Here is a 56,472-nt window from a genome sequence, read left to right on the forward strand (position 1 = left end):
GCCAGGTCGGAGAAGGTCACCGCGAGGGCCTCGACGGCACCGGCGGCGGGCGCGGCCTCGACGGCGGCCGAGTTCGGCTTGACCGTGATGACCGGGGTGCCCTTGGCGATCCGGGACTTGGTGGTGAAGGCGGCGGCGAACACCGACTGGGTGGCGACCGGGCCCTCGTCACCGGCCTCCAGGTCGATGGCGTCGGTGATGATGCCGGAGTGGACGCGCAGCGCGAGCCGCGCGGCGACCTCCTTGCCCTCGGCGGAGGACGGCACCAGGACGGCGGCCGGGGAGACGGCGTCGTACGCGGCCTGGAGGGCGTCGACCTTCGGGACGACCAGGTAGTCGGCGTACTCGGCGGCGTCGTGGGTGAGGACCTTGACCGCGCCGTGCTCGGCGAGGACGGCGGCGGTGTCGGCGGCGCCGTTGCCCAGGGCGACGGCGACCGGGTCGCCGATCCGGCGGGCGAGGGTCAGCAGCTCCAGGGTGGGCTTGCGGACGGCGCCGTCCACGTGGTCGACGTAGACGAGAACTTCAGCCATGGGACTTCTTCTCTCCTGCTGTGCGAAAGGTGCGGGCGGTCGGCGAATCGGAGTCGAACGGCGTGCCATGGGGCGGGCGCCGGGCCGGGGTGCCGCGCGGGACGGGCTCGGGCGAGCCGTCCTGCGGGCGGGTACCGGCCGGGCCGCCGTGCGGCAGGCTCAGACGAACTTCTGGCTCGCGAGGAATTCGGCGAGCTGCTTGCCGCCCTCGCCCTCGTCCTTGACGATCGTGCCGGCCGTGCGGGCCGGGCGCTCGGCCGCCGAGTCGACGACCGTGTAGGCGTTCTCCAGACCGACCTCGTCCTCGTCGACGTCCAGGTCGGACAGGTCCCAGGACTGCACCGGCTTCTTCTTGGCCGCCATGATGCCCTTGAAGGACGGGTAACGGGCCTCGCCCGACTGGTCGGTGACCGAGACGACGGCCGGCAGGGACGCCTCCAGCTGCTCGGAGGCGGCGTCGCCGTCCCGGCGGCCGGTGACCTTGCCGTCCGCGACGGAGACCTCGGACAGCAGCGTGACCTGCGGGACGCGCAGCCGCTCGGCGAGCAGCGCCGGGACGATGCCCATGGTGCCGTCGGTGGAGGCCATGCCGGAGATGACCAGGTCGTAGCCGGCCTTCTCGATCGCCGCGGCGAGCACCAGGGAGGTGCCGATGGCGTCGGTGCCGTGCAGGTCGTCGTCCTCGACGTGGATCGCCTTGTCGGCGCCCATGGACAGGGCCTTGCGCAGCGCGTCCTTGGCGTCCTCGGGGCCGACCGTGAGCACGGTGACCTCGACGTCGTCGTCGGAGTTCTCGGAGATCTGGAGGGCTTGTTCGACCGCGTACTCGTCCAGTTCGGAGAGCAGCCCGTCGACGTCGTCGCGGTCCACGGTCAGGTCATCGGCGAAGTGCCGGTCGCCGGTGGCGTCGGGCACGTACTTCACAGTGACAACGATCCTCAAGCTCACGCCGGCTCTCCTACTGCAATCGTCATTTCTCGGCTGCCTTCCAGCAGGCAGCATAGGCGCCCCTGGCGGCCGGTCCCGGTCGGGGCGACCCGCGCTCCCACCGGGATATTACTCGTCAGTACACTCGGTCCATGCCCGCTAAGCAAGCGCTTTGAACTGTGACCTTCGCAACGCAGCGTAACCGGAACTCGACGGTCCCGCAGGCGCGCGGCCACGTGATCAATCCCGCAGGCCGGTGAAGCCCCCTCGGTGGTACAGCAGAGGGCGCCCGGGGCCCGTGGGGTCCCCCTCGACCACCTCGGCGATCACGATCCGATGATCGCCAGCGGGGACCCGCGCGTGGACCCGGCACACCGCCCAGGCCAGCACCCCGTCCAGCACCGGCACCCCCTCCGGCCCGTCCCGCCACCGCGTGGGCGGCGCGAACCGGTCGGCCCCGCTGCGCGCGAACGTGACGGCCAGCTCCCGCTGCGGCTCCGCCAGGACGTGCACCCCGACGTACCGCGCCGCCTCGACCGCCGGCCAGCTGGACGCCCCCGTACCGATCCCGAAGGACAGCAGCGGCGGTTCGGCCGCCACCGACACCAGGGAGGTGGCCGTGAACCCGGCCGGGCCCCGCGCGTCGCGCGCGGTGATCACGGCGACGCCCGCCGCGTGCCGCCGGAAGACGGACCGCAGCAGCTCCGGCGACCCGGGCCGGGCACCCCCTGGGACGCTCCCCAGCTCCGGTACGGCCGTCATGGTGCTGTCCCGCGCATACGACCAGGCTGGCGACCGGGGGCCGACCCGGTCAAGTGCACGAGGACCCATGGGACCTGACGCACCGCCGGTGAGTGAACCGTCCACCGCGCGGTCCCCGCCAGGCTCACACCGCCTCGCCGAGCGCCGCGATCACATCCGCCCGCCGCGGCTGCCCGGTGGCCCGCCGCACGATCCGCCCCTGCGCGTCCAGCACCAGAACAGTCGGCGTCCGCAGGATCTCCAGCTCGCGTACAAGGTCCAGATGCGCCTCCGCGTCGATCTCCACATGGGCGACGCCCGGCACCATCCCGGCCACCTCGCCCAGGGTCCGGCGGGTCGCCCGGCACGGGGCGCAGAAGGCGCTGGAGAACTGCACGAGCGTCGCCCGCTCCCCCAGCGGGCCGCCCAGTTCCGCCGCGCCGAGCCGTCTGCCGTCGTCCCGCCCGCGCACCCGCACCCTCCCGCTCCGCCGCGTGTGCAGCACTCCGAAGGCACCCGCCGTCGCGAGCACCGCCAGGCACACCATCAGTCCCGTCATCGACGGGTGCAGCGTTCATCAGACTGCAAAGATTCCCGGCGTCCGGAGCCGTCCGGGCTACGGGATGCTCGCTCCATGGACATCGATGCGAGAGGGCCCCGCTTCGGGGCGGCCGTGACCTCCGTGGTCCTGGCGGCCGTGCTGGTCACCGGGAGCGGCTGGCTGCTGGCCTGGCAGACCCTGGCGTTCGCGCTCGGCACGGCCGGTGGAGTGGCCCGCTCGCCGTACGGCTGGGTGTTCCGGCGGTTCGTACGGCCCCGGATCGGGCCGCCCACCGCGTTCGAGCCGCCGCAGCCGCCGCGCTTCGCCCAGGCCGTGGGGCTCGGCTTCGCCCTCCTCGGCCTGACCGGCTACGCGGTGGGCCCGCAGTGGCTGGGGCTCTCGGCGACCGGGGCGGCGCTCGCTGCGGCCTTCCTGAACGCCGTGTTCGGGTACTGCCTGGGGTGCGAGGCGTATGTGCTGGCGCGGCGGATGACGGCGCGCACACGGTGACGTCGAGCGAGGGAGGCACCTCCCCGGGACGGAGGCGCCCCCTGGGGACGGCGCTCCTGGAGCGGCTCCCGCGCGGCATGTGCCGCCGACCGCGCGGGACGTGACGAGGATTACGCCGGTCGCTGGCACCAGGGGTGGCCCCCTGTTCGTTCTTCGGGCACCATCTGCGAGATGCCGTAAAACCTACGGCCGCGTAACTTTCCGCCGGGAGTCCCTTCCCAGGCAGAGCAGGAAGGGCCCGTCCCGCCCATGGCAGAGCTCGTCTACCCGCCCGTCATCGGTTTCGCCCGCACTCTGTTCAAGGTGTGGGACCTGAAGATCGACTGCCAGGGATCGGAGAACATCCCGCGGTCGGGCGGTGCCGTGCTGGTCAGCAATCACATCGGTTACATGGACTTCGTCTTCAACGGGCTCGCCGCGCTGCCGCAGAAGCGTCTGGTGCGCTTCATGGCCAAGGAGTCGGTCTTCCGGCACAAGGTGTCCGGTCCGCTGATGCGCGGCATGAAGCACATCCCGGTGGACCGCAAGCAGGGCGAGGCGGCCTACCAGCACGCGCTGGAGTCGCTGCGCTCCGGCGAGGTGGTGGGGGTCTTCCCGGAGGCCACCATCTCGCAGTCGTTCACGCTGAAGAGCTTCAAGTCGGGCGCCGCGCGGCTCGCCCAGGACGCGGGCGTGCCGCTGATCCCGATGGCCGTCTGGGGCACCCAGCGCATCTGGACCAAGGGCCACCCGCGCAACTTCAAGCGCAGCCACATCCCTGTCACCGTCCGCGTGGGCGAGGCGATCGAGGCCACCCGCGAGGAGTACGCGGGCGCCATCACCCGGCGGCTGCGCGCACGGGTGCAGGAGTTGCTCGAGGCCGCCCAGCGCGCCTACCCGGTCCGCCCCAGGAGCACCGACGACACCTGGTGGATACCGGCCCACCTCGGCGGCACCGCACCGACACCGGAGGCCGTCAAGGCGGCGGAGTCCCACTGAGGCGCCTCCGCGCGGGAGGGGCGGTGACGACGCCCTGGGCGCGGTCGGCGCCGTCCGCGGGCGGGCAGCCCCGATCAGTGTGGACCCCGATGAGGCGAGGCACGGGCTGAAGACCCGCCCTGGGAGCGGCTTCCCGAACGGGCCTCCTAGGGGCCCGATTCAGCCGACGCGGTCGCTTCAGGAAGTGACGACGACCAAGTCGCGCGGACCGGTCTCTCGACGCTCGCACGGTGAACAGCAGCCCCACCCCGACCCGGCGTACCGTGGGCGCGCTTTCGGGGCGCGGGCTCAGCCGCCGTCCGCCCCGGCGATCGTGATCTCCGCCCCCGGGCTGAACTTCGCCAGCAGCTCGGCGAGTTCCGCCGCGGCCGTCTCCACCTCGGCGACCGGCATCGGCTCGAGGCTCTCCAGCAGGAAGATGCCGGAGACGGTGTCCTCGTCGAGCCGGGTACGCGGGCCCTGGCGCCAGTTCCAGCGGCGGCAGGTGACGCCGAGGCCGTCGCGCCACACCACCTCACCGGGCTCCGGGTGCTCGACCGTCTCCTCGCCCCCGGCGGCGGTCACGAACTCCTCGTCGCCGCGCGCCCGGACCAGCCGCATCCCGCCCTCGATCCGGTCGATGTCCTCGCCGCCGACCGGGATCAGATGAGCCACGCTGACGGCGTTGTAGAGGTCCACCAGAAGGTTGATCCGGGGCAGTCCGGCATCCGTCAGCGCACGCCTGGCCAGCGCCTCCGCGGAGTTGCGGGTACGGGACGGCTTGGCGCCGAACGCGGTGTACGCCGTACGCCAGGCGGCCATGTGCGGGTCCTCGTGCGGCGCCCGCCCGGCCAGCCGTACGGCGAGCCGCCGCGCGGCGTCGTCCAGCAGGGCCGCGCTGGCGTCGGTGCTGGGTCCGCCCACGAGGCCATGGGCCTCGACGGTGACATGGGTGAAGCCGGGTACGAGGGCCCGGACCTCGTCGGAGACGGTCAGGGAGAGCGTCATGGCTGCCTTCACAGTGCGGTGGGGAGCGTCCGCCACAGATGGGCCCGGTCCGTGGCGGTCTTGAGGGCGTTCAGGACGACCGGGTGCGGTTCAGCGTACAGGACTGGATAGTCCACCTCACTGGACTCCGCGTCCACGGCGAAGGCCAGCCGCTCGCCGTCCAGCGAGAACCGGGCGTCCACGCCCGGCTTGTTGCCGCGCGGGTCCTGCCGGTGCCAGCCGCCGCGGAAGCGGACGGCGGCCAGACCGTGCACCACATGGCCGCCGCCGTCGTCATGCCGCAGCCGCTGGTAGCAGAGCGCGGCCGGGATGTCCTCGGCGCGCAACAGGGCCGCGAGCGCGTGGGCCTTGGCGTAGCAGATGCCGGTACGCCGCTCCAGGACGTCGGAGGCCCGCCAGGTGACCCGCGGATCACCGCTGTCGGCGGAGTGCGGGATCTGGTCGCGGACGAATGCGAAGGCGGCCCGCGCATAGTCATACGAGTCGGTCACGTCCCGCGCCAGCCGCGCGGCGGTCCGCCGCACCAGCGGGTGCTCATGGTCGACGACCTCGTCGGCCGCCAGATACGCGGACAGATCGGGGGTGTGCTGGATCAGCTGCATGCCCGCAGAGCATAGGAATACGATCACCCGAGAGTCAATGCATTTCCAGGTGACCGTATATCTATACGGAGCGCCACGCAGAGGCGGACCCTAGCGCGCCATCTCCTCCTTGAGCGCCGTCAAGAACTCGTCGACGTCGTCCTCCGTCGTGTCGAAGGCGCACATCCAGCGCACGTCCCCGGCCGCCTCGTTCCAGAAGTAGAACCGGAACCGCTGCTGGAGCCGCACCGTCACCTCGTGCGGCAGCCGGGCGAAGACGGCGTTCGACTGGACCGGGTGCAGCAGTTCCACCCCGTGCACCGCGCGGACGCCCTCGGCGAGTCGCTGGGCCATCTCGTTGGCGTGCCGGGCGTTGCGCAGCCACAGGTCCCTGGCGAGCAGGGCCTCCATCTGCACCGACACGAACCGCATCTTGGACGCCAGCTGCATGGACAGCTTCCGTAGATGCTTCATGTGGCTGACCGCGTCCTGGTTGAGCACCACGACCGCCTCGCCGAACAGGGCGCCGTTCTTCGTGGCGCCCAGCGAGAGCAGATCGACACCGGCGGCATTGGTGAACGCCCGCATGGGGACGTCCAGGGAGGCCGCCGCGTTGGCGAGCCGGGAGCCGTCCAGATGGACCCTCATCCCGAGCCCGTGGGCGTGCTCGCAGATCGCGCGGATCTCGTCGGGTGTGTAGACCGTGCCCAGCTCGGTGCTCTGGGCGATCGACACGACCTGCGGCATCGCCCGGTGCTCGTCGTCCCAGCCGTACGCCTCCCGGTCGATCAGCTCGGGCGTGAGCTTGCCGTCCGGGGTGGGCACGGTGAGCAGCTTCAGCCCGGCGACCCGCTCGGGCGCGCCGCACTCGTCGACGTTGATGTGCGCGCTCTCGGCGCAGATCACCGCGCCCCAGCGGTCGGTGACGGCCTGGAGGGCGACCACATTGGCGCCGGTTCCGTTGAAGACCGGGAACGCCTCCGCGGTGGCGCCGAAGTGGCCGCGGATCACGCTCTGGAGATGCTCGGTGTAGTGGTCCTCCCCATAGGCGACCTGGTGGCCGCCATTGGCGAGCGCCAGCGCGGCGAGGATCTCGGGGTGGACGCCCGCGTAGTTGTCGCTGGCGAAACCGCGGACCTCCGGGTCGTGGTGACGGCGGGCGTCGGTCTTCGGGGGGTTCACGGCTTCTCTGTCAGCCACAGACGTCGTCCGTTCACTTCGGCGGCGGGCTTGTCCCAGACACCGGCGACCGCGTCGGCCAGATCCTTGACGTCCGTGAAGCCCGCGAACTTCGCGTTGGGCCGCTCCGCGCGCATCGCGTCGTGCACCAGCGCCTTGACCACCAGGATCGCAGCCGCCGCGTTGGGCCCGTCCTCGCCCCCCGCCTTGCGGAAGTAGTCGCCGAGAGCCAGCGTCCACGCCTCGGCGGCGGCCTTGGCGGCGGCATAGGCCGCGTTGCCCGCCGTGGGCTTCCCGGCACCGGCCGCGCTGATCAGCACGTACCGGCCGCGCGCGCTGCGCTGGAGCGCCTCGTGGAAGGCGAGCGAGGTGTGCTGGACGGTACGGATCAGCAGCAGCTCCAGGAAGTCCCAGTCGTCGAGCCGGGTCTTGGTGAAGGTCTCGCTGCCGCGCCAGCCGCCGACGAGATGGACCAGGCCGTCGACCCGCCCGAAGTCCTTCTCGATGCGGTGAGACCATTCCTGGGCCGACTCGCGGTCCAGCAGGTCCACCGTGTCGCCGACGACGGTCGCACCGCCGTGCGCGTACCCGGCCGCGTCCACCGCCTCGGCCAGCCGCTCCGGATCGTTGTCCGCGCCGATGACGGTGGCCCCGGCCTCCGCCAGCCGCAGCAGTGTGGCCCGGCCCGCGGGCCCGCCCGCACCGGCCACCGCGATCACCGCGCCGCTGAGCGCCCCGTTCCCCATGTTCTTCGCCTCCTGAGCAGCGTTCTGAATGCGGTCGCTCACGCGGCGACGCGCTCGGCGGCGTCCGCCGTGATGCCCCTGGTCGAGGCGATCACCTTCTTGAGCTTCTTGGACAGCGCCTCATAGAACATGCTCAGGGGAAACTCGTCCGGAAGCACGTCATCGACGAGTTTGCGCGGCGGCAGGGACAGGTCCAGGGCGTCGGGTCCCTTGGCCCAGGTGGACCCCGGGTGCGGCGCGAGATACGTGGCGACCAGCTCGTACCCCTTGAACCAGTGGACCAGCTTGGGGCGGTCGATGCCGTCGCGGTAGAGGGTCTCGATCTCGGCGCACAGCTGGTTGGTGACCTGCGGGGCGCGCTCCCAGTCGATCGACAGCTTGTTGTCGGTCCAGCGCACGACGTCGTGCTTGTGCAGGTAGGCGAAGAGGAGCTGGCCGCCGACCCCGTCGTAGTTGCGCACTCGCTCACCGGTGACCGGGAAACGGAACATCCGATCAAAGAGCACGGCGTACTGAACATCCCTGGCCTGCGGGACGCCCTCCCTTGCGAGGCCCACGGCCTCCTTGAAGGCGGTCAGGTCGCAGCGCAGCTCCTCCAGGCCGTACATCCAGAACGGCTGGCGCTGCTTGATCATGAACGGGTCGAACGGCAGATCACCGTGGCTGTGCGTACGGTCGTGCACCATGTCCCAGAGGACGAACGCCTCCTCGCTGCGCTTCTGGTCGTGCACCATCGCGGCGATGTCCTCGGGCAGCTCCAGCCCGAGCAGCTCCACGGCGGCGGCGGTGACCCGGCGGAAGCGGGCGGCCTCGCGGTCGCAGAAGATCCCGCCCCAGGAGAAACGTTCCGGCGCCTCGCGTACGGCGATGGTCTCGGGGAAGAGGACCGCGGAGTTGGTGTCGTAGCCGGAGGTGAAGTCCTCGAAGGTGATCCCGCAGAACAGCGGGTTGTCGTAGCGGGTGCGCTCCAGCTCGGCCAGCCAGTCCGGCCAGACCATCCGCAGCACGACCGCTTCGAGGTTGCGGTCCGGGTTGCCGTTCTGCGTGTACATCGCGAAGACGACCAGGTGCTGGAGGCCGTCACGGCGGTCGGCGGCGGGCTGGAAGGCCAGCAGCGAGTCGAGGAAGTCCGGCACCGCGAAGCCGCCGGCCGACCAGCGGCGCAGGTCCTCCACCAGGGCGGTGTGATAGGCGGCGTCGTGGGGCAGCAGCGGCGAGAGGGCCTGTACGGCGTCGATGACCTCGGTGATGGCGTGGTCGGCGGCGGCGAGGGTGGGGGCGGTGCCGTTGTCGGGGGTTCCGGGGGTGGTGGGCCCTGTGGACCCGGCGATCTCGCTGGGCGCGGTGGCCCCAGACGGCCCGGTGGCCCCAGACGTCTCGGCGGTCCCAGCGGCGAGGTTGATCGAGCCGTCCGGGGACTGCCAGCCGCGAATCCGCTCCACGGCGTCCTTCAGGCGGGGCCACGCCGGGTGCTCGACCACCCTGGGCGCAGCAGAAACCGGCCCCTCAGTCGTCGGCTGCACAAGAATTTCCGTCATGTCCCATCCTCCACGGGAGAACCTCGCGTATGGACACCGTATGCGTACGACCTTTCTCCCAGCAAGGGGAGCCTCCGAAAATTCTCCTGCACCCCCCCACTGGTCACCGGATTATTTTCGGTGGAGCGGGGAAGGGGTGGAGGTCTGGGGGCGACGGGGGTGGAGGTACGGCCGACGCCCCTCCCGGTGCGGCCCCGCTCCCCCACGTCCGCCACACGACGGCATCCGAGCGCACCTCATCGCGGTCCCCGCGCGGACCCGGCTCCCGCCCTCCGCCTATCACCCGAATCCGCAGCGTACGTGGGGGTTCATCTCAGGCCACGGCCACTAAAGTGCGGAACCCACACCGCGCGGACGGTTGCTGGTCCGCTCGGCCGCCTGCCCGTCGACGGAAGCGAGCTGAACCTTGAACTTCCTCACCATCGGACACCGCGGAATCATGGGCGTCGAGCCCGAGAACACTCTCCGTTCCTTTGTCGCCGCCGAACAAGCCGGCCTCGATGTGATCGAACTCGATGTTCATCTGAGCAAGGACGGCGCACTTGTCGTCCTGCACGACGAGCACGTCGACCGGACCACCGACGGCACCGGTCCGGTCGCCGAGAAGACCCTCGCCGAACTGCGCGTCCTGGACGCCGGGCGCGGCGAGCGCATCCCGGTCCTGGAGGAGGTGCTGGACACCGTCCGCTCCCCCCTCCAGGTCGAGATCAAGGACATGGCGGCGGCGCGGGCGCTTGCCGAGGTCCTACGGGCACGGGACCTCGTAGAACGGGTGGAGGTGTCGTCCTTCCACGACGAGGCGATCACCGAGATCGCCCGCCTGGTGCCGGGCGTCCACACCGCCCTGATCGGCAGCCGGTACGGCACCGACATCGTGGACCGCGCCGTCGAGGCGGGTGCGGAGACGGTCTGTCTGAACATCCGCCGCCTGACCCTGGAGATCACGGAGGCCGCGCGCCAGGCACGGTTGCGGATCATCGGCTGGGTCGTGAACACCCAGGATCATCTGCGCCTCGTCCGCGCACTCGAACTGGACGGTGCGACAACCGATCATCCCGAGATCAAACGAACAGGCCGGTTCACCGCGTGAGGGCGCCGCACCGGGACGGGTTCGCGGTGGTGCGCGCTACAGCGCCTTGACCAGCAGTTCGAACTTCAGGTCCGGCCGCTGCGGAATGCCGAACCGCTCCTGGCCGTAGGGGAACGGGGTCGTCCGCCCGGTACGCCGGTAGCCGCGCCGCTCGTACCAGGCGATCAGATCCTCCCGTGCGGTGATCACGGTCATGTGCATCTCCGTGGCGCCCCAGAGGTCCCGGGCACGCCGCTCGGCCTCGGCGATGATCGCTTTGCCGAGGCCGGCGCCCTGGAGCACGGGGCTGACCGCGAACATGCCGAAGTAGGCGTGCCCATCTCGGTGTTCCAGCTGACAGCAGGCGATGATCCGGCCGTCCCGCTCCACGGTCAGCAGCGTTCCCTCGGGCGCCTTGATGACCGCAAGCACCCCCTCCGCGTCGGTGCGCCGCCCCTCCAGGATGTCCGCCTCCGTCGTCCATCCGGCCCGGCTGGAGTCCCCGCGATAGGCCGATTCGATCAGCGCGACGAGATCGTCCGCGTCGGCGTCGGTGGCGTCACGGTAGGTCAGTCCGGCGGTGGCGGGGCGGGCGTCCATGGGGCGGTTCTCCGTTCGGCGGCGCGGCTCTGCACGCATGACACTCACGCCTGAGACTAATGCCCTCGAATGACCGTCCGGGTCTGGTGTTCGGGGGCTTGGGCTGCTGTTCGTTCGTGAGCGGGCGGGGCCGTGTACGGGGCCGGGCGGGCGGGGTGGAGTGGGCGGGGCCTACGGGGGCGAGGCCAGTCGGGGCCGGTCCGGCGCCGGGTATGGGTCGACCGGCGGTCCCGACTGGGGCGCGCCCAGAAGAGCTCCTTCGTCTCAGGGCTCTGCGGTGTGGCGGCGCCTCAGAGCCCTGAGGTGTTCGCCGTGTCAGGGCTGAGGGCGTTGTTCGTATCCGGGCCTATTTGCTCATTCGCTCACTGGCTCATGAACGTTCATAGGGCCATGCCTCCAGCCCCGGTCCGTGCGGGTCAGTTCCTGGAAGCCGAGTCCGTTCAATCGATCGATCGCTTCCTGATCGTTCGCATCCTCGTACGCCAGAATCCGTTCCGTTCCGCACCACCGCAGCCAGTCCGCGGCCTGTCCGAGGAGCCACTCCTCCCAGCCCTCGTTCTCCCTGACGACGACCAGGTCGCCGATATCGGCGAGGCCTGCGGCGCGGGTGTGCCGCTCGGGACGGGCGATGGACGTGTCGACCTCGACATGTCCGAGGGGGTCACCGTCGGCGCCGTAGGCCGTGAGCCTGGTGCCGCACCCGCCCAACGTGCGCTCGACCCGGACGCCCGCCCGGTGCCGCGGCTGCGGCAGGTCGGCGACCCGGCCGATCAGCAGGACCTCGGTGTCGCCGGTGTGCCGGAAGCCCGCGTTCTCGTACACGGCCCGGATGTGCGGCCAGGCGTGCGGGACACCGTAGACGCCCGGTGCGGGCAGGGCGCCGTCGGCGTGCCGGACCCGGACGTCCCAGCGGGCGAGCTGGGCGAGACAGGCGTTCATGAGCAGTTCGGCGGCCTTGTCGGCATCCGGCAGGAAGGAGGCCCCGGGGCGGCTGACGAACCAGGTGACCTCGCCCGTCCCGCGATAGTCCGCGCCGACCTCGGCGTCCGCGCGGTAGCGCAGGAGATGGGCCGCCGCGACGACGTGGCGCCGCGCTTCGGCGACCAGGGTGACCCGCTCGGCGACCCAGGGGTCGGTGATGAACTCGTCCGGCTGCCGCTCCAGGGCGCTGAGCACGGTGTTCACGGAGACGGAGACGCCGGGCACCACGGCGGCGATGTGCAGATTGATCAGATCGGTGAGCTGATCGCGGTCCGCACGGTGGAAGGGGCGGACAGTGGGCATGGGTGACCTCCGGTCGGAAAGTGAGGTGCTGGAGGCCGCCATGCGATGCGGTACGGGGGCAGCGTATGTCGGGCACTGGGCAGGGCGCGAGTGCGTTTCGTCCGCGCACGGCGGTGACGGCGGAGTGGGCTCGGGCGTGTTGCGAGTGACCGGGGTGGCCCAGGTGGCCCGGTCGGGCATGTCCCGAGTGACCGGGTTGGCCCGAGTAGACCAGTCCGGCATGTCCCGAGTGACCGGAGTGGCCCGAGTGGATCGGTCGGGCGTGTCCCTCACCCCTGTGCTCCCTCCCATGCTCCCCGTATACGCCTGTGCGCTCGCGTGCGCGCCGCGCGGGTCGGGCATCGCTTCCCTGGACCGTGTGTCGAGCGGGGAGGTGCGTGTGCACGGACCGGCTTCGCCCGGGTGGCTGCTGGTGGCGCTGTGCGGCCTGACCGGCGCCTATTGCGTACTGCGGATGCGCAGCACCGTCGCGGAACAGCGCCGTTCGGCGGGTGCCGAGGCACTGATGGGGTTCGGCATGGCCGCGATGGCCGTACCGGCTGCCGTCTTCACTCCACCTGCGTGGACCTGGCCCGTGTACGCGGGCGTGTTCGGCGTGGTGGGTCTGCGCGCGCTGTGGGCCGCCCTCAGGGACGCGCATCATGCGCACCACGCGGTCGGGGCGCTGGCGATGGTCTACATGGCGGTGTCGATGACCGTCGCCGCGGCACAGGGAGCCGCAGGACAGGGACATGCGCACGGGGGTGGTTCTGCCGGACTCCCCCTGGTCACAGGGTCGTTCCTGCTCTACTTCACCGGCTACGTCCTGGTGTCGGGCTCGCGGCTGCTGCCGGTGGCGGGCGTCGCCGGCGGACCGGTGGGGGCGGTCGGGTGGGGCGACCGGCCGGAGTTGGCCCGGGTGTGTCGGGTGTCCATGGGGATCGCCATGGTGGCGATGCTGATGCCGATGTGAACACGTCCCGCTCATCAGGTTCGGGAGCGGCGGGGGTTGCCGAACCCGGGACATGAGCCCGCCGTGCGGAGGGCCGCCCGTATGCGGCCGGTCCGTGAAGCCGTGGTCTGTGTCACTTTGCGGTCGGGGGCCGTACCCGCCAACCGCCGCGCACTCATAGGCTCTCGCTCATGATGGTCCCCGCGGCACTGTTGCTGATCGGCGCGCTGATCGCCGTTCTCGGCCCCAGGACGCTCGCTCGGGCCGACTGGCCTGATCGTGAGCCGGTGGTCGCCCTGTGGGCGTGGCAGTGCGTCGTGGCGGCCGTGTTGCTGTGCTGCGCGCTGACGATGACGCTCAGTGCGGCAGCCGCGTGGCAGGTGGTGCGCGGGCAGGTCTTCGCCTCCGCGCCGAGCGGGGTCATGGAGGCGTACGCGCTCGGCGCGGCCGGGCCTTGGGCGGCGGCGACCGCGGTGACGCTGGCGCTGGCCGGGCTGTGGAGCGGCGCGATGCTCGTGCGCGAGATCGCCGCCGCGCGGACCCGGCGCCGGCTGCGGCGGGCGAAACTCCGGCGCCAGGCGCCGTCGCTGCCCGGCGAGGACACCGCCACCGGTCGGCTGGTGGTGCTGGAGGGCGATCAGCCGGACGCCTGGTGGCTGGCGGGGACGCCGCCCCGGATGGTCGTCACGACGGCCGCGCTGCGCCGTTTGAAGGGCCGCCAGCTGGACGCCGTGGTGGCCCACGAGCAGGGCCACGCGCGGGCCCGGCACGACTGGTTGCGGCACTCGTCGGCGGCGCTGGCCGCCGGGTTCCCGCAGGTGCCGGTGTTCGCGGCGTTCCGGGACGAGATGCACCGGCTGGTGGAGCTGGCCGCCGACGACATGGCGTCGCGCCGCCACGGCCGGCTCACGACCGCCCTCGCCCTGGTCGAACTGAACGAACACCGCGGCGTGTTCGGCCCCTCCCCGGCGCCCCGCGCCCATGTCCCCCAGCGCGTGCAACGGCTCCTCACCGGCCCGGCCCGCCTCCCGGCGATCCATCGCCTGCGGCTGACCGCGACGGCCGCCCTGGTGCCGGTCCTCCCGGTGCTGGTCGCTCTCGTTCCCGGCTTCAGGGCACTGGGCTAGCCGACGATCACCGGTCGCCCCGGCGGTGGCCCCGCGCCCCACGGGTCGGCGACAATCGCAGTATGACCCTCACGCCCGTCGACCGTCCCGCCCCCCAGACGGAGCGCCGGACTCCGGTACGCGCGGCTGTCGCGTTCGCGGTCGGCTCACTCGTGCTGCTGCTCCTCGTGGCGGTGTCCTGGGGGCCGCTGATCAGTTTCGATCAGGAGATCGCGCGAACCACGCATCGCTGGGCGGTCGCCGAGGGCGGGCTGACGCACGCGTTCCGGATTCTCACGGACTGGGTGTGGGACCCGCTCACCATGCGCCTGCTGTGCGCCGCGGTGATCATCTGGCTGGTGTGGCGCCGCAGGGCCTGGTTCACCGCCACCTGTCTCCTGATGGCCGTGGCCGTCAGCACCCTGGTGCAGCAGGGCCTCAAGGCCGCCGTGGGCCGTGAACGCCCCGTCTGGCCCGACCCGGTGGACTCCGCCCACTACGCGGCCTTCCCGTCCGGCCACGCCATGACCGCCACGGTCGTCCTCGGCCTGCTGGTCTGGCTCCTGCACTACTACGGCGCCTCGCGGAGAGTCCTGCGCTGGGCCACGGCGATCGCGGCCGTCTCGATCATCGGCGTCGGCCTCACCCGCGTCTGGCTCGGCGTGCACTGGCCCAGCGACGTACTGGGCGGCTGGTTGCTGGGCGGCATGGTGATCGCGGCGGCGATCACGGTCCATGAACGATGGGGACCGGCCAGACCCTGACACCACTGCCGAAACGGTCCTTCCGCCCCCGTTGCCCACCCTTGCCGGACGACACTCCCGGAACGGCACGGAGCAGCACGGAAAGGACCGACATACGGGCCGCTCCCCCGGGACCGTCCCTGGGACCACCGTATGACCGCCGTCCGAAGACCCAGGACGGCGCACATGTCGGCCTGGTCCGGATCCGTCGACGCCCCCAACGCCCGGGGCAACCAGTACAACTGGCTGCATGACGTGGCCCGTCACTTCGCCGCTACCCCACCAGCAGTTCAACGCCCTGATCCACGCGCAGGAGTAGCGCAAGCGAGTATGGGCGGGTGACCACCGACACGCGGGACCAGGCGAACCCTGACCCCCACCCCCGGACGAGGCCCGAGGCAGCCCTCCTACCCGGCTCCGACCTGGGAGTTCTCACCAAGGCGACAGCCTCGACCCACCGTCCCGAGCGACAGAGCCGCCCACCTCGGACGATCCCCCGTGTCGCCCGAGGCAGACGGCAGTAGGCCGGACCTGCGCAGGAGCCGGTCCGGACGCCCTGAGTATAGTTGGCTGGCAGCCAGTCAACGCAGGAGTTACAGGATGTCCCCGCGTAGCGCCGAGGTCAATGAAGAGCTGCGGCGCCGTTCACGGGAGCGACTGCTCCAGGCGGCGATCGAGCTGGTCAGCGAGCGTGGCTACGAGGCGACAACGTTGGCAGACATCGCCGACCGGGCGGGTTCGGCCCGTGGACTGGTGTCGTACTACTTTCCCGGGAAGCGGCAGCTGGTCCAGTCCGCCGTGCACCGGCTGATGCATCGCACGCTGGAGGAGGGACTGGAGCGGGCCCCACGCACCGACGACGGGCGGGAGCGGATGGCTCGGGCGATCGACGCGATCCTGGGGCTGGCCCGCGATCAGCCCGTGCTGATGCGCCAGCACATGGCGGGGCTTCTCCAGGCGGAGGGCTTCGTCCAGTGTCCGGAGCAGCGGCGGCTCGCGGAGCTGCTGCGGGACACGGTCGCCCGACGTGGCTCGGGGGATGTGGAGTCCGCGTACCCGATGCTGCGGTCCCTGTTGATGGGCGCGGTGTACGCGATGGTGCTGCCGAACGTCCCGATGCCCATCGCCCCCGTCCGCGCCGAACTGTTCCGGCGCTATGGGCTGGACTGGGAGCAAGGCGTCCCGCCGGACGCCGAGGCGCCCGGCGGGACATGTGAGCGGGATCTGTCCCGGTTCTTCGCCCCGGACGAACCGCCCGATGTGAAGCCCGGGTAACCGCACCGGCCGGCCCCGGCAGACCAGGCCGGGGCTCCCGTCCGTTCTGCGTCCCCACCGGAACAGGGTGGACCGGTGGGGACAATGGGAACTGCCAGGGACGAGACTGCTCAGGAACGCCGGAGCAGTTGGGACCACTGACGGTGATCGGAACCGACGACGCTGATCAGTCGATCAATCAGCATCTGATCGATCGCTCAATCGATCAGTCGAAGTAGTCCGGCTGGGTCTGGACGTTCAGCTCCCGCAGATGGACCCAACGCGCCGGGTCCGTACGGCGGTCACTGAGCTTCAGCACGTCGAAGCCCTTCGCCATGTCGTTCGAGTAGATGTAGCCGTTGTAGTAGTACGCCGACCACGAACCGCCGCCGATGAGCCTTTCCGTGCTGATCGGACCGCGCTCGAAGTAGGCGATCTCCTTGGGGTTGCTGGAGTCGGTGAAGTCCCACACCGAGATACCGCCCTGGTACCAGGCCTGGACCATCAGGTCCTTGCCCTTGACCGGGATCAGTGAGCCGTTGTGCGCGACGCAGTTCTCGGTGTCGGCCTGGTGCCGGGGGATCTTGAAGTAGCTGCGGAAGACCAGCTCACGCTTGTCGCCCTTGCCGACGATGTCGTAGATGCCGTCGGCCCCACGGTTCGGCCCGATCGCCGCGTTGCAGGTGGGGGCACCGCCGCCGCCCAGCTCATCGGTGAAGATGACCTTGTTGGCCTTCTGGTTGAAGGTCGCCGAGTGCCAGAACGCGAAGTTCACGTTGTCCTGGACCTGATCGATGACCTTGGGACGCTCCGGGTCCTTGATGGAGAACAGGATGCCGTCGCCCATGCAGGCGCCCGCGGCGAGGTCCTTGTCGGGCAGCACGGTGATGTCGTGGCAGCCGGTGGTCTTGGACACGCCCGGGTTGGTCGGTCCGCCCGGGTTGCCTCCGCCGTCCGGCGCCGGACCGGGGAACAGCACCGGGAAGCCCACGACCGCCGCCTTCTCAGGGGCGTAGCGCGGCACCTTGATGATCGAGATGCCGTCGTGCGGCGGCTGGCAGTCCGGGTAGGCGGTGTTGGGCGAGTACGAGGAGACGTACACGTAGATGTTCTTGCGCTCCGGCACCAGGGTGTGGGTGTGCGAACCACACGCGGTCTCGACAGCGGCGACGTACTCGGGGTTGCGCTTGTCGCTGATGTCGAAGATCTTCATGCCCTCCCACGACGACTTCTCGGTCGCGGGCTGCGTGGTGCTGTTGCAACTGCTGTCGCTGCGCGAGGAGTCGGTCGACAGGAACAGCAGGTCACCCGAGACGGAGATGTCGTTCTGCGAACCGGGGCAGAGCACTTGGGAGACGGTCTTCGGCGCCCTCGGGTTGCTGATGTCGAAGATGCGGAAGCCGTCGTAGTTGCCGGCGAAGGCGTACTTGCCCTGGAAGGCGAGGTCCGAGTTGGTGCCCGGCAGGGCGTCCTTCGGGATGTTCGCGATGTGTTCGATGTTGGCCGAATGAACAATCTCGTCCTGGCCCGGTATGTCACCGGCGGCTATCGCCGCGCGAGCCTCGGCCTGATCGCTCTGCGACACCGACTTCTCCCCGGCGGGGGTGTCACCCGGGTCCGGGGTGGCCGCGGCCTGCTGGGCCGTCAGCAGCGTGGCCAGGAGTCCGGCTCCGGCGACGACAACACCCAGTTGTCTGCGTCGAGTCCGGGATCTGTTGAACAGGGTCACTGTGTCCTCCCTTGTTCCGTTCGTAAGGGGCGTCGAACGGATCAACCGAAGTATCGTCCGAGTCATGCACATATCAATAGGGTGCAACGGACTCGTAATGCAGTTTTCTGATCGATCGAGCGCAGAAGCGTGCTAGGACAGTCACAGTCGCTCACAAAGCGCGATCATTCGGTACTCGCCGTCACTCCTCAGACGGGGTACTTTCGGCCACAGGAGGTAGTTGTGCTCTTCCGTCGTGCTTCCCGCGCGCCCCTCACTGCCGCGGGCCTCGCTCTGGTGGCGGTTCTGGCACTGGGCGCATGTGAGTCCGGAACGGACGACGAGTCCAAGTCCCCGAAGTCGACCGGCCCTTCGGTCCTCGTACCGGGCAATCCGGGCGAAGGGAACCAGACTCTGTCGGTGGAGGAAGCCGCCGAACAGCGCCTGGAGGACGACTCGCCCAACTCGGCCGATGTGTCGTACGCGCGCATGATGATCGAGCATCACCGGCAGGCGCTGCTGATGACGGACCTCGCACCGAAGCAAGCCTCGTCGGACGAGGTGAAACGTCTCGCCGAGCGGATCGCCGCGGCCCAGGGGCCCGAGATCAGCGCCATGGAGGCGTGGTTGGAGCGACACGGCAAGGACGGCGAGAACGACGCCGGGCATGAGCACGACCATGCCACGATGCCGGGTATGGCGAGCGAGGCGCAGCTCAAAAACCTTCGCACGGCCAAAGGAAGCGCGTTCGATCAGCTCTTCCTGACCCTGATGATCACGCATCACGAGGGCGCGATCACCATGGCCTCGGACGTCAAGGGGCAGGGCAACAACATCCAGATCGAAGAGATGGCCGATGATGTGATCGCCCAGCAGACGGCCGAGATCGGGCGCATGCACGAGATGGGCTGACGGATCGGCCCACCCCGACCGGGACGGGCGCGTGGGTCAGCGACGGGCGTGGCGCGGGGCCAGCAGGCCCGCGTCACGGGCCTGCGCGATCAGTCGGAGCGACTTGCGGCGGCTGCGTCCGGTCGCGCACATGACCGCCAGCACCGGATCGACGCCCGCCGCTCGGGCGGCGAGATACTCCTGGGCGATCAGCCGACGACCCTCGACACCGCGGGGCCAGGTGGGGCGGGCCCGACGGGAGATGCCGGGGGTGTCGGGATCGTCGAGTTCCTCGGCGCGGGCGCACATATGGTCGGCGTCCGCGTGAGGGTGGGCGGGTGCGTGGGTGAGCGTGCGGGCCGCGGTGTTCGTTTCGGTTCGCCCGGCGGCGCCGGGGATGTTCGTACGATCGATCAGCGTGTGATCGTTGTCGTTCGACGGGATCAAACGCACAGGCTCTGCGTTCGACTCGTCCGTGGTGGGCGTCTCCTGGTGCGGGAGACGCTCATCCTGCTCGCCCTCCGGCTCGGCTTGGGTACTCCGCGGGGGCAGCGTGCCGCCCTCGGCGTCCGCCCCTGCGCCGCCACCGCCCCCGTCGCCGCCGCGCGCCGTGAGTACCGCCGATTCGATCCACTCCCCGAGCGCGGTCAGATCGCTCAGTGACAGGGCGGGGCGGGCGCGTACGTCCTCCAGGGAGACGTGCCCGCCTGCCAGCACCGCGAGGGCGTCCACCTGGGCGCCGTCGGCGAAAGCGAGCCGCACGGTGTACCACACCGTAGTGGTGCCACCGCCCTCCCGTACTTCCCACGCGGGCCATACGGACACCGTTCCGTCCGTGTGGCAGCGATCGGGCAGGTGAAAGCAGGATGCTTCAAGCACATACGGAACGTAACCGCATGATCACATTCCATACGAACGGACACGCGCGGTGCGCACTCCATCGGCGCAGTGCCGCACCTCTCCCCCTCCGCCTGGGTGGGTGGGATGCTGGAGGCATCAGCGATCTCCTGCCAGGCTCCGGGCGACCGGACAGGACGGACAAGGAGAGTTCCGCCGTGCTGCGTGTCGCCGTCATCGGCTCTGGGCCGAGCGGGGTCTATACCGCTCAGAACCTCGTCCAGCTCGATCCCGAGGTACGCGTCGACGTGATCGATCGACTGCCGTGCCCCTACGGTCTGGTGCGCTACGGCGTGGCACCCGATCACGAAAAGATCAAATCGCTCCAGAACAATCTTCGCACCGTGCTCGAGCATGATCGAGTGCGCTTTCTCGGCGGTGTCGAGATCGGAGCGGGCGGCATCGCCGTGGAGCGGCTGCGGGAGCTGTACGACGCGGTGGTGTACTGCGTGGGTGCCGCGGCCGATCGGCGACTGAGCATTCCGGGTGAGGATCTGCGAGGCAGTTGGTCGGCGACGGAGTTCGTGTCCTGGTACAGCGCCCATCCGGACGCCGTGGACGGCGGGTTCGTCCGGGACGCGCGTTCGGCGGTGGTGATCGGGGTCGGCAATGTCGCGGTGGACGTGACGCGGATCTTGGCGCGCGGCGCCGCTGAGCTGCGCCCGACCGACATGCCCGAGGCGGCGCTGACCGCGCTGACGGCGAGTAGGGTGACCGACATACACATGGTCGGCCGCCGGGGCCCGTCCCAGGCCCGTTTCACCACGAAGGAACTGCGTGAGCTGGGCGGACTGCCCGACACGGACATCCTGCTGGACGCCGCGGAGTTGAGTCTGGACCCTGCCTACGGCGATCCGTCCGGGCTGCCGGCCGTACAGCGGCGGAACGTCGAGGCGCTGCGGGCCTGGGTCGACCGTCCGGCGAGCGGCACGGCACGGCGTATCCATGCCCGGTTCTTCCTGCGCCCGGTCGCCTTCCTCCCCGACCCGAGCGGCACGCGGGTAGCCGGGGTCCGGTTCGAGCGGACCCGTCCGGACGGAACCGGCGGGGTCACCGGTACCGGCGTGTACGAGGAGGTCCCGGCGCAGTTGGTGCTGCGTTCGGTCGGCTATCGCGGAGTTCCACTGGAGGGGCTGCCGTTCGACGCGCACAGCGGCACGGTGCCGCATCGGGCTGGCCGGGTGCTGCGGGAGGGTGTGGTGGCGCCGGGCGAGTATGTGGCGGGCTGGATCAAGCGCGGTCCGACCGGCGTGATCGGTACCAATCGGCCGTGTGCGAAGGAGACAGTGACGTCCCTGCTGGAGGACGCCGCGATGATCGAACGAACATCGCCGCTCGAAGACCCGCTCACACGGTGGCGGGCTGAAGGGATCGCGCCGGTCGAGTGGACCGGCTGGCGGGCGATCGAGCGTGCGGAGGCGGCCCTAGGTGCGTCGCTGGGCCGAGGCAGCGGGGTGAAGCTGCCGGACTGGCCGTCACTCATGAGCGCGGCAGGTGAAGGTACGGCTCCCGAGGCACGTGATTCGCGCAGCACTCATACAGCCGGTTGATCGTTCGATCATATACTCACGCACCCGTACACGGACACGAACACACACGGACACAGACACGGAGCAGCAACCCGCTCGAAATCAACAAACTGTTCAAGAAACCTACGGTCTCGGTCGTGACGAAACCCGGCTCCGTGCATCCCGTGCACGATGTCCCGCCCGTGCGACACCTGGGCGCACTCGGTCTCCAGCATGTGCTGGGCGCCTGAGCGCGATCGTTCTCAATCTGCTCTTCCATCATCTGCCCGTGAGCGCACGATCATCCCTCACCGAGCCGGGCAGCCTGCCGGTCGGCGCTGACTAGCAGCGCGCCCAGCAGGCCCGGGAAGAGACCGTTGAGATCGTTCGCGCGCAGACTGTTCATCTTGGCCGTGCCACGGTACGTCTGCCGGATCACGCCGCTCTCGCGCAGCACCCGGAAGTGGTGCGTGGTGGTGGACTTGGTGATCGGAAGATCGAAATGCGAACACGAAAGCTCGTCGCCGCTCACGGCGGCGAGTTCGCGCACGATCCGCAGCCGCATCGGGTCGGACAGTGCGTGCAGCACGGCCTCCAGCCTGATCTCCTCGCGGGCGGGATGCGGCAGTGCGCGGGCGTCCGCGGCTGCGGTACTGGTCACGACGGCTCCACTTCACCAGGGACGGCACTCCCCCGGCACACGATCCTTGCCCCGGCCCCTGCCGGAGACTCCGCGAACACGTTCGACCCCTCCATAGTACGAAGACTCTCGTAGTTTGACACCTACCGTACTACGGCGTCTATCGTACGAGTCGACCGCTCGACCATGACGAATGGAGGCGTGCCGTGAGCGCACTCTTCGAGCCCATCAGTCTGCGCGGGGTGACCGTCCCGAACCGGGTCTGGATGCCGCCGATGTGCCAGTACTCGGCCGCGCCGGACGGCCCCCTGGCAGGCGTGCCGGGCGACTGGCACTTCGCTCACTACGCGGCCCGCGCGGCCGGCGGCACGGGATTGATCATCGTCGAGGCGACCGGAGTGAGCCCCGAGGGCCGGATCTCCCCGTACGACCTCGGCCTCTGGAACGACACCCAGGTCGAGGCGTTCCGCCGGATCACGGACTTCCTCACCGCGCAGGGGACCACTCCGGCGATCCAGCTCGCCCACGCGGGACGCAAGGCGTCGACCGACCGCCAGTGGAAGGGCGGCGGGCCGGTCGGACCCGAGGCGCATGGCTGGCGGCCGGTGGCGCCCAGCCCCATCCCCTTCACCGAGGGACACCCGGTGCCGGACGAGCTGACGACCGAACAGATCCAGGTGATCATCGGCCAGTTCGCCGACGCGGCCCGCCGCGCTCTCGCCGCCGGGTTCGAGATCGCCGAGATCCACGGCGCCCACGGCTATCTGATCAACGAGTTCCTGTCCCCCTACTCGAACCACCGCACCGACGCCTACGGCGGCACCTGGGAGAACCGCACCCGCCTCGCCGTCGAGATCGTCGACGCGGTCCGCGCGGTCTGGCCGGACGACAAGTCCCTCTTCCTACGCCTCTCCGCCACCGACTGGCTGGACGAGGAGGGCTGGACGGCCGACGACACGGTCCGTTTCGCCCAGGTGCTGCACGAGCACGGCGTCGACCTCCTCGACGTCTCCAGCGGCGGCAACGCGTCCGGCGCACGCATCCCGACCGGGCCCGGCTACCAGGTGCCGTTCGCCGCGCGGGTGCGGGCGGAGACACCTATGCGGGTGGCCGCGGTCGGGCTGATCACCGAGATCGAGCAAGCCGAGAAGATCGTCGGCAACGGCGAGGCGGACGCCGTTCTGCTCGGCCGGGAACTCTTGCGCAATCCGTCCTGGGCGCGGCAGGCGGCGAAGGAATTGGGGGGATCTGTGCGAGTTCCTGATCAGTATCTGAGGTCGGTCTGAGTCGACTCTTCACTGCGGCGCTTTGATCGTTTTCGGGTGATTGAGTGGCTCAGGTGATCGAGTGATCACGAATATCGCCAAGGGTGCGGCGATCGTTCAGTCGGTGCTCATCTGATCATGTGCGCCGCGCCTCTCCGATCAGCCCCTGACCCACACCGCTGCGGACCGCTCCCCCTCGGCCCCCGGACAGGCTTCGTATCGCGGTCAGCGCACCAGGGCGCCGACCTCCCGCCGGTAGTCCGCGTAGGCGGTCCTCAGGGCGGGTGCGGGCCAGTCGGCGGGGAGGAGTTCCGCCGGGAGGACCGGGTCGGCGAGCAGATGTCGCACGACGGCCGCGAACGCGGTGAAGCGATCTGCCGGGCGGCCCGCTCGCTCGATGTGGGCGAGCAGGGTCCGCGCGGTGCCCGCCCAGGTGTCCAGCGGCCACAGGGTCGCGACCAGGGCGCTCGCGGGCTGGTCCGGGCGCGCCGTGTACCGCTGGGCGACCGGGGCGAGGTCGGCGGGCAGGGGGCGCAGGAGGTTTGCCGGGCGCAGCCAGACGCCCTCGCGGAGTTCGGCGAGCCGCAGCGTGGTCAGCTTGGCGCGCAGTTCGGCGCGTTCGGCGGGGCCCCGGCCGATGGCGGTGACAACGGCCATCTCCCAGTCACCGTCCCAGGGGCGCGTGTGAGGCTCCACGGCCTCGTCCTGGCGCCGCTGGCGCTCCAGCAGGCGGTCGCTGAGCCCGTACACGGTGCCAGTACGCCGTAGGTCTCCGGCCGCGACCATGCGGCTCAGGGCCGCCCGCAGCGTGGACCCGCCGACGCCGAACGGGGCCACCGCGCTCACCAGGTCCCGCACCGGCAGCTCGGGCGGATGCGCGCCCAGCAGCAGGCTCAGGACGACCGATCGCGCCGACAGGGGGCGCAGTTCGGCGCCGCGCCCGGTGGTGCGGACGGGTGGGTTCATGGGCGTACCTGCGGATGCATGGGCGTACCTTACGCGGGAGCGGTGTTGCACTATTGCTGCGTTCGCAGGAATAGTGCAACACTTCTGTTATGGCCACCATTCCCGCGCACGACCTGGTCCCGGCGGACGGGCAGCACACCACTCATGAAGTGATCAATCAGCCACCTCCGCTCGCTCCCTATGACGCCTCCGACGACGTGGCGCTGCTCGAAGGAGTACGCAGGGAGGGGGCCGGCTGGGCCGAGGCCGATCTGCGGCGGCTCGGGCGGCGGGCCGGTGGAGTGGAGGCGCAGGAGTGGGGGGAACTGGCGAACCGGCATGAACCCGTGCTGCGCACGCACGATCGTTTCGGCAACCGGATCGACGAGGTCGAGTTCCATCCGAGCTGGCACGCGCTGATGCAGGTTGCCGTGGAGGAGGGCCTCGCGGGCGCGCCGTGGGGCGACGACCGGTCCGGCGCACATGTGGCCCGTACGGCCGGGGGCCTGGTGTGGGGGCACAGCGAGGCCGGGCACGGCTGTCCCACGTCGATGACCTATGCGGCGGTTCCCGCGCTGCGCCGTCAGCCGGACCTGGCGAAGGTGTACGAGCCGTTGCTGACCAGCCGGGAGTACGACCCCGGGTTGCGGGTGCCGACCGAGAAGCGCGGACTGCTCGCGGGCATGGGGATGACCGAGAAGCAGGGCGGCTCCGATGTTCGAACGAACACGACGATCGCGACACCGACGGCCGAACCGGGCGTGTACACCCTGCGGGGGCACAAGTGGTTCACCTCCGCGCCGATGTGTGATCTATTCCTGGTGCTGGCTCAGGCACCGGAGGGGCTGTCCTGTTTCCTCGTCCCGCGCGTGTTGCCCGACGGCGCCCGGAATCCGTTCCACATCCAGCGGTTGAAGGACAAGCTCGGCAACCGTTCGAACGCGTCCTCGGAGCCCGAGTTCGACGGCACGGTCGCCTGGTTGGTCGGACCGGAGGGCCAGGGCGTCAAAACGATCATTGAGATGGTCAATTGCACACGGCTGGACTGTGTGATGGCCTCGGCGACCCTCATGCGCAAGACGCTCGTCGAGGCGGGACACCATGTCCGGCACCGGAGCGCCTTCGGCGCCCTGCTGATCGATCAGCCGCTCATGCGCAATGTGCTCGCGGATCTGGCGCTGGAGTCCGAGGCGGCCACCACGCTCACGCTGCGGCTGGCGGGTGCGGCCGACCGCGCGGTGCACGGTGACGACGCGGAGCGGGGCTTCCGCCGGATCGCGACGGCCGTCGGCAAGTACTGGGTCACCAAGCGCGGGCCGGCGTTCACCGCGGAGGCCCTGGAGTGCCTGGGCGGGAACGGCTATGTGGAGGAGTCGGGCATGCCCCGGCACTACCGCGAGGCGCCACTGCTGTCGATCTGGGAGGGCTCGGGCAACGTCAACGCGCTCGATGTGCTGCGCGCGCTCGGCCGCGAACCAGGCACCGCGGACGCCCTCTTCGCCGAACTCGCCCTAGCCCGGGGCGCCGATCCCCGCCTGGACGCCTCCGTGGCCCGCCTCAAGGACCTGCTCGCCACCGCCGCGCCGACGAGCGCGCGCCGGCTGGTCGAACAGATGGCCCTGACGCTCCAGGCGTCCCTGCTTGTACGTCACGCCCCGGCAGCCGTCGCGGACGCCTTCTGCGCGACCCGGCTCGGCGGCGACTGGGGGCACTCCTTCGGCACCCTCCCGGGCGCGGCGGACGTGGACACGATCCTGGAACGGGCGCTGCCGAACGGTCTGTGAGAGCGGGTGCGTGTGGGGCCGGTCCCGTCAGGATCGTGCGGGCGGGAACGCAGCCCGTGTACCTCTCCGTCGGCGGAGGGCCTTACGGAGACCGCTTGTTCAGAGACCGCCTATTCAGAGACCGCTTGTTCAACAACCATTTGGTGGGCCCCCCACGCCACCGACCGGGTTCAAACACCGCTTGTTCGGAGATCGTTTGCTCTCCGCATGAACGCGAATGAACAAACGCTCAAACTCACACTCGCTCCCGTCGAACCCGAGCGCCACGCGGTGTTCTCGCTGGTCCGATCCACGATCATGCGCTCCTTCGCACATACGTGTCGGAGATCCCATATCCTCCCGGCGGGATTCCGGTTCGTTGTCGGTGCCGTGGTGCAGACTCCAGATCGGAAGGGCAGTGTGACCGCTGCGCCCGGGGGAGGACGGGATGTTCACGGGGATCGACGACATCGACTGGGCATCGCTCACGCATGCCTACGGCAGCGCACGGGACGTGCCACGACTGCTGCGGAGCCTCGCCTCGGAGGACGCGGCCGAGCGGGAGACCGCGCTCGACGGGATGTACGGCGCGGTGCACCATCAGGGCAGCGTCTACGACTCGACGCTCGCGTGTGTTCCGTTTCTCCTCGCCCTGGCGGAGCACGAGGAGGGCCGCGACCGGGCCGGGATCGTCGAGCTGCTGGTGAGCATCGGGGGCGAGGCGGACGACACCGGCGACGGGTCGGGGGGCACGGGGGCCGGTTCCGGCCGGGAGCGGCAGTTGCACGCGCGGGCGCGCGCCGCGGTGCGGGCGGGCGCGCCGGTGTTCGCGCGTCTGGTGGGGGACGCCGATCCGGGGGTGCGCCAGGTGGCGCCCCGCGCGGTGGTCGGTTTCCTGGACGAGCCGGCTCGTGTGCTGGCCCTGTTGCGGGAGCGGATACAGCGCGAAAGAGAGGACCGGGTCCTGATCGCACTCGCCGAGGCACTGGGGCTGTTCGCGAGGCGCCACCCCGCCTACTCTGGCCCGGCGCTGGACATCCTCGCCGCGCAGAGCGCGCCGCCCAACGGGCCCGCGCTCCGTCTCGCCGCGCTCGGCCAGCTCGCCGCGGGCGCGCCGGAGCGCCTCCCGGAGAACCTGGTCGCCATGGCCGTGGGACTGCTCAGGGAGCGCTCGACGGTGCAGCCGCCCGGGGAGCCGTGTCATGCGGTGACGGACACCCTGGCCCGGCACTTCCGGCGGCTCCGGCCGTCGGACGAGGAGGGGTCTCAGCTGTTGAGGACGCTCCACCGCGCGCTGGGCGACCGCGTGCCGGAGCGCATCGCGCTGCTGAACGGCCAGTTGACGAGTCCGGGCACGTCGGACCGGTGCAACGCGGTGTGGATGTCGTCGGGGCTGTTCCGGGCGTGGCGGGGTGACTACGCCGAGCCCGTGGCGCTGATCGGGCGGCAACTGGGCGCCGAGGAAGGGGGTCTGCGGGACGCGGCGGTCGCGGCCCTGGGCGATCTCTTCGCCCTCGCCGCACCGGCCGCCGACGCGCTGCACGCGCTCGTGACGACCCGCCCGGATCTCTGGGTCCGGCGCTGGGAACGCGGAGCGCCCACCCTGGGGGCGCCTCTCAAGGCCCTCGCCAGAACGGGGGACCCGCGCGCGGTACCGGTGCTCGCCGAGATCCTCGCGGGGCCCGCCGTCCCCGACGACCTCGGCGTGGTGGTCCCCCTCCTCGGCCCGCCCGCGGGCCCCCTCGCGCCCGCCCTCCGGCGTGAACTCTCCACCGTCGCCCCCGACTCCCCCGGCGCCGTCAGCCGCGCCCTGCCGTTGCTGAAGGCCCTGACCGAACTCGGTGACGAAGGGGCCGTACCCGAGGCGCTGCGCCTGCTGGGCAGCCACTCGGGCGACGAGCCGACCGGGCTCCTCGCGCAGGCGGCGATCCGCGCGGTGGGCGCGTTCGGTCCGGCCGCGCTGGAGGCCGCGCCCGTGCTGCGCCGCTACCTGGACGGCGGGTCCGGCACCGCCGCCGCGGGCGCGCTGTGGTCCGTGGAGGGCGACGCTGAAGCCGTGCTGCCGGTGCTGCTGCGCGAACTCAAGGCCAAGGACCCGTACCGGCGTACGGCGGCGGCGGAGGAGGTGGCGGAGCTGGGACCGGCGGCCCGGCCCGCGCTCAACGCGCTGCGGCGCATGGTGCGGTCCGGCACCGTCTGGGAACGGACCGCGGCGGCCCACGCCCTCTGGCGCATCGGCACGACGGCCGTGGAGCCGGTCCTCGCCGCGATGCGGTCCGCCTGGGCGGAGAGCCCGTACCCGCGTGTACGGATCGCCGAGCATCTGCGCGCGATGGGACCGGCCGCCCTACCGCTGCGGGATCTTCCGGAGGCGGAACTCGGCGCGGGACGGCGGCATCTGGCCCGCGAAGACGGCCATGGCAGCGACGACATTCCCAAGGACGAGCGTCTGCTGGAGCTGTGCCGCGAGCTGGTGCGGGGTGGGGAGGCGGGCCCCTTCTAGAGGGGCCTCCAGGTGGCCCTCCAGATGACCCTTCAGCGGCCCTCCAGGTCGCCGATCACGCCCTGTTCGGTACTCGGCACACCACGCACCCCGCTCCGTGCTCGGCACACCACATGCCCCGTTCCATACTCCGCACGCCACGCGAGGCGCCGGTGTGCCGCGTTGCACGTACCGGGCAAGGCACGCCAGACCCTGGGCACCCCGGTGACGAGGTGCCGGTGACCGACGACCGACACCCAAGGGCTGTCGCGGCATACGCGGCACACATGACCGGCGTACCCCGCCCGCTCCCCCGGGCCGGCGTACCCCCGCCCGCTCCCCCGGCACCTGACCGTCACCCCAGGTGCCGTCTGCGGAGCGCGTCGAAGCGGGCCCAGTCCGCGTCCCACTGATCCAGGCGGCGGCGTTCCAGGCGGGCGCGGAGCGTGCTCCCGGCGATGAGCGGCAGGACCGCCGCGACGGCCCCCGCCAGGCCGCCCACCAGGAGCGAGTGGACCCGCGCCTCGGTGGCGGTGGCGGGCTCGGTGACCAGGCGACCCGCGCGATCGGTCCACACGGTGACCTCCTTGCCCGCGCGGCTGCCGGGTGCGACCCGGGTCTGCCCCGCGCGGGTGGAGCCGTCCGGCGCGGTCCATGTCACATGTGCCCAGACCAGGTCGGCGGCGGCCCGGGACGGGGCCCCTGGGACCGGCGCCGCGAGCGAGGCGGTCACCGGACGCCGTTCCATCCGGTCCCGTGCGACCGTGGACTCGACGGAGCGGGCCGTGAGCGGCCCGGCGACGGCGACGGCCAGGACGGCCAGCGTCCATGAGGCCAGCAGAACCCTCGCGTCGGTCCGGTCCGACGGCCGCCGGAGCGCATTGCGCCGCCAGCGCCACAACCAGACCCTGCGATCCCGGATCACCATCGACGGCTTCCTCCTCGTCCCTGTACGCGAGTGGTCCGCCGGAACGCGCCCCCGCACCACGGTCGTCCGCCCGGCGTCGGCGTCCACCGCCCACAGCCGGTCGGCCCTGACTCGCGTGTGCGGGTGTCCCCGCGGTGCTCCTCCGCACCCGCCGGGCCGGGGCGTCCGCTCCCCGCCCGTCCGGGCGTCCACGGCCCACTCCCTTGCATACGCGTGTCCGCCGCCCGCTACTCACGGCGCGGGTCGCCGGTGGCCCGATCCGTGCGGTGGGCGGAAGGTCGGGCGACACCGGCATCGGCCACGGCACCCGACCTCGCCCCCCGCTCGACACAGCGGCTCTGACCTGCGCGGACGGTGTTCGGGAGGGAGACTGTCAGTGGTGGGGTGCAGACTGGCGGATGTCTGGGACGACGATGTCGCGGAGGTGGCCAGCATGACCGAAGTACTACTCGCCGTGGGGACGCGCAAGGGTCTGTTCATCGGGCGGCGACGCGGTGACGCGTGGGTGTTCGACGAAAGCCCGTACTTCAACGCGCAGGCCGTGTACTCGGTCGCCATCGACACCCGTGGGCCGACGCCCCGGCTGCTGGCGGGCGGCGACAGCGCGCACTGGGGGCCGTCGGTGTTCCACTCCGACGATCTGGGCCGGACCTGGGTCGAACCGGCCCGCCCGGCGGTGAAGTTCCCCAAGGACACGGGCGCCTCCCTGGAGCGGGTGTGGCAGCTGCACCCCGCGGCGGCCGAGGCGGACGTGGTGTACGCGGGCACGGAACCGGCGGCGCTGTACCGCTCGGAGGACCGCGGGGAGACGTTCTCCCTGGTCCGGCCGCTGTGGGAGCACCCCACCCGCGCGCAGTGGGTGCCTGGCGGCGGCGGTGAGGGGCTGCACACGGTCGTCACGGACGCGCGGGACGCCCGGACGGTGACGGTGGCGGTGTCCACGGCCGGTGTGTTCCGTACGACGGACGGCGGGGAGAGCTGGACGCCCGCCAACTCGGGCGTGTCCGCGGTGTTCCTGCCGGACCCGAACCCGGAGTTCGGCCAGTGCGTACACAAGATCGCGAAGGATTCCGCGGACCCCGACCGCATGTACCTCCAGAACCACTGGGGCGTCTATCGCACGGACGACGCGGGCGCGCACTGGACCGACATCGGCGCGGGCCTGCCGTCCACGTTCGGCTTCGCCGCCGCCACGCATCCCGCGCGCGGGGACACCGCGTATGTCTTCCCGATCACCGCGGACGCGGACCGGGTGCCCGCCGACCGGCGCTGCCGGGTGTTCCGTACGGCGGACGCGGGACGGTCCTGGGAGGCGCTTTCGGCGGGGCTGCCCCAGGAGGACCACTACGGCACGGTGCTGCGCGACGCGCTGTGCACGGACGACGGCGACCCGGCGGGCGTGCACTTCGGCAACCGCAACGGCGAGGTGTTCGCCTCGGCCGACGACGGCGACAGCTGGCGGCAGTTGGCCTCCCACCTGCCCGATGTGCTGTGCGTCCGCGCGGCCGTCGTGGCCTGACCCGGAAAGCCGGGAGGACAGATGGCGGCCGGGTGCCGGCCATCGGGTGATCACCGCGCCGTGTACGGCAGTAGGGTGACACCGTGGCACCACGACCCTTGCATGAAATCGTCGAAGCGGGCTGGGCGAAGGCCCTGGAACCGGTCGCCGGGCGGATCACCGCCATGGGCGACTTCCTCCGGGCGGAGATCGCCGCCGGGCGGACCTACCTCCCGGCCGGACCGAATGTCCTGCGCGCCTTCCAGCAGCCGTTCGACGACGTCCGTGTCCTGATCGTCGGGCAGGACCCCTATCCGACCCCCGGACACGCGGTGGGGCTGTCCTTCTCGGTGGCGCCGGACGTACGGCCGCTGCCGGGCAGCCTGATCAACATCTACCGCGAGCTGAACACGGACCTGGGGCTGCCGCAGCCGTCCAACGGCGATCTGACGCCCTGGACCCAGCAGGGGGTGCTGCTCCTCAACAGGGCGCTTACCACCGCCCCGCGCAAGCCGGGGGCGCATCGCGGCCAGGGCTGGGAGGAGGTCACCGAGCAGGCGATCCGGGCGCTGGCCGCGCGGGGCACGCCTCTGGTGTCGATCCTGTGGGGCCGCGACGCGCGGAATCTGCGTCCGCTGCTCGGCGCGCTGCCCGCGGTGGAGTCGGCGCATCCGTCGCCGATGTCCGCGGACCGGGGCTTCTTCGGTTCGCGTCCGTTCAGCCGGGTCAACGACATGCTGGTCTCGCAGGGCGGCCAGCCGGTCGACTGGCGTCTGCCGTGACCGGCGGCGGGGACATGCCCGGGGACACCGCGGGCATCCTCGCCGTCGACTCGGGCGGCTCGGGTCTACGGGTCGTCGTCGGTACGGCGGCCCGGGGCGCCCTCGCCCGGCGCGCGTCCACCGAGCCCGTACGCACCGGACCGCGCGGCATCGACCCGGATCATCTGCTGGGCCAACTGGTGCCGATGGTCCGCTCCCTGGCCGACGACACCGGGGTCACGGTGCTGCGTACGGCGGCGATCGGCGCCGCCGGGCTCGGCACGCTGGGGGACGCGCTGCGGGCGGAGCTGCCGGGGGCGCTGCACCGCGCGTTCGGCACCGAGACGCTCGCCCTGGCCGCCGACGCGGTCACCGCGTACGTCGGTGCGCTCGGGGAGCGGCCGGGTGCGGTGGTGGCCGCCGGGACGGGTCTGATCGCCGTGGGCACGGATCTGACGCGGTGGCGGCGGGCCGACGGATGGGGGCATCTGCTGGGCGACTGTGGCGGCGGGGCGTGGATCGGCCGGGCCGGGCTCCAGGCGGCGCTGGCCGCCCACGACGGCCGACCGGGTGGTTCCGAGCGGCTCCGGGCACGCGCGGAGCAGGAGTTCGGGCCGCTGGCCGGGCTGCCGGGGCAGCTGTATCCGCGGTCCGACCGGCCCGCGATGCTGGCGTCTTTCGCGCCCCATGTCGCCGACTGCGCGGAGCACGACCCGCGCGCGGCGCGGATCCTGCGGGAGGCCGCCCGGCACATGGCCGGGTCCGCTGCGGCCGTCTGCCCCGACGGGGACGACGCCCGAGTGGCCCTCACCGGCGGCCTGTTCCGCATGGGGCCGCCCCTGCTGGAGCCGGTGGAGGCCGCGTTGGCGGAGCTGCTGCCGCGGGCACCGCTGACCCGCGCGGCCGGCGACCCCCTGGACGGCTCCTTGCACATCGCCACGGGACTGGCAAGAACCACGCTGACCTTGCCCTACGACAAGAACATGCTGTCGGTGAAACGCACGTCCGGCCGAGCCGTCGACACCGAGTTCTGATCTGTACGTAACTCATCAGACAAAACCGGACGGATACCGCTCACCTGCACCCTCCCCGAACAGGGGAGCCCAGGAAACCAGTAACATGCGGCGCCATGAGCTCCTCCACTGGGCCCGCACCCGGCCTCCCCGTACGAATGCCGCGACCCCGTCAGCCGGGACGGCACCGCCGCCCCGAGCCGCTCGCGGCTCCCGAGGGCGCGCCCGCCTTCGTTCTCGCGGTTCCCGGGACGCCCAGTGCCGCCACCCGTGGGCTCGCCGAGGAGATCGTGAGCATCGCGCGTTCGGAGCTGCCCGGTCTGAACGCCCGCATCGGTTACCTGGACGGCGACGACACGGAGTTCCCGTCGCTGCGGGCCGTGCTGGCGCACACCGCCGCGGAGCGCTCCGCGCGCTACGAGCAGGCGGTGGCCGCCGGTCTCGACGTCAAGGAGCCCGAGGGGCCCGTCGCGGTCGTCGTACCGCTGCTGGCCGGGCCGGACAACGCACTGCTGCGGCAGGTCCGGCAGGCCGTCATGGACAGCAAGGTGGCCGCCGAGCTGACCGATGTGCTGGGCCCGCACCCGCTGCTGGCCGAGGCGCTACATGTGCGGCTGTCGGAGGCCGGTCTCGCGCGCGCTGACCGTGCCCGGCTGTTCACGGTGGCCACGGCGGCGGACGGCATCATCCTGGCGTCCGTGGGCGGCGAGGAGGCCGTGCAGGCGGCCGGCATCACCGGCATGCTGCTGGCCGCGCGGCTCGCCGTACCGGTGATGGCCGCCGCGCTGGACGAGGAGGGCTCGATCGCGGCGATCGCCGAGCAGTTGCGCGGCTCGGGGTCGCAGCAGCTGGCGCTGGCGCCGTATCTGATCGGTCCGGAGATCGACTCCGCGCTGGTGCAGGCCGCCGCGGAGGAGGCGGGGTGCGCCGCCGCGGAGGCGCTGGGTCCCTACCCGGCGATCGGCAAGCTGGCGCTCGCCAAGTACACGACGGCGCTGGGGATCGCTCCGCAGTCGCAGGGGGCGCCGGTGCGGTGAGCCCGCCGCGCCACGCCGACGTGCGTGGTGGACGGTGGTGGCTCGTGGCGGCCGGGCCCGTTCCCTCGGGGGGAGCGGGCCCTTCGGTGTCTCCGGGGGCTCTCGGGGTCCGGAGGCCTAGTCGAAGATCACGCAGGACGCGGCCGGGACAGGGAGGGAGCCCGCGCGGTGCGGCAGTCCGGTGTCCGGGTCCAGGGCGAACCAGGTCACGTCGCCGGACCGCTCGTTGGCGACGTAGAGGAAGCCGCCGGACTCGTCGATCGCGCGCGGCCAGTGGCCGCCGCAGGGAACCGTGCCGACCAGCTTCAGTCCGTCCCCGGCGACGGCCAGCACCGACAGAACGTCCTCCCCACGGACGGCGGCCCATACGAACCGTCCGTCGGGCGAGGCGACGATTCCGGAGGGGTAGGCGTCGCCGTCCGGGGTGCCGGGCAGCAGCGCGACCTCGGAGAGCGGCTGGAGCGAGCCGTCGGCGGCGTCCCAGCGGCAGACGGTGACCGTGGGGGTCAGTTCGTTCACGACGTAGGCGTGCGTGCCGTCCGGGTGGAAGGCGAGGTGGCGCGGGCCGGAACCGGGGCGGAGCGCGATCTCGCGGTGCACGGCGAGACGGCCCGCGGTGAGCGTGCACACGCGTACCGAGTCGGTGCCGAGGTCGACGCTGACCGCCCAGCGCCCGCTGGGGTCGGGTTGCACCTGGTGGGCGTGCGGCCCTTGCTGACGCGGGGCGTACGGACCGGCACCGGAGTGCGCGAGCACATCGCAGGGGGCGGGCTCCAGGGTGCCATCCGGGCGGAGGGGTACGGCGCTGACGCTGCCGGAGCCGTAGTTGGCGGTCAACACATGTCCCGCGTACACGGTCAGGTGGGTCGGACCACTGCCGCCGACCGGGACGGGCCGTCCGGCGAGTTCGGGCGTGTCGTTCTCGACGCGGTACGCGGCGACCGCGCCGTCCGTCGTCTCGCTGACCGCGTAGAGCATGCCGCCCGTGGGGGCGAGGGCGAGGAAGGACGGGTCGGCGACACCGTCCACGGCGCCCAGCGCGGTGAGTGCTCCGTCGCGCGGATGCACGGCCGCCGTCACCACACCGGGTCCGCCCGCCGCCGTGAACGACCCGATGAACGCCCGCCTGCCTGTGCCGCCGTGTGTCACCGCTGTCCCCTCTCGGTGGCTGTGCCGTCCGAGGTGACGGTAGCAGTCGATCTACGGCGGTCTAGACCAAGGGGGGATCATTGGCGTGAGTCTGTCGGTTGATCGTTCACTCTGATCGTTCGATCTCACTCCCTCACTCTGATCGTTCGATCACATGTACCTCCTGCCGCGGCAGGACCGACCGCAGATCCTCCCAGCGCTGCCCCTTCGACAGGTTCCGGTGGGTCGCGGTGTCGAGGGTCGCGCTGTCGAAGACGTTGGAGAAGTGCACCACCGTCGTCACGCAGACCACGGCCACGGCCACCGCGGGTACCGCCAGTACGGCCGCCAGGCTGCGGCGTACCCGCTGTTCGGCGTCCCGCTGGGCGGTGACGGTGAGGGGAGTCCCGAGTCCGTCCGGTCCACCCGGTCCACCGGTGTCGCCGGACCCGTGGCGGGCACCGGAGTGCGGGAGGCGCGCGGAGACCTCGAACCCGCCGTCGTCGCGGTGGCCCGCCGTCAGTGTGCCCCCGAGGACCCTGACCCGCTCGGAGAGCCGACCAGTCCCATGCCGTTCCCGGTCGGCTCCTGGGAGGGGTCATCCGAGGCGCCGTTGCCGACGGTGACGACGGTGTGGTCCGTGAGACGGTCGATCCGGATCCGCACCTCCGCCCCGGGCGCGTGCTTGGCGGCGTTGGTGAACGCCTCCTGCACCACCCGCTGCACCGCCTCCTCGACCACCGGGCGCCGTGTGGTCAAGGCCGATCCGGCGCAGATCGACCAGCACGCCCGCGGTCCGCGCGCGGCCCACGGTCGCCATCAGGTCCTCGCGCGGTCCTCGCGCGGCGCCGTCTCCTCCTGCGCGGCCTCCACCCTCAGCACCCCGATGATGTCGCTGAGGCGGCCGACCGCCTCGGCGGTGCTGCGCCGCAGTTCGCCCTCCTTGGACCGGGTCTCCTCGTCCAGCCGGGGGGCGACTTCGAGGGCGGCTGCCTGCATGGCGATGAGTGTCAGGTCGTGGCCGAGCTGGTCGTGCATGTCCTGGGCGATCCGGGCACGTTCCCTGATCCGGGCGCGGTCGGCGACGAGCCGGTGTTCGCGTTCCAGCTGGCGGGCCCGCTGCCAGCCCTCCGCCTCCAGTTCGCGGCGCTGCTGGCGGTGGCGGCCGGCCAGCCAGGCGGTCACCGCGCCCACCAGCAGCGGAGTGCTGTTCAGCCAGGTGGTGAGATGGCCCGCCGTATGGCCGATGACGCCCAGCGCCGTGAGGACCACACTCACCGCGACGGCCGCTTCGACGGGCCGTTTCCACAGCTTGCCGCCGTTGCGCCCGGCGAGATAGCTCATGACGAACACGCTGGGCGAGAACCACGGGCTGATCAGGCTCAGGACCGCGCTGGCGCACCAGAACAGCGGCAGCCACCTCACCGGTTGTGCCCGCGGGAAACGGCCTTCGTGTGCAGCTGCTCTGTCCCGGAACGCGACCACGGGCAGCAGCGCCAGCACCCCGGCGAGCCGCCACCACACCGGCGAGTCCACATCGCCGGGCGAATCGGGCAGCACGGGGACGGCCAGGACCACCCAGAGTGCGGTGGTTCTGACGATGCTGCGCTGGCCCGTCCTCTCGACCAGGATTCGGGTTCGACCGGTGCTGCGACCGGGTTCCGGCGACTTCAGGGCTTCGGGCATGACGGGTCCTGAACCGGACGGAACGCCGGTGGGACGACTGCCTCGGCGGGGGAAGAAATGGGGAACGTGTGATCGTGTGATTCGGGTGCTGATCGCCGACGACGAGACGACGATGCGGGCGGGGGCCCGAGCGATCCTGTCGGCCGACCCGGAGATCGAGGTGGTGGCGGAGGCGTCGACCGGGCGGGAGGCCGTGGAACTGGTCCGCCACCACCGGCCGGACGTGGCGCTCCTCGATGTCCAGATGCCCAGGCGCCCACGGTCGCCGGTGGCGATGTACGTCGGTGGTCGTTCGTTCAAACGACCACCGAATGAATGAGGGCGCACGGGACGGCGTGAGGTGGGCGGCGGCGCGGTGTGCGGCGTGAGGTGGGCGGCGCACAGCAGAAACGATTACCCGATGTTCGATCGCTCACGCCCCTTTGGGCATCCTTGAGCACATGAACACCTTGCCCGACCTCTCGGTCGTCTTCGATCTCGACGGAACACTCGTGGACAGCGAGCCGAACTACTACGAGGCCGGCCGCCGAGTGCTGGCCGCCCACGGCGTACCCGACTTCTCCTGGGCGGAGCATGAGGAGTACGTCGGTATCAGCACCCTGGAGACGGTCACCGACTGGAAGCGCCGCTACGGGCTCGCCGCGTCCGTGGACGAACTGCTCGCCGACAAGAACCGGGAGTACCTGGCCCTCGCGGGGGCCTCCACCCGCGCCTACCCGGAGATGCGGGAGTTCGTGGGACTGCTGGCCGGTGCGGGCGTGCCCATGGCGGTGGCGTCCGGCTCCTCGATCGCGGCGATCAGGACGGTGCTGGCCGGGACCGGCCTGGACGCCCTGCTGCACACCCTCGTCTCCGCCGAGGAGGTCCCCCACGGCAAACCGGCACCGGACGTGTTCCTGGAGGCCGCCCGCAGACTGGACGCGGCACCCGAGGACTGTGTGGTGGTGGAGGACGCGGCCCCAGGAGCCGTGGCCGCCCACGCGGCCGGGATGCGCTGCATCGCGGTTCCCTATGTCACGGCGCAGGCGGACGCGCCGGAGTTCGCGACGGCCGGGTTGCTGGTGCGGGGCGGTCAGCCGGAGTTCACTGCACGGGCGGCGTTCGACTGGCTTGTGGGGTCGGGGCCGGGTTCTTGAGCGGTTGGTTGATCGGGGGATCGGTCGATCAGGGGTGGATCGGCCGGGGGGATCGGCCGCGGGAGGATCGATCGGTCTATCGAAAGAACCCCTGGCGGTGACTGTTCGTTTGAGCGATGGTGTTCGTTTCTCGCACGGGTAGCGGCGCTACGAGCGGCGGCGTGGGCGTCCGCGCCGGGAGCCGCCGGTGGTGGAGCCGCCCCGCGTGCGGGCGGTCGTCGGCTTCTTCCCGGTGGCGGCTTTCTTCCCGGTGGCGGGCTTCTTGCCGTCGGTGGACTTCTTGCCCTCGGCGGGTTTCTGCCCCCGCTTCTCCTGGGACTGTGCCGAGGGCCCGGACCGGCCGCGGGTGCTGTTGACCGTACGGCCACGGACGATGCCGATGAACTCCTCGACCAGGTCGGTGGTGGCGCTCTCGGGCCAGGCCAGGGCGATGCCGGACTGGGGGGCGTCCAGGACCGTCCGGTAGGTGAGGTCCTTGCGGTGGTACAGCCGGGCGAGGGACTGGGGGACGATCAGGACGCCGACGCCCGCCGCAACCAGTTCGACGGCATCCTCGGTGGTGGCGGGGCGTTCGATCGCGGGCCTGCCGGGCAGTACAGGCCAGTCGAGAACGTCGTCCAGGGGGTGGAACACCACCTCGTCAACAAGATCATCGACGGTCACTTCGTCCGCCGCCGTGATCAAGTGATCCTTGGGAACCACAACGACGGTCGTCTCCGTGTAGAGCGGGATCGCGCTGAAGATCGTTCGATCAACCGGCAGCCGGACGATCCCGGCGTCCGCGCGCCCCTCCCTCAGCGCCTCAGACGCATCGGCGGCCGGTACGGCGAGCAGGGCCAGCGGCGTGCCGGGCAGGCGCTCGTTCCAGATCCGCACCCACTTGCCCGGGGTCGCGCCCGGGACGTGGACGAGCCGGAACGGGGCGGGGGTCTCGGAGCCTGTCACCTCGCCAGGCTACCGGCCGTGACCGGCGGTCCCGTCTCCGGCGGATAGTCTGGAGGGCATGAAGTCGCACCAGAGCGCCCAGACGATGAAGCCCGCGACCGCGGCGAAGAAGCTGGGTGTGTATCTCCCCGCCACCCCGACCGCGTTCCAGGAGGGCGAGATCTCGCGCGCCGAGCTGAACCAGCTCCAGACCGATCCGCCCGAGTGGCTGCGCGCACTGCGGCGTGAGGGCCCGCATCCGCGTCCGGTGGTCGCGGCCAAGCTCGGGGTGTCGATCGCCGGTCTGGCGCGCGGTGGAGTGACCGAGGCGCTCACAAGCGAACAGATCGAGTCACTCAAGCAGGAACGCCCGGCGTGGCTGGAGAAGGAGCAGGAGACGCAGGCCGAGGTACGCAAGGAGTCGGCACGGCTGAAGAAGCGGGACGCCGAGCGGGCGGAGGAGTCCCGCCAGAGCGATTGAGGGATCGCCGTCCGCATGCGTGGTGGGCGGTGGGCGGTTCAGAACGGACGCCGCCCGGCCGATTGCTCACTTGATCATCGATGATCACCCGATCGACCCATCGGGTGATCGCTTTTCGATCAGCCAGTGCGTGACGTGACGGTCGTCGCCGTTCGGTGAGGCGGGGGGCTGAGGCGTGTGATGAAGGTCGGGCCGGTCACCGGCGGGCGGGCGGTGCGGATCACGGCGTTCGCGCTCGCGGTCGTCTGTACGGCCGTCCTGGCGACGGCGGCGACCCTGCGGGGCACCGTCCTGTCCCCCGGTTTCCATCAGGCGGTCCTCGACGAGGAGGCGGTCTACGACCGGCTCTACAATGAGGTTCTCGTCGACCCTCGGACCACCGCCGCCACCCGCGATCTGCTCGCCCGGCTGCCGGTCCCCGAGGCGGCGGTGACGTCGAACATCCGGCTGGTGCTCCCCCCGGCGACGCTCAGGGAACTGACCCATCAACAGATCCAGGCTCTCGTCGGCTATCTGAACGGCGACCGCGACACGCTGAGTCTCACGGTGGACGTGGCGCCCGTGCTGACGAACGTCGAGGACGTGTCGCACATCTACTTCGGTGATCTGGTGTCGGGCCTCCAGGGCCGGGACGAACCGGACTTCGACCGCTTCACGGACGAGTTGTCGCGCGCGCTGGGTGAGCTGGCCGACGGACGGGTGCCTCCCGGCTTCCCTGTCCTGCCGCTCTCCGAGGCACAGGCCGCGCAGGCGGCGGACGTCCTGCTGAGCCCGCTGCCCGCCGAGCAGCGGGCTCAGCTGCGTCCCGAGGTGGAGGTGGCACTCGCCGACGGTGACATCGGCACCGCGCTCGCGGTGGTGGCGCCGCAGATCCTGACGGGCAGGACCAGTGACGCGGTGCTCGATCTGCGCGCCACGGCGGGTGGTACGCGATGGGATCTCGGGCGGCTCCTGGACACGTCCGAGCACGATCTGAACGCCGTGCACGAGGTGCGGGGGTACACACGACTCGGTCTGGGGACGGTGGCGGGGCTGGCCGGTGCGCTGCTGATCGGTGCGCTGGTGACGCTATGGGTCACCGGACTGGCGTCGCCGGGACGCCGTCTGATGGATATGGGCCGACCGCTCGGTGCGGGTGGCGTTCTGGCCGGAATCCTGATCGTTCTTGTGCGAACGCTCTCGGGTGGTCGGGTGATCGACCTCCCGGCGACATGGCCGCCGAGTGTGGCGCGGCTGGTCGGCGACATACAGATGGCGGCGTTCGACCGGTTCACGGAGATCGGGCTGTGGACGGCCGTCGTTCCGGTGGCAGCGGGGACGGCCCTGTCCGGGGTGGGCTGGCTGCTGGTGGCACGCCCTCGGATGTCGGCGGTGCTGTCACGGGTCCGGCCGCTCGCGGTGGTGGCGGCGACGACCGCGACGGCGGTGGCGGGAACCGTCCTGGTGCCGGTGGCCATGAACCCTGCGGCGGAGCGCGGTTGTCAGGGGCACGTGGTGCTGTGCGATCGACCGTACGACGAGGTCACGTATCTGACCTCGCACAATGCGATGTCGACCACCGCTGATCGTTTCATCGGCCCGTATCAGGACCCGGACATCACGGCGCAGCTCGATGACGGTGTGCGGGCGCTCCAACTCGACACGTACCGGTGGGAGCGGAGCGATCAGATCACGGCGCGGCTGGAGGGGTCGGACTTCACGGCCGAGCAGCGTGCGCTGATCACGGGTGCCGTGGACACGTTCAATCCGCCGCGCGCGGGGCTCTGGCTGTGTCATTCGGTGTGCCGGGCCGGGGCGGTCCCCTTGGTGCCGACGCTGCGGGAGATCGGTGGATGGATGCGTGATCATCCGAACGACGTGGTCACACTGATCATTCAGGACGCGATCGACGGGGCGGAGACCGCTCGGGCCGTAGAGGAGGCCGGTCTCGGGGACCTGGTGCACACACCAGACCCTGATCCGGACCGGTCGTGGCCGACGCTCGGCGAGATGATCGACAGTGGTCGCCGATTGGTCGTGTTCGCCGAACGGGCCGACGGCCCGGCGCCGTGGTACCGGAACTTCTACCAGTACGCGATGGAGACCCCGTTCGCCTTCCGCAGCCCCGCGGAGATGAGCTGTGCGCCGAACCGCGGGGGCACCGACAGGCGGCTGTTCCTGCTGAATCATTTCGTCACCGTGGACGGCGGGAGCCGGCTGGACGCGGGTGAGGTGAACGCCCGTCAGTTCGTGATCGACCGTGCCCGCGCATGTGCGCGTGAGCGGGGCCGTCCGGTGAACTTCGTGGCCGTGGACTACGCGACGATCGGCGACGCGCAGGGAGCGGTGGAGGAGTTGAACGCGCGAGCGGACGACACCGGGTACGCGCTCGTTCAGTGATCGCCCGGTGATCGCCCTGTGATCGGCCGATCATCGAACGATCGACCGATCACCGTCATACGGCGGCGGTGTCGACCTCCCCTGATGCCGCGAACTGTGTCCGATACAGCTCCGCATAGCGCCCTTCCGCGGCGATCAGTTGATCGTGCGTACCGCGCTCGATGATCCGGCCGTCCTCGACGACAAGGATCAGGTCCGCGGCCCGCACGGTGGACAACCGGTGGGCGATGACCACGGCCGTGCGTCCTTCGAGTGCCTCGGTGAGCGCCTCCTGGACGGCCGCCTCGGAGGTGTTGTCCAGGTGGGCCGTGGCCTCGTCCAGGATCACGACCCGCTGCCGGGCGAGCAGCAGGCGAGCGATGGTCATGCGCTGACGTTCGCCGCCGGAGAGCCGGTAGCCGCGTTCGCCGACGACCGTGTCGAGGCCGTCGGGCAGGGAGCGTACGAGGGCGTCGAGGCGGGCGCGGCCGAGGACGTCCCACAGGTCGTCGTCGGGGGCGTCGGGGCGGGCGAGGAGCAGGTTGGCGCGGATGGTGTCGTGGAAGAGGTGGCCGTCCTGGGTGACCATGCCGAGCGTTTCGCGCAGGGAGCGGGCGCTCAGGTCGCGGACGTCGACGCCGCCGATGCGGACGGTGCCGCCGTCGGTGTCGTAGAGGCGCGGGAGCAGGGCGGCGATGGTCGATTTTCCGGCGCCGGAGGAGCCGACGAGGGCGACGGTCCGGCCGGGTTCGGCGCGGAAGGAGACGCCGTGCAGGACCGGGGTGCCGCCGCGGGTGTCCAGGGCGGCCACTTCCTCCAGGGAGGCCAGGGAGACCTTGTCGGCGGCCGGGTAGGCGAAACGAACATCGTCGAACTCGACGGCGACCGGGCCGTCCGGTACCGCGCGGGGTTCGGTTGTCTCTTCGATCAGCGGTTTGAGATCGAGTACTTCGAAGACGCGCTCGAAGCTCACCAGTGCGCTCATGATCTCGACGCGCGCTCCGGCGAGAGCGGTGAGCGGGGCGTAGAGCCGGGTCAGGAGGAGGGCCAGGGCGACGATCGCGCCGGCGTCGAGGGTGCCGCGCAGTGCGAACCAGCCGCCCAGGCCGTAGACGAGGGCGAGAGCGAGGGCGGAGACGAGGGTCAGGGCGGTGATGAACGCGGACTGCGCCATGGCGGTCCGTACCCCGATGTCCCGGACCCGGCGGGCGCGGGCGGCGAACTCGGACGATTCCTCGTCGGGGCGTCCGAAGAGTTTGACCAGGGTGGCGCCGGGTGCGGAGAAACGTTCGGTCATGCGGGTTCCCATCGCCGCGTTGAGGTCCGCCGCCTCGCGCTGGAGGCGGGCCATACGGCGGCCCATGCGCCGCGCGGGCACCACGAAGACCGGGAGGAGCACCAGGGCGAGCAGGGTGATCTGCCAGGAGAGGGTGAGCATCACGGCGAGGGTGAGCAGGACGGTCACGATGTTGCTGACCACTCCGGAGAGTGTGTTGCTGAACGCCCGCTGGGCGCCGATCACATCGTTGTTGAGGCGGCTCACCAGCGCACCGGTGCGGGTGCGGGTGAAGAACGCGACCGGCATGCGCTGCACATGATCGAAGACGGCGGTGCGCAGATCGAGGATCAGTCCTTCGCCGAGGGTCGCGGACAGCCATCGGCCCAGCAGCCCGAGGGCGGCTTCGGCGACCGCGATGAGGGCGATGAGCAGGGCCAGGTGTACGACGGTGTCGGCCGAGCCGCCGGAGACGATCGTGTCGACCACGCGGCCGGCGAGGACGGGGGTGGCCACGGCGAGCAGCGCGGTCACCGTGCCGAGGAGGACGAACTGTGTGATCCGGCGGCGGTGCGGGCGGGCGAAGTCGGCGATGCGGCGCAGGGTGGCGCGGGCGAGGGGCCGTCGCCCTTGGCGGGCGTTCATGACGCTCTGCAACTGGGACCAGGCGGTGATTTCCATGCTCATGCGGAGGACGGTAAGACCTCAAGCAAAATTGAGGTCAAGCAGATGCCGAACCCCCGAAGTGATCACTCTCTGATCATTTGATCGTTCGAACGTTCACGATCAGGGGTTTGGTGGATCTGGTGGGCCTCCGCGCAGCCGCCGGCTACCCCCGTGTGCTCGACGCCCGCATGGTCAGCTTGGGAAGGATCGCGACGTGATGCGGCGGGCGCTCCGGGTCGACCAGACGGCGAACGAGCAGGTCCACGGCGGCGGCACCCACCGCGCGCTGCGGCGGGGCGACGGCACTCAGGGGGACGTCGGCGAGCGCGGCCACCTCGTCGTCGTAGGCCACCATCGTGATCGCGTCCGGGATCTCGACCCCACGTGCGCGCAGCCGCTGGAGGAGGACGATCGCATCGTGATCGTTGTGCACGATCATGGCTCCCATGTCCCCCTTCAGGACCCGCTCCACGAATCCGGCGAGCAGACGCTCACGTCCGCCGGGGTCGGCACCCGGTGAGGGCAGGCGGAACACGGGGGCGTCGTCGGGGGGCAAGCCGACGGCGGTGAGTCCTTCGAGGTAGCCCGCCAGGAGGTGCGCGCTGTGGGGGCTGTCGTCGCGCAGGACCAGGGCGATCGCGCGCGGCTCATACACGGCCAGATGACGGACGGCGACACGGGCACCGTGGGCGTGGTCGGTGGTGACACGGTCGACGTCCCACTCGTCGTCGTCGACGTTTCGTTCGATCAGCACGCAGGGGATGTCGAGTTCGGTGAGCCAGCTGTTCCCGGCGACGGGTTCGCACGGGGTGATCAGCAGTCCGTTGATGCCGTCGTCCAGCATCTGCTGGGCCTGGGCGTGTTCCTGTCCCGGGTTGTGCTGCGAGATGCCGAGCGTGAGACGGATCCCGCGCTCGGCGGCGGCCTCCTGTGCGCCTTTGATGATCTCGGGGCAGTCGTGGTCGGCGGCCGGGACGAGCAGACCGACGACGAGTTCACGGCCTCCGGCACCATGGATCAGCGCCGACATATCGGGCACGACGGCGGGGGTGCGCCGGCCTCGGGGTTCGGGCAGGACGGCGCCGCCGTGGACCCGGGTGAGCAGCCCCCGTTTGGACAGGGCGTCCACATCGCGGCGGATGGTGATCGCGGAGACGTTCAGCGTGCACGCCATCTCCGAGACCCGCATGGTGCCCCGTTCCCGCAGCCAGTCGAGAATTTCCTGGTGCCTCTCTGCGGCATGCACGTGACCGGGCTCCCTTGCGTCGTCCACCGGATGGAGCAGTGAGTCTAGCGTCCACATGATCGAAGATGAACGTTTCTGCGCGAACAATCAAACGTTCATCATCATGGGTGACGCTCTACCCGGAACCTCCTCAGCGGGCGGCGGACCAGCTGTGGGCGACGTCGACGACGATCCGGTCGTCCAGCACCAGAACCCGGAACGGCAGCCGTGCCCGGACGCCGAGGCCGAGTTGGGTGTCGCCCTCGAAGCTGCCCGCGAAGCGGGTGTCCTTGAAGGTCGGATAGCCCGTCAGGTCGACACCGGGCAGCGGCTGGGCGACCCGCCCGGGGTAGGTGGGCCGACCGGTCTGGGGGTCGTAGGCGGGCGCCTGCACCCTGACCTCGATGACGGCCCCGCCACCGACCGCGATGGGGCGGCCGGTCCCGTCCTGGTAGAGGCGGTCCACGTAGCGGACCGAGTAGCCGAGTCCGGTGCCCGCGCCGGGCACGTCCACGACCATCCGGTCGTAGCAGTCGTGGGTGCCGGTCCTGACGTTCGTCAGCGACGCCGTGGTGGTGGCGGTACCGGTCTTGTCGGTGCTGCCCCAGCCGGTCGCACACGCGGCCCGGACGGACGGAGTGCCGGTCGTGGTGGCCGCGGCCGGGGTGGCCGCCAGGACGGAGACCGTGCCCAGGAGCGCGAGCGCGGCCAGGACGATTCTCTTCTTACGTGCCATGACATCCCCCTAGGGAGGGCGATATTGGGATGTGTACTTGGACACCCGGTATCGCCGAATGGTTGCGCGCTGAGCGCTCCGCTCATGAATCGATCACCCGTGAGCGTTCAGTGCCCCCGGAACGCCTCCTCCAGCCACCACGCGCCCCGGTCGCGGGTCACCTTGGCGTCGATCAGCAGAGGGCGGGACCGTGGACCGGTGAGCCAGCTCTCCACGGCCCGGAGGTCGTCCACCGTACGGACGGTGAGCGCTTCGAAGCCGTGGCCCCGGGCGACGGCGGCGATGTCGGTCGGCGGGAACTCGACCGTCTCCAGGGGGAATCCGCCGGGTCCGAAATGGTGGACCTCCGCGCCGTAGGCGTCGTCGTTGTAGACGATCACCACCATGGGCAGTCCGAGCCTGCGTACGGTGTCGAACTCGGCGACCCCCATGAGCGCCCCACCGTCCCCCAGGGCGGCCACCGGGAGCCGGTCGGGCCGGGCCAGGGCGGCGCCGATGGTGGTGGCCAGACCCAGGCCGATCGACTGGAACGCCTGGGTGAAGCAGAAGCCGTGCTCGTCCGGAACCGAGAGGTACATGCTCGGGTAGCCCATGAAGTTCCCCGAGTCCACACCGATCACTCGATCAGACGGGAGCAGATCGTCCAGAGCGATACTGAGCGTACGAGGATCGATCCGATCGTTTGTGCTCGTATCGTCAAAAGGTACATCGCGCCAGCGGACGCGGGACTCGATCGAGTCGCCGACGGCCGTGGTGCGGTAGCCCTGCCGGGTTCCGGTCCCGCGCTCCAGGACACGCCGTGCGGTGAGCGCCACGTCGCCGGTGACGCCCAGGTCGACGGGCCGGTGCCGGCCCAGGGCGGATCGGTCGTCGTCGATCTGGACAACGTTCGCCGCCGGACCGATCAGCCTGCCGTGGCGCATGGTCCACATGTTCAGGGCACAGCCCCATCCGACCACGAGATCGGCGCCCTGGAGGAGTTCGGCCGCCACCGGGGACGCGAATCCTCCGGAGACGTCCAGGGACCAGGGATCGCCGTGGAAGAGACCACGCGCGACGGCGGAGGTGGCGAGCAGGGCACCGAACCGGTCGGCGAGCGCGATCAGGGCGTCCCGCGCGGACGCGCCCCGTGCGCCTCGTCCGGCGACGAACACGGGGCGGAGGGACTCGGCGAGGAGATCGGTCAGCGAGGTGACGTCCGCGTCGTCCGGTGCGGTCGGCTCGCGCGTGGGCGGTGTCGTCGTGCCGATCAGGGCGGTGTCCGGAACATCCAGGGACTGCACCGGAAGGGGGAGTTGGAGAAGGACGGTTGTTCGTTCGATCACAGCCGTGCGGATGGCTGTACGGGTCTGTTCCACCGCCTCGTCGGGCGCGGTGACGCGGGTGGTGGCGGCGCCGACCGCGCGGGCCAGGGCCTCCTGGTCGACGTGGAAGTTCGATCGTGGTTCGGTCGTCTCCGGGGCGAGCACGATGAGCGGGGTACGGCTCTTGGCGGCTTCCGCGATCCCGGTGAGCGCGTTGGTCAGCCCGGGTCCCTGGTGGACGGTCAGGACCGCCACACGCCCGCTCATCCGGGCGTACGCGTCGGCCATGGTCGCCGCGCCGCCCTCGTGCCGGGCGGCGACGAAGCGCGCCCCGGCCGCGATCAGAGCGTTGGTGACATGGAAGTTGCCGGAGCCGACGACGCCGAACGCGTGGTCCACACCGGCCGCGACGAGCGTGCGGCCCACGGCCTCGGCGACCTTCACGGGCCTTCCACCAGGGCGAGGACACGCGCGGGAGCCCCGGAGCCGGTGACGATGGGCAGGGGCCCGGCGATGACGACGGCACCGGTGGGCGGCAGCACGGCCAGGTTCCGCAGCTGGGTCAGTCCGTACTTGCCGCTGCCCATGAGGTAGGAGTGACAAGGGAAGGCGGGGTCGAACGAGTGCGCGCGGCCGGCGTCGGTGCCCACGGTCTCCACACCGAGGCCGATCACCGGTGACTCCTCGGCCACCCACCGGGCGCATTCCACCGACAGGCCGGGAGTGTGCGGGCCGTGCTCGTCCGCGTTCAGGAAGGCCTCCTGTGTGATCGAACGAGCATCCCAGCCGGTGCGAACAAGCAGCCAGCCTCCTGGGGGCAAGGGTCCATGGTCGGCCTCCCACGCCTTGACGTGATCGACCTGGACCAGGAAGTCCGGGTCCTCCGCGGCCTCGGCGGTGAAGTCCAGGACGACGGCCGGAGCGATCAGACGGTCGACCGGGACGGAAGCGACGTCATCGAGGTCCTTGCCGGTGACCCAGTGGTTCGGGGCGTCGAAGTGCGTCCCGGTGTGTTCGCCGCTGCGGAAGTTGTTCCAGTACCAGGCCGGGCCCCGGTCGTCGTAGCGGCTGATCTCCTCCAGTTCGAACACGGCGGTCTGACCGAAGGGCGGGGGCAACTGGATGACGGGTGTGGAGGACGACAGGGGCGAGGTGAGATCGACGATCCGGATCGATCCGCTGTGCAGTCCGGCGACGAGTGAGGCGAGAACGGACGGCTCGGGCATGCGGTGCCTCCCTGGACAGGGAATCTGGGACCGACAGGATCGCAGCAGGGCGACGCGGCCGGTGAGGGGCGAACACCAGGCGATTCGTTTCTTCAGTGCGCTGGCCAGTACCCGGGCTGCCCGTCAGATCACTCCATCGGAGCGCATGCGCTCGACGGCGGCGGTGTCGTAGCCGAGATCGGCGAGTATCCGGTCGGTGTGTTCGCCGACGCCCGGTACGGCACCCATACGGGGGCGGATGCCGGACAGGTCGACCGGGGGCAGGAGGGCGGGAACCGGCGTGCCGTCGGGCAGGGGTATGTCGTGCCAGCGGTCACGGGCCGTGAGGACCGGGTGGGCCAGGAAGTCCGTGACGTCGTTCACGTCGGTGTTGGCGATCCCGGCGGTGTCCAGGAGGTCCATCGCCTCGGCGCTGGTCAGTTGATCGAAGCGTTCGGCCACGATCGTGTTCAGTTCGGTGCGATGGGCCACTCGATCAGAGCCGGTGGCGAAACGCTCGTCGTGGACGAGTTCGGGTCGCAGCAGGAACCGTTCGCACAAGGATGTCCATTCACGTTCGTTCTGAATGGAGAAGAGCACGTCCTTGCCGTCGGCGGCGGTGAACGTGCCATAGGGGGCGATCGTGGCGTGCTGGGTGCCGAGCCGCGCAGGTTGGGTGCCCGTGAAGCGGGTGTAGTAGGCGGGCTGCCCCATCCATTCGGCGAGCGCCTCGAAGAGGGACACCTCCACGGCGCGCGCCACGCCGGTGGTGGCTCGGGTGAACAAGGCGGTGAGGATGCCTGAGAAGGCGTGCGCCCCGGCGGCGATGTCGGCGACGGAGATGCCCGTGCGGGCGGCGCCGTGCTCGTTGCCGGTGAGCGAGACCAGGCCCGTCTGGCACTGGACGAGCAGGTCGTACGCCTTGCGGTCGGCCCAGGGTCCGGTGGAGCCGTAGCCGGTGATCGTGCAGGGGATCAGGGAGGGCAGGCGTGCGGTGAGCGCGGGTGCGTCCAGAGCGAGGCGGGCGGCGGCTCCCGGGGCCAGGTTCTGGACGAAGACATCGGCGTCGACGAGCAGCCGTTCCAGTGCGTCCCGGCCCTGCCGTGACTTCAGATCGAGCGTGAGCGATTCCTTGGAACGGTTCAACCAGACGAAATAGCTCGACTCACCGTGCACGGTCGTGTCGTACCGTCGGGCGAAGTCGCCCTCCCCCGGACGTTCGATCTTGATCACCCGAGCACCGAGATCGGCCAGCTGCCGGGTCGCGTACGGCGCCGCCGCGGCCTGTTCCACGGATACGACGGTGATGCCGACGAGAGGCAGGCTTGCGGGCGATGCGGTCATGTGGGTGCTCCTTTGTGGCCGGGTTGCGGATGCGGTGTTCGGGTGCTCATCCGTTCATGGGTGGTGCGGGGCGTACGTCCGTGGTCCGCGTCGCGACGATCGCCATGGTGTGCGGTGACGGTGCTGTCGGCGTACCCCGTACACCAGGTGCCTCACCCGTGCCTCGGGTTTCTCGATCACCCGGGGCGCGTCGGCGCGGACGCGGTACCAGGTGTCCGGGTGCTGTCTGTTCGGGAGCGCGGGGTGTGTGCGTGTTGTTCGTTCTGCTTGATCTGTTCGTTCTGTTCGTTGTGTTCGTTCGGATGGATCGCGGGGGTCGCTTGGGCCGCTCATAGGGAGGGCGGGTTTCGGCTGGCGGGGCTGCACTAGTGTTGCGGCATGACGCGACGACTCGCCGAGGTGGCCAGGAAAGTAGGGGTCAGTGAGGCCACGGTCAGCCGGGTGCTGAACGGGAAACCTGGGGTCTCCGAGACCACCCGGCAGTCGGTGCTCTCCGCTCTCGATGTGCTCGGTTATGAACGTCCGACCCAGTTGCGCGGTGAACGTGCACGGCTGGTCGGCCTGGTGCTGCCCGAGCTACAGAATCCGATCTTTCCCGCGCTCGCCGAGGTGATCGGTGGATCGCTCGCCCAGCAGGGGCTGACGCCGGTCCTGTGCACCCAGACCAAGGGCGGGGTCTCCGAGGCGGACTATGTGGAGCTGCTGCTTCAGCAGCAGGTGTCGGGGGTCGTGTTCGCGGGCGGGTTGTTCGCTCAGGCGGAGGCGCCGCACGATCACTACAAACTGCTCGCTGATCGGATGATCCCGGTCGTGCTGGTGAACGCGGCGATCACCGATCTCGGTTTCCCCTGTGTGGCGTGTGACGACGCGGTGGCGGTGGACCAGGCGTGGCGGCATCTGGAGTCGCTCGGTCATGAGCGGATCGGACTGGTTCTGGGTCCTGTCGATCATGTGCCCTCGCAGCGCAAACTCGCCGCGGCACGCGCGGCGGCGCGGCAAGCGGGCGGGGAGCTGCCGGAGGAGCATGTCGAGCGGACGATGTTCTCCCTGGAGGGCGGCCAGGCCGCGACAGCCCGGCTGCTGGACCAGGGCGTCACGGGGATCATCTGCGCGAGTGATCCGCTGGCGCTCGGCGCTGTTCGGGCGGCGCGGCGGCGGGGGCTCACGGTGCCGGACGACGTCTCGGTGGTCGGGTACGACGACTCGGCGTTCATGAGTTGCACGGAGCCGCCTCTGACGACGGTTCGTCAGCCGATCGAGGCGATGGGCCGGGCAGCGGTCGAACTACTGTGCACTCAGATCCAGGGCGGCGACGTGCCGCCGGGCGAGCTGCTGTTCGAGCCGGAGCTGGTGGTGCGGGGGTCCACGGGGCAGGCGCCTGGATGAGTCGCCCGTGAAGGCCGGTCGTCGGGGTGCGGACATGTGGAGGCAGATCCGAAGGGCGCCTTTCGCCTAGCGCTCCCTGGCACCTCCCTGCCGTGTGTGTACGTGACGTGCCGCGACGTACACCCCGCGACCGCGCACCACCAGGTGCCGTCGCCCGCCACCGGGAGTCCCTCCGCCCTGTTCCGCTCCCGGTCGGGTCCCCGGCCGTCTCGGGCGCCACGGTCGGAATGTCCCGGCTGGCGCGTGGCGGAGGGTGCGGGCAGCGTGGGTCTGGAGATGCATCGACGCTGAGCGAGGTGGCGTGGCCATGGATTCCTCTGAACCGGTCGGTCGGGTGGTCGTGGGGGTGGACGGTTCGCCGACTTCGCATGCCGCGCTGCGCTGGGCGGCCCGGTACGCGGGGATGGCCGGGGCGGTGGTGGAGGCGGTGTACGCGTGGGACACACCGTCGTCGTCGGGTTGGACAGGCCCTGCGATCGATCCGGAGTTCGATCTTGAGCAGGCGCATGAGCGGTTCACGCAGGAGTTGCACAGCGTGTTCGGGGACGATCACCCGGCGGGGCTGCGGGAGCTGCTTGTGGAGGGTGATCCCTCCGAAGTGCTCATTCGCGCATCGCAGGGAGCGGATCTGCTGGTGGTGGGGCGTCGGGGCGTAGGCGGCTTCGCGCGGGCGATGCTCGGTTCGGTGAGTCAGCGGTGTGCGCAGCATGCGGCCTGTCCTGTGGTCATCGTGCGGCCCGATCAGGAGCAGGATGCGGCGTAGCCCAAAACGGTCCCGCCAAGCCCCGGTCCTTGGTGCTCGGCTCCGCGCGGGGCCCGCTCTGTGCGCCGGGCACATGGACCCTGCCCCAGAAGGGCACATGCCGGTGGCCGGCCTGTTTCACCATTCCACAGGGTTCCTTGGGGCGTGATTCGGCGTGGAACGGGGATGCGTGGCGGGTGTGTCCGCTCAGTGGGCGGTGGTGTCGGCAGGGCCGGTCAGAAGTGTCCGTGCCGGTCGGCCTGTCCGGATCGTGAGGCAGCCCACTTCTTCCGGGGTGGCCCCGGTCCCTTCGCTTCGGGTAGACCCGTGACGTGCTCTTCCGTCAGTTGGAATACCTTGTCGCTCTCTCCCGTGAGCGTCACTTCGCCCGTGCCGCCGAGCTGTGCCATGTGTCCCAGCCCGCGTTGTCGGAGGCGGTGCGGAAACTGGAGGACGAACTGGATGTGCCGCTGGTCAGGCGGGGCCGCAAGTATGAGGGGCTGACCGCCGAGGGCGAGCGGATCGTCGTATGGGCGCAGCGCATTCTGGCCGACCGGGACGCCCTCAGGGACGAGGTGGACGCGCTGCGCACGGGGCTGGGCGGGCGGTTGCGGATCGGGTCGGTGCCGACGGCGTCCGGGGCGGTCTCGCTGCTGACCGGGCCCTTCTGTGCGGCGCATCCGCTGGTGACCGTGGAGATCAGCGCGGACATGCAGGCCCGGGACATCCTTCGTCAGCTGCGGGACTTCGAACTGGACGCGGGAGTGACGTATCTGCACGAGGAGCTGCCGGAGGGGTTCCGGACGGTCCCGCTGTACGACGAGCGGTATGTGCTGCTGACCGCGGCGGCGGACGGGGTGGGGCAGCGGCCGACCGTGACCTGGGCGGAGGCGGCCCGGCTGCCGTTGTGTCTGCTGACCGGGGCGATGCAGGGACGCCGGATGGTGGACGGTCTGTTCGCGGAGGCCGGGCTGTGTCCGGAGCCGCGGGTCGAGACGGACTCGGTGGGCACGTTGTTCGCGCATGTCCGAACGGGTCAGTGGGCGAGTGTCGTGCCGCACGCGTGGCTGCATGTGTTCGGTGTTCCGCACGGCATGTGGGCGGTGCCGCTGGTGGAGCCCGCGCGCACGGTGCCGGTGGGGCTGGTGACCGTGGCACGCGAGCCGGAGTCGGTGATGGCCCGCGCGCTCACCGATCTCGCTCGGGGGATCGATGTGGCCGGGGCGTTGGAGCGGTTGCCTGGAGCGCGGTGAGGCGGTCGGGGTCGCCGGTCGCCGGTCGCCGGTCGCCGGTCGGGGGGATGGTGCGCGGGTCGTGGGTCGTGGGTGAGCGCGCCTCATGCAGCAGATTGAGCGCCCGGCCAGCAGACGAGCCCCGGGCAGCACATTGCGCGCCCAATGCAGCAGACTACTCGCCCCATGCAGCACATTGCTCGCACCGTGAGTGATTGTGCGATGCGTGATCGTTCGATCAGGCGACCGCCATCTCGGGCGACTATGCCGCGCCGACCGCTTCCAGGCGTACCAGGACCGCCTTCGACGTCGGTGTGTTGCTGATGTCGGCCACGCTGTCGAGGGGGACCAGGACATTGGTCTCGGGGTAGTAGGACGCGGCGGAGCCGGGGGTCGTCGGGTAGGCGACCACCCGGAAGCCCGCCGCGCGGCGTTCGCGGCCGTCGTGCCAGACGCTCACCAGGTCGACCAGATCGTGGTCGGCGAGGCCGAACCGCTCCAGGTCGGCGGGGTTGACCAGGACGACCCTGCGGGCGTTGTGGATGCCCCGGTAGCGGTCGTCCATGGCGTACGGGATGGTGTTCCACTGGTCGTGCGAGCGCAGCGTCTGGAGCAGCAGATGGCCCTCGGGAACGCTGGGCATGGTGAGGTCGTTGCATGTGAAGACGGCTTTGCCGCTGGGAGTGCGGAAGGTGCCCTCGTTGACGGGGTTGGGCAGACGGAAGCCGCCGGGGCGGGCGACGCGGGCGTTGAAGTCCTCGAAGCCGGGGACGACCCGGGAGATGCGGTCGCGGATGGTGCCGTAGTCGGCCTCGAAGTCCTGCCAGGGGATGTCGGGGGTGGTTTTGAGGACGCGGTGGGCGAGGCGGGCGATGATGGCGACCTCGCTGAGCAGGTGCGGGGAGGCGGGGGCGAGCCGTCCCCGGGAGGCGTGCACCTCGCTCATGGAGTCCTCGACGGTGTAGAACTGCACTCCGCCGGCCTGGACGTCGCGGTCGCTGCGCCCGAGGGTGGGCAGGATCAGCGCGGTGTCGCCGCAGACGGTGTGCGAGCGGTTGAGCTTGGTGGAGATGTGCGCGGTGAGGCGGCAGCCGCGCAGGGCCTGTTCGGTGACGTCGCTGTCGGGAGTGGCACGGACGAAGTTGCCCGCGACGCCGAGGAAGACCTTGGCGGCTCCGTCGCGCATCGCGCGGATGCCGTCGACGGAGTCGAGTCCGTGGCGGGTCGGCGGGGTGAAGCCGAACTCACGGCCGAGGGCGTCGAGGAACGGTCGGGGCATGCGTTCCCACACACCCATGGTGCGGTCGCCCTGGACGTTGCTGTGTCCGCGCACCGGGCAGACGCCCGCGCCGGGGCGGCCGAGGTTGCCGCGCAGGAGAAGGAAGTTGACGACTTCGCGGATGGTCGGCACGCCGTGCTTGTGCTGGGTCAGGCCCATCGCCCAGCACACGATCACGCTGCGGCTGCCGAGCACCATGTCGTGCACGCGTTCGATCTGGGCCCGGTCGAGTCCGGTCGCCTCGGTGACGGTGTCCCAGGACACCTTGCGGGTCTGTTCGGCGAACTCGGCGAAGCCGATGGTGGAGGTGTCGATGAAGCGATGGTCGAGGACCGTGCCAGGTGCGGCGTCCTCGGCCTCCAGGAGGAGCAGGTTGAGCGCCTGGAACAGGGCGAGGTCGCCGCCGGGGCGGATCTGGAGGAACTCGTCGGCGATCTTCGTGCCGCGGCCGATCACCCCGCGGGGCTTCTGGGGGTGCTTGAAGCGGATCAGGCCCGCCTCGGGCAGAGGGTTCACGGCGACGATCCGGCCGCCGTTGCGTTTGGTCTCCTCCAGCGCGATCAGCATGCGCGGGTGGTTGGTGCCCGGGTTCTGGCCCACGACGAAGACGAGGTCGGAGTGGTGGATGTCGTCCAGGGAGACGCTGCCCTTGCCGATGCCGAGGGTTTCCTGGAGGGCCGAGCCGCTGGACTCGTGGCACATGTTCGAGCAGTCGGGGAGATTGTTCGTGCCGTAGGCGCGGGCGAACAACTGGAGCAGGAAAGCAGCTTCGTTGTTCAGACGGCCGGAGGTGTAGAAGAGCGCTTCGTCCGGGGAGTCCAGGCGGTGCAGTTCGGCGGCGAGTACATCGAGCGCCTCGTCCCAGCCGATGGGTTCGTAGTGGGTGCCGCCTGATCGTTTGATCATGGGTTCGGTCAGACGGCCCTGCTGGTTGAGCCAGTAGTCGGACTTGGTGTCCAGTTCGGCGATCGAATGGTCACGGAAGAAGTCGGCGGTGACACGCCGGGAGGTCGCCTCGTCGGCGATGTGCTTGGCGCCGTTCTCGCAGTACTCGTTCCGGTGCCGCTTGCCCGCGGCGGGTTCGGGCCAGGCGCAGCCGGGGCAGTCGAATCCCTTGGTCTGATTGATGGTGAGCAGGGTCAGGGCGGTACGGCGCAGGGAGGTCTGTTCCAGCGCGTACCCCAGTGCGTGGGCCACGGCCGGAACTCCTGTCGCCCATTGTTTGGGCGGGGTGACCGACAGTTCGTCGTCCGGGTCCTCGATGCCGCTCATCGCATTCCTCTTCCTGCCGCTGCCGTTCTGCCGTTCTGCCGTTCTGCCGTTCTGCCGTCGGTGGAATGTCCCGACGGCACAGCATCCATGGCTTTTCCCGAGCGCGTCAAAGAGGTGCCGTCTATGGCGTGATAAGCGCCGCCGATCTTGCCGGGTCAGCGGCTGCGACCTGCACACACTCCCCGCTGAACTTCGCGTGTCGGGGATTGGGAAGGTGTTGTCTAACACACTCTTTGGAATACGTCGAGGGGCGCCGAGGGACGTGGAGTTCAGGCGCTCACGATTCCGACGACCAGATTGATGGCGGTGGCAAGGATGCTGGTGCCGAAGACATAGGACAGCAATGTGTGGCGCAGCACGATGGCGCGGATGCGGGAGCTGGAGACGTCGGTGTCGGAGACCTGGTAGGTCATGCCGAGGTTGTAGCTGAAGTAGAGGAAGTCGCGGTACGCGGGCGGTTCGTCGGTGTTGAAGTCGATGCCGCCGCCGATGTCGTAATACACATAGGCGTACCGGGTGGCGTACATCAGGTGCAGGGCTCCCCAGGCCAGGAAGGCGCCGAAGAGCGCCGCCGCTGCGGCGAGGGTGCCGTTGCCGGTCGTGGAGTCGCCGCGTACCAGGAGCAGCACGATGGCGATCAGTCCGCACAACGCCAGCCCGCCGACGAGGAGTTCCTCGACGACGGGGCGGAAGTCCTCGCGGCGGGCGTTGCGATGGGTGGCGTCGGCGTCCATCGGCCACAGCACCGCCCAGCCCGAGACCACGAACACCAGCTCCGTCGCGGTGATGCCCGCCATGACGCCCAGGGCCGGATCGGTGGCCAGTCCGACGGCGATCCCGGCGGCGGTGCCGAGCACGACGGCGGCGGAGAGGCGGGGCATGGCGTCGAAGGGCAGCGTGGCTTTCATGGGCGGGACAGTAGTCCCGTCGACCGCCGGGCTCAGCGTGTCTCCGCCGCCGACTTCAGATCCCGTAGCCACGCCTCAAGCCCCATCCCGAGGTACTGGGTCGAGAGGGCGACGTCCGCCTCGACCTGCTCCCCCGTCCAGGTCTCCTCGGTGTGGACCCGCACTCCGCCCTTCACCTTCGTGAACGTCCACAGATGGACACCTCGGTCGATGGTGAGCCCCTCGCCGATCGCCGGCCCGGTCCACAGGACGCACTTCTTGTCCTTGATCTGCCGCACGGTCGAAGTGATGCCGAGGGTGGTCGCGGGAGTGGTGGGCGTGGCCGGGACCGGGGTCGTCCAGTGGAACCGCGAGCCCTTGCGCGGCTTTCCGGCGTCCAGCCGCTCGGCGGAGAGGACCGGCGGCTGCCAGGACGGCCAGCCCTCGACATCGGTCTGGAGCTTCCAGATGGTGCTCAGCGGGGCGTCGATGACCATGTCGGTCTCATAGCGGATCTTGGCGTCGGGGTCGACGCCCTGCCCTCGGCAGGACGCGGCGGACGGGCGGCCGTGCCGGTCCCCGGGCGGGGTGTGGGCCTGGGCGGGTACGGCGGCTGCCGTG

The 56,472-nt window shown here is 70.7% G+C and carries 51 protein-coding genes and 3 pseudogenes (2 of these 54 running past the window's edge); 23 read left to right on the forward strand and 31 right to left on the reverse strand.

Going from position 1 to position 56,472, the window contains the following annotated elements:
* The 4 genes from AB0D49_RS23515 to AB0D49_RS23530 form a co-directional block, all read right to left on the reverse strand.
* On the reverse strand, positions 1–533 hold the 5' portion of the coding sequence (locus tag AB0D49_RS23515) for an electron transfer flavoprotein subunit alpha/FixB family protein (RefSeq protein ID WP_362760607.1). The gene continues 430 nt to the left of window position 1, outside the view; 533 of the gene's 963 nt are visible here — the first part of the coding sequence; it begins with the start codon at positions 531–533; its stop codon lies off the left edge, out of view.
* A 159-nt stretch (positions 534–692) separates the two neighbouring features.
* Positions 693–1,481, reverse strand: coding sequence for an electron transfer flavoprotein subunit beta/FixA family protein (locus AB0D49_RS23520; protein WP_362760610.1), 789 nt, complete (start codon positions 1,479–1,481; stop codon positions 693–695).
* Between the two features lie 219 nt (positions 1,482–1,700).
* Positions 1,701–2,222, reverse strand: a complete 522-nt coding sequence (locus tag AB0D49_RS23525) for a flavin reductase family protein (RefSeq protein ID WP_362760613.1) — start codon at positions 2,220–2,222, stop codon at positions 1,701–1,703.
* Between the two features lie 124 nt (positions 2,223–2,346).
* On the reverse strand, positions 2,347–2,760 hold the full coding sequence (locus AB0D49_RS23530) for a thioredoxin family protein (RefSeq protein WP_362760616.1): 414 nt from the start codon (positions 2,758–2,760) through the stop codon (positions 2,347–2,349).
* 75 nt (positions 2,761–2,835) lie between these two features.
* Here AB0D49_RS23530 and AB0D49_RS23535 point away from each other — a divergent pair, with 75 nt between their 5' ends.
* Entirely contained in the window at positions 2,836–3,252 is a 417-nt protein-coding gene (locus AB0D49_RS23535) for a DUF4395 domain-containing protein (RefSeq protein ID WP_362760619.1), read from the forward strand.
* A gap of 249 nt (positions 3,253–3,501) precedes the next feature.
* The gene (locus AB0D49_RS23540) at positions 3,502–4,230 is read left to right on the forward strand and encodes a lysophospholipid acyltransferase family protein (RefSeq protein ID WP_362760622.1); all 729 of its coding nucleotides are present in this window, start codon (positions 3,502–3,504) and stop codon (positions 4,228–4,230) included.
* 288 nt (positions 4,231–4,518) lie between these two features.
* Here the strand turns inward: AB0D49_RS23540 and AB0D49_RS23545 are convergent, their stop codons facing one another.
* The 5 genes from AB0D49_RS23545 to AB0D49_RS23565 all read right to left on the reverse strand — a co-directional run bounded on the left by AB0D49_RS23545 (position 4,519) and on the right by AB0D49_RS23565 (position 9,261).
* Entirely contained in the window at positions 4,519–5,217 is a 699-nt protein-coding gene (locus AB0D49_RS23545) for a phenylalanine--tRNA ligase beta subunit-related protein (protein WP_362760626.1), read from the reverse strand.
* Between the two features lie 8 nt (positions 5,218–5,225).
* Entirely contained in the window at positions 5,226–5,819 is a 594-nt protein-coding gene (locus AB0D49_RS23550; RefSeq protein WP_362760628.1) for a transglutaminase domain-containing protein, read from the reverse strand.
* 90 nt (positions 5,820–5,909) lie between these two features.
* Positions 5,910–6,980: a low specificity L-threonine aldolase gene (locus tag AB0D49_RS23555; RefSeq protein WP_362760631.1), complete on the reverse strand. Its 1,071-nt coding sequence runs from the start codon at positions 6,978–6,980 to the stop codon at positions 5,910–5,912.
* The gene (locus tag AB0D49_RS23560) at positions 6,977–7,723 is read right to left on the reverse strand and encodes an SDR family oxidoreductase (protein ID WP_362760873.1); all 747 of its coding nucleotides are present in this window, start codon (positions 7,721–7,723) and stop codon (positions 6,977–6,979) included. Before AB0D49_RS23560 ends, AB0D49_RS23555 begins: the two co-directional genes overlap by 4 nt.
* Before the next feature lie 38 nt (positions 7,724–7,761).
* Positions 7,762–9,261, reverse strand: coding sequence for a DUF6421 family protein (locus AB0D49_RS23565; protein WP_362760634.1), 1,500 nt, complete (start codon positions 9,259–9,261; stop codon positions 7,762–7,764).
* Positions 9,262–9,667: 406 nt separating this feature from the next.
* On the opposite strand from AB0D49_RS23565, the gene AB0D49_RS23570 reads away from it, so the two are divergent.
* On the forward strand, positions 9,668–10,351 hold the full coding sequence (locus AB0D49_RS23570; protein ID WP_362760637.1) for a glycerophosphodiester phosphodiesterase family protein: 684 nt from the start codon (positions 9,668–9,670) through the stop codon (positions 10,349–10,351).
* Between the two features lie 36 nt (positions 10,352–10,387).
* On the opposite strand, the gene AB0D49_RS23575 is transcribed toward AB0D49_RS23570, so the two are convergent.
* Complete coding sequence (locus AB0D49_RS23575) at positions 10,388–10,930, reverse strand: GNAT family N-acetyltransferase (RefSeq protein WP_362760638.1); 543 nt, start codon at positions 10,928–10,930, stop codon at positions 10,388–10,390.
* 354 nt (positions 10,931–11,284) lie between these two features.
* Positions 11,285–12,214, reverse strand: a complete 930-nt coding sequence (locus AB0D49_RS23580) for an N-acetyltransferase (protein ID WP_362760641.1) — start codon at positions 12,212–12,214, stop codon at positions 11,285–11,287.
* A gap of 379 nt (positions 12,215–12,593) precedes the next feature.
* Between AB0D49_RS23580 and AB0D49_RS23585 the strand changes: the two genes are divergently transcribed.
* The 4 genes from AB0D49_RS23585 (at position 12,594) to AB0D49_RS23600 (ending at position 16,269) form a co-directional block, all read left to right on the forward strand.
* A complete protein-coding gene (locus tag AB0D49_RS23585; RefSeq protein ID WP_362760644.1) occupies positions 12,594–13,166 on the forward strand; it encodes a DUF5134 domain-containing protein in 573 nt (190 codons plus the stop codon).
* A 170-nt stretch (positions 13,167–13,336) separates the two neighbouring features.
* The gene (locus AB0D49_RS23590) at positions 13,337–14,272 is read left to right on the forward strand and encodes a M56 family metallopeptidase (protein ID WP_362760647.1); all 936 of its coding nucleotides are present in this window, start codon (positions 13,337–13,339) and stop codon (positions 14,270–14,272) included.
* A 62-nt stretch (positions 14,273–14,334) separates the two neighbouring features.
* Entirely contained in the window at positions 14,335–15,015 is a 681-nt protein-coding gene (locus tag AB0D49_RS23595; protein WP_362760650.1) for a phosphatase PAP2 family protein, read from the forward strand.
* A 579-nt stretch (positions 15,016–15,594) separates the two neighbouring features.
* Entirely contained in the window at positions 15,595–16,269 is a 675-nt protein-coding gene (locus AB0D49_RS23600) for a helix-turn-helix domain-containing protein (RefSeq protein WP_362760653.1), read from the forward strand.
* Between the two features lie 205 nt (positions 16,270–16,474).
* On the opposite strand, the gene AB0D49_RS23605 is transcribed toward AB0D49_RS23600, so the two are convergent.
* On the reverse strand, positions 16,475–17,977 hold the full coding sequence (locus AB0D49_RS23605; protein ID WP_362760657.1) for a hypothetical protein: 1,503 nt from the start codon (positions 17,975–17,977) through the stop codon (positions 16,475–16,477).
* Between the two features lie 222 nt (positions 17,978–18,199).
* Here AB0D49_RS23605 and AB0D49_RS23610 point away from each other — a divergent pair, with 222 nt between their 5' ends.
* On the forward strand, positions 18,200–18,868 hold the full coding sequence (locus AB0D49_RS23610; protein ID WP_362760660.1) for a DUF305 domain-containing protein: 669 nt from the start codon (positions 18,200–18,202) through the stop codon (positions 18,866–18,868).
* Between the two features lie 36 nt (positions 18,869–18,904).
* Here AB0D49_RS23610 and AB0D49_RS23615 read toward each other — a convergent pair.
* Both AB0D49_RS23615 and AB0D49_RS23620 read right to left on the reverse strand, forming a co-directional pair.
* A pseudogene (locus AB0D49_RS23615) lies at positions 18,905–19,108 on the reverse strand (DUF6214 family protein); the annotation flags it as partial.
* Between the two features lie 198 nt (positions 19,109–19,306).
* Positions 19,307–19,672: pseudogene (locus tag AB0D49_RS23620) on the reverse strand (DUF6214 family protein); the annotation flags it as partial.
* A gap of 230 nt (positions 19,673–19,902) precedes the next feature.
* Between AB0D49_RS23620 and AB0D49_RS23625 the strand changes: the two are divergent.
* Entirely contained in the window at positions 19,903–21,294 is a 1,392-nt protein-coding gene (locus AB0D49_RS23625) for an FAD-dependent oxidoreductase (RefSeq protein ID WP_362760663.1), read from the forward strand.
* 259 nt (positions 21,295–21,553) lie between these two features.
* On the opposite strand, the gene AB0D49_RS23630 is transcribed toward AB0D49_RS23625, so the two are convergent.
* Complete coding sequence (locus AB0D49_RS23630; RefSeq protein ID WP_362760666.1) at positions 21,554–21,913, reverse strand: helix-turn-helix domain-containing protein; 360 nt, start codon at positions 21,911–21,913, stop codon at positions 21,554–21,556.
* A 185-nt stretch (positions 21,914–22,098) separates the two neighbouring features.
* Here AB0D49_RS23630 and AB0D49_RS23635 point away from each other — a divergent pair, with 185 nt between their 5' ends.
* On the forward strand, positions 22,099–23,178 hold the full coding sequence (locus AB0D49_RS23635; protein WP_362760668.1) for an NADH:flavin oxidoreductase/NADH oxidase: 1,080 nt from the start codon (positions 22,099–22,101) through the stop codon (positions 23,176–23,178).
* Positions 23,179–23,382: 204 nt separating this feature from the next.
* Here the strand turns inward: AB0D49_RS23635 and AB0D49_RS23640 are convergent, their stop codons facing one another.
* Positions 23,383–24,123, reverse strand: a complete 741-nt coding sequence (locus AB0D49_RS23640) for a PaaX family transcriptional regulator C-terminal domain-containing protein (RefSeq protein ID WP_362760671.1) — start codon at positions 24,121–24,123, stop codon at positions 23,383–23,385.
* 89 nt (positions 24,124–24,212) lie between these two features.
* Between AB0D49_RS23640 and AB0D49_RS23645 the strand changes: the two genes are divergently transcribed.
* Positions 24,213–25,886, forward strand: a complete 1,674-nt coding sequence (locus AB0D49_RS23645) for a DNA alkylation response protein (RefSeq protein ID WP_362760674.1) — start codon at positions 24,213–24,215, stop codon at positions 25,884–25,886.
* A 427-nt stretch (positions 25,887–26,313) separates the two neighbouring features.
* Positions 26,314–28,368 (forward strand): HEAT repeat domain-containing protein, encoded by a 2,055-nt coding sequence (locus AB0D49_RS23650; protein ID WP_362760677.1) that lies wholly within the window; start codon positions 26,314–26,316, stop codon positions 28,366–28,368.
* 334 nt (positions 28,369–28,702) lie between these two features.
* Here AB0D49_RS23650 and AB0D49_RS23655 read toward each other — a convergent pair whose 3' ends face one another.
* Positions 28,703–29,275: a hypothetical protein gene (locus AB0D49_RS23655; protein WP_362760680.1), complete on the reverse strand. Its 573-nt coding sequence runs from the start codon at positions 29,273–29,275 to the stop codon at positions 28,703–28,705.
* Between the two features lie 376 nt (positions 29,276–29,651).
* Here AB0D49_RS23655 and AB0D49_RS23660 point away from each other — a divergent pair, with 376 nt between their 5' ends.
* The 4 genes from AB0D49_RS23660 (at position 29,652) to AB0D49_RS23675 (ending at position 33,584) form a co-directional block, all read left to right on the forward strand.
* Positions 29,652–30,794 (forward strand): exo-alpha-sialidase, encoded by a 1,143-nt coding sequence (locus AB0D49_RS23660; protein ID WP_362760683.1) that lies wholly within the window; start codon positions 29,652–29,654, stop codon positions 30,792–30,794.
* A gap of 83 nt (positions 30,795–30,877) precedes the next feature.
* Entirely contained in the window at positions 30,878–31,555 is a 678-nt protein-coding gene (locus AB0D49_RS23665; RefSeq protein ID WP_362760686.1) for a uracil-DNA glycosylase, read from the forward strand.
* A 14-nt stretch (positions 31,556–31,569) separates the two neighbouring features.
* Positions 31,570–32,568, forward strand: coding sequence for a BadF/BadG/BcrA/BcrD ATPase family protein (locus AB0D49_RS23670; protein WP_362760689.1), 999 nt, complete (start codon positions 31,570–31,572; stop codon positions 32,566–32,568).
* A 95-nt stretch (positions 32,569–32,663) separates the two neighbouring features.
* Entirely contained in the window at positions 32,664–33,584 is a 921-nt protein-coding gene (locus tag AB0D49_RS23675; RefSeq protein WP_362760692.1) for a hypothetical protein, read from the forward strand.
* A 117-nt stretch (positions 33,585–33,701) separates the two neighbouring features.
* Here AB0D49_RS23675 and AB0D49_RS23680 read toward each other — a convergent pair whose 3' ends face one another.
* The 4 genes from AB0D49_RS23680 to AB0D49_RS23695 form a co-directional block, all read right to left on the reverse strand.
* On the reverse strand, positions 33,702–34,733 hold the full coding sequence (locus AB0D49_RS23680; protein ID WP_362760694.1) for a lactonase family protein: 1,032 nt from the start codon (positions 34,731–34,733) through the stop codon (positions 33,702–33,704).
* A gap of 133 nt (positions 34,734–34,866) precedes the next feature.
* Entirely contained in the window at positions 34,867–35,037 is a 171-nt protein-coding gene (locus AB0D49_RS23685; RefSeq protein ID WP_362760697.1) for a hypothetical protein, read from the reverse strand.
* A 194-nt stretch (positions 35,038–35,231) separates the two neighbouring features.
* A complete protein-coding gene (locus AB0D49_RS23690) occupies positions 35,232–35,471 on the reverse strand; it encodes an ATP-binding protein (protein WP_362760700.1) in 240 nt (79 codons plus the stop codon).
* A gap of 60 nt (positions 35,472–35,531) precedes the next feature.
* Positions 35,532–36,398: a histidine kinase dimerization/phosphoacceptor domain-containing protein gene (locus tag AB0D49_RS23695; protein WP_362760703.1), complete on the reverse strand. Its 867-nt coding sequence runs from the start codon at positions 36,396–36,398 to the stop codon at positions 35,532–35,534.
* Between the two features lie 76 nt (positions 36,399–36,474).
* On the opposite strand from AB0D49_RS23695, the pseudogene AB0D49_RS23700 reads away from it, so the two are divergent.
* Positions 36,475–36,648 (forward strand): annotated as a pseudogene (locus tag AB0D49_RS23700) (response regulator); the annotation flags it as partial.
* A gap of 190 nt (positions 36,649–36,838) precedes the next feature.
* Complete coding sequence (locus AB0D49_RS23705) at positions 36,839–37,534, forward strand: HAD family phosphatase (protein ID WP_362760706.1); 696 nt, start codon at positions 36,839–36,841, stop codon at positions 37,532–37,534.
* A 147-nt stretch (positions 37,535–37,681) separates the two neighbouring features.
* On the opposite strand, the gene AB0D49_RS23710 is transcribed toward AB0D49_RS23705, so the two are convergent.
* Positions 37,682–38,479, reverse strand: a complete 798-nt coding sequence (locus AB0D49_RS23710) for a LysR family substrate-binding domain-containing protein (RefSeq protein WP_362760709.1) — start codon at positions 38,477–38,479, stop codon at positions 37,682–37,684.
* 58 nt (positions 38,480–38,537) lie between these two features.
* Here AB0D49_RS23710 and AB0D49_RS23715 point away from each other — a divergent pair, with 58 nt between their 5' ends.
* Positions 38,538–38,939: a DUF5997 family protein gene (locus AB0D49_RS23715; protein WP_362760711.1), complete on the forward strand. Its 402-nt coding sequence runs from the start codon at positions 38,538–38,540 to the stop codon at positions 38,937–38,939.
* 180 nt (positions 38,940–39,119) lie between these two features.
* Positions 39,120–41,318, forward strand: coding sequence for a PI-PLC domain-containing protein (locus AB0D49_RS23720; protein WP_362760713.1), 2,199 nt, complete (start codon positions 39,120–39,122; stop codon positions 41,316–41,318).
* A 55-nt stretch (positions 41,319–41,373) separates the two neighbouring features.
* Here the strand turns inward: AB0D49_RS23720 and AB0D49_RS23725 are convergent, their stop codons facing one another.
* The 6 genes from AB0D49_RS23725 to AB0D49_RS23750 all read right to left on the reverse strand — a co-directional run bounded on the left by AB0D49_RS23725 (position 41,374) and on the right by AB0D49_RS23750 (position 49,053).
* Complete coding sequence (locus AB0D49_RS23725; RefSeq protein WP_362760876.1) at positions 41,374–43,254, reverse strand: ABC transporter ATP-binding protein; 1,881 nt, start codon at positions 43,252–43,254, stop codon at positions 41,374–41,376.
* Positions 43,255–43,402: 148 nt separating this feature from the next.
* Positions 43,403–44,485 (reverse strand): substrate-binding domain-containing protein, encoded by a 1,083-nt coding sequence (locus AB0D49_RS23730; RefSeq protein ID WP_362760716.1) that lies wholly within the window; start codon positions 44,483–44,485, stop codon positions 43,403–43,405.
* Between the two features lie 130 nt (positions 44,486–44,615).
* The gene (locus AB0D49_RS23735) at positions 44,616–45,200 is read right to left on the reverse strand and encodes a hypothetical protein (protein ID WP_362760719.1); all 585 of its coding nucleotides are present in this window, start codon (positions 45,198–45,200) and stop codon (positions 44,616–44,618) included.
* 107 nt (positions 45,201–45,307) lie between these two features.
* Positions 45,308–46,948, reverse strand: coding sequence for a thiamine pyrophosphate-binding protein (locus tag AB0D49_RS23740; protein ID WP_362760722.1), 1,641 nt, complete (start codon positions 46,946–46,948; stop codon positions 45,308–45,310).
* Positions 46,945–47,730 carry a cyclase family protein gene (locus AB0D49_RS23745; protein ID WP_362760725.1) on the reverse strand — a complete coding sequence of 262 codons (786 nt, stop codon included), beginning with the start codon at positions 47,728–47,730 and terminating at the stop codon, positions 46,945–46,947. The genes AB0D49_RS23740 and AB0D49_RS23745 overlap by 4 nt, the downstream gene beginning before the upstream one ends.
* Before the next feature lie 123 nt (positions 47,731–47,853).
* Complete coding sequence (locus AB0D49_RS23750; RefSeq protein ID WP_362760728.1) at positions 47,854–49,053, reverse strand: CaiB/BaiF CoA-transferase family protein; 1,200 nt, start codon at positions 49,051–49,053, stop codon at positions 47,854–47,856.
* Between the two features lie 378 nt (positions 49,054–49,431).
* Between AB0D49_RS23750 and AB0D49_RS23755 the strand changes: the two genes are divergently transcribed.
* The 3 genes from AB0D49_RS23755 to AB0D49_RS23765 all read left to right on the forward strand — a co-directional run bounded on the left by AB0D49_RS23755 (position 49,432) and on the right by AB0D49_RS23765 (position 52,434).
* Entirely contained in the window at positions 49,432–50,439 is a 1,008-nt protein-coding gene (locus AB0D49_RS23755; protein ID WP_362760731.1) for a LacI family DNA-binding transcriptional regulator, read from the forward strand.
* 307 nt (positions 50,440–50,746) lie between these two features.
* Complete coding sequence (locus AB0D49_RS23760; RefSeq protein WP_362760734.1) at positions 50,747–51,202, forward strand: universal stress protein; 456 nt, start codon at positions 50,747–50,749, stop codon at positions 51,200–51,202.
* Between the two features lie 311 nt (positions 51,203–51,513).
* Positions 51,514–52,434 (forward strand): LysR family transcriptional regulator, encoded by a 921-nt coding sequence (locus AB0D49_RS23765; RefSeq protein ID WP_362760737.1) that lies wholly within the window; start codon positions 51,514–51,516, stop codon positions 52,432–52,434.
* Positions 52,435–52,675: 241 nt separating this feature from the next.
* On the opposite strand, the gene AB0D49_RS23770 is transcribed toward AB0D49_RS23765, so the two are convergent.
* The 3 genes from AB0D49_RS23770 to AB0D49_RS23780 all read right to left on the reverse strand — a co-directional run.
* Positions 52,676–54,964, reverse strand: coding sequence for an FdhF/YdeP family oxidoreductase (locus AB0D49_RS23770; protein ID WP_362760739.1), 2,289 nt, complete (start codon positions 54,962–54,964; stop codon positions 52,676–52,678).
* A gap of 269 nt (positions 54,965–55,233) precedes the next feature.
* Positions 55,234–55,872 (reverse strand): DUF1345 domain-containing protein, encoded by a 639-nt coding sequence (locus AB0D49_RS23775; protein WP_362760742.1) that lies wholly within the window; start codon positions 55,870–55,872, stop codon positions 55,234–55,236.
* Positions 55,873–55,904: 32 nt separating this feature from the next.
* A protein-coding gene (locus AB0D49_RS23780) for an SRPBCC family protein (protein WP_362760745.1) crosses the window boundary here: on the reverse strand, positions 55,905–56,472 show its 3' portion. Its footprint extends 92 nt past the window's final position; only the last 568 of its 660 coding nucleotides appear in the window; the start codon falls outside the window, past its right edge — the gene reads right to left on this strand; the stop codon is at positions 55,905–55,907.

The sequence above is a fragment of the Streptomyces sp. NPDC048290 genome (assembly GCF_040652095.1).
Classification (GTDB): domain Bacteria; phylum Actinomycetota; class Actinomycetes; order Streptomycetales; family Streptomycetaceae; genus Streptomyces.

What these genes read in the sequence shown, in the direction of transcription:
- AB0D49_RS23525 (WP_362760613.1), bottom strand. Translation starts at nt 2,222, where the DNA reads ATGACGGCCGTACCGGAGCTGGGGAGCGTCCCAGGGGGTGCCCGGCCC.
- AB0D49_RS23530 (WP_362760616.1), bottom strand. Translation starts at nt 2,760, where the DNA reads ATGACGGGACTGATGGTGTGCCTGGCGGTGCTCGCGACGGCGGGTGCC.
- AB0D49_RS23535 (WP_362760619.1), top strand. Translation starts at nt 2,836, where the DNA reads ATGGACATCGATGCGAGAGGGCCCCGCTTCGGGGCGGCCGTGACCTCC.
- AB0D49_RS23540 (WP_362760622.1), top strand. Translation starts at nt 3,502, where the DNA reads ATGGCAGAGCTCGTCTACCCGCCCGTCATCGGTTTCGCCCGCACTCTG.
- AB0D49_RS23545 (WP_362760626.1), bottom strand. Translation starts at nt 5,217, where the DNA reads ATGACGCTCTCCCTGACCGTCTCCGACGAGGTCCGGGCCCTCGTACCC.
- AB0D49_RS23550 (WP_362760628.1), bottom strand. Translation starts at nt 5,819, where the DNA reads ATGCAGCTGATCCAGCACACCCCCGATCTGTCCGCGTATCTGGCGGCC.
- AB0D49_RS23560 (WP_362760873.1), bottom strand. Translation starts at nt 7,723, where the DNA reads ATGGGGAACGGGGCGCTCAGCGGCGCGGTGATCGCGGTGGCCGGTGCG.
- AB0D49_RS23565 (WP_362760634.1), bottom strand. Translation starts at nt 9,261, where the DNA reads ATGACGGAAATTCTTGTGCAGCCGACGACTGAGGGGCCGGTTTCTGCT.
- AB0D49_RS23575 (WP_362760638.1), bottom strand. Translation starts at nt 10,930, where the DNA reads ATGGACGCCCGCCCCGCCACCGCCGGACTGACCTACCGTGACGCCACC.
- AB0D49_RS23580 (WP_362760641.1), bottom strand. Translation starts at nt 12,214, where the DNA reads ATGCCCACTGTCCGCCCCTTCCACCGTGCGGACCGCGATCAGCTCACC.
- AB0D49_RS23590 (WP_362760647.1), top strand. Translation starts at nt 13,337, where the DNA reads ATGATGGTCCCCGCGGCACTGTTGCTGATCGGCGCGCTGATCGCCGTT.
- AB0D49_RS23595 (WP_362760650.1), top strand. Translation starts at nt 14,335, where the DNA reads ATGACCCTCACGCCCGTCGACCGTCCCGCCCCCCAGACGGAGCGCCGG.
- AB0D49_RS23600 (WP_362760653.1), top strand. Translation starts at nt 15,595, where the DNA reads ATGTCCCCGCGTAGCGCCGAGGTCAATGAAGAGCTGCGGCGCCGTTCA.
- AB0D49_RS23640 (WP_362760671.1), bottom strand. Translation starts at nt 24,123, where the DNA reads ATGAACCCACCCGTCCGCACCACCGGGCGCGGCGCCGAACTGCGCCCC.
- AB0D49_RS23645 (WP_362760674.1), top strand. Translation starts at nt 24,213, where the DNA reads ATGGCCACCATTCCCGCGCACGACCTGGTCCCGGCGGACGGGCAGCAC.
- AB0D49_RS23650 (WP_362760677.1), top strand. Translation starts at nt 26,314, where the DNA reads ATGTTCACGGGGATCGACGACATCGACTGGGCATCGCTCACGCATGCC.
- AB0D49_RS23655 (WP_362760680.1), bottom strand. Translation starts at nt 29,275, where the DNA reads ATGGTGATCCGGGATCGCAGGGTCTGGTTGTGGCGCTGGCGGCGCAAT.
- AB0D49_RS23670 (WP_362760689.1), top strand. Translation starts at nt 31,570, where the DNA reads ATGCCCGGGGACACCGCGGGCATCCTCGCCGTCGACTCGGGCGGCTCG.
- AB0D49_RS23675 (WP_362760692.1), top strand. Translation starts at nt 32,664, where the DNA reads ATGAGCTCCTCCACTGGGCCCGCACCCGGCCTCCCCGTACGAATGCCG.
- AB0D49_RS23695 (WP_362760703.1), bottom strand. Translation starts at nt 36,398, where the DNA reads ATGCCCGAAGCCCTGAAGTCGCCGGAACCCGGTCGCAGCACCGGTCGA.
- AB0D49_RS23705 (WP_362760706.1), top strand. Translation starts at nt 36,839, where the DNA reads ATGAACACCTTGCCCGACCTCTCGGTCGTCTTCGATCTCGACGGAACA.
- AB0D49_RS23715 (WP_362760711.1), top strand. Translation starts at nt 38,538, where the DNA reads ATGAAGTCGCACCAGAGCGCCCAGACGATGAAGCCCGCGACCGCGGCG.
- AB0D49_RS23720 (WP_362760713.1), top strand. Translation starts at nt 39,120, where the DNA reads ATGAAGGTCGGGCCGGTCACCGGCGGGCGGGCGGTGCGGATCACGGCG.
- AB0D49_RS23725 (WP_362760876.1), bottom strand. Translation starts at nt 43,254, where the DNA reads ATGGAAATCACCGCCTGGTCCCAGTTGCAGAGCGTCATGAACGCCCGC.
- AB0D49_RS23735 (WP_362760719.1), bottom strand. Translation starts at nt 45,200, where the DNA reads ATGGCACGTAAGAAGAGAATCGTCCTGGCCGCGCTCGCGCTCCTGGGC.
- AB0D49_RS23745 (WP_362760725.1), bottom strand. Translation starts at nt 47,730, where the DNA reads ATGCCCGAGCCGTCCGTTCTCGCCTCACTCGTCGCCGGACTGCACAGC.
- AB0D49_RS23750 (WP_362760728.1), bottom strand. Translation starts at nt 49,053, where the DNA reads ATGACCGCATCGCCCGCAAGCCTGCCTCTCGTCGGCATCACCGTCGTA.
- AB0D49_RS23755 (WP_362760731.1), top strand. Translation starts at nt 49,432, where the DNA reads ATGACGCGACGACTCGCCGAGGTGGCCAGGAAAGTAGGGGTCAGTGAG.
- AB0D49_RS23760 (WP_362760734.1), top strand. Translation starts at nt 50,747, where the DNA reads ATGGATTCCTCTGAACCGGTCGGTCGGGTGGTCGTGGGGGTGGACGGT.
- AB0D49_RS23770 (WP_362760739.1), bottom strand. Translation starts at nt 54,964, where the DNA reads ATGAGCGGCATCGAGGACCCGGACGACGAACTGTCGGTCACCCCGCCC.
- AB0D49_RS23775 (WP_362760742.1), bottom strand. Translation starts at nt 55,872, where the DNA reads ATGAAAGCCACGCTGCCCTTCGACGCCATGCCCCGCCTCTCCGCCGCC.